This is a genomic window from Stenotrophomonas sp. ZAC14D2_NAIMI4_7 (assembly GCF_003086675.1).
GTDB lineage: Bacteria > Pseudomonadota > Gammaproteobacteria > Xanthomonadales > Xanthomonadaceae > Stenotrophomonas.
In genome coordinates, this window is record NZ_CP025995.1 from 4,323,979 (window position 1) to 4,380,425 (window position 56,447).

General features: G+C 66.3%; 51 protein-coding genes, 1 tRNA gene, 1 pseudogene and 1 riboswitch (2 of these 54 only partly in view). Of the genes and pseudogenes, 19 read left to right on the forward strand and 34 right to left on the reverse strand.

From position 1 onward, the window contains the following. The 6 genes from C1922_RS19705 to hemF form a co-directional block, all read left to right on the forward strand. Positions 1–897 carry the 3' portion of a hypothetical protein gene (locus C1922_RS19705; RefSeq protein WP_108751329.1) on the forward strand. It extends 15 nt beyond the left edge of the window, so the window shows 897 of its 912 coding nt (coding positions 16–912); the start codon falls outside the window, past its left edge; its stop codon occupies positions 895–897. Continuing rightward, a complete protein-coding gene (locus C1922_RS19710; RefSeq protein WP_108751330.1) occupies positions 890–1,801 on the forward strand; it encodes a nucleotidyl transferase AbiEii/AbiGii toxin family protein in 912 nt (303 codons plus the stop codon). Before C1922_RS19705 ends, C1922_RS19710 begins: the two co-directional genes overlap by 8 nt. A gap of 459 nt (positions 1,802–2,260) precedes the next feature. Further along, positions 2,261–4,627: a S9 family peptidase gene (locus C1922_RS19720; RefSeq protein WP_108751331.1), complete on the forward strand. Its 2,367-nt coding sequence runs from the start codon at positions 2,261–2,263 to the stop codon at positions 4,625–4,627. Then, entirely contained in the window at positions 4,624–5,043 is a 420-nt protein-coding gene (locus C1922_RS19725) for an NUDIX domain-containing protein (protein ID WP_108751332.1), read from the forward strand. The genes C1922_RS19720 and C1922_RS19725 overlap by 4 nt, the downstream gene beginning before the upstream one ends. 34 nt (positions 5,044–5,077) lie before the next feature. Further along, the gene (locus C1922_RS19730) at positions 5,078–5,641 is read left to right on the forward strand and encodes a hypothetical protein (protein ID WP_108751333.1); all 564 of its coding nucleotides are present in this window, start codon (positions 5,078–5,080) and stop codon (positions 5,639–5,641) included. Between the two features lie 31 nt (positions 5,642–5,672). Next, positions 5,673–6,569: an oxygen-dependent coproporphyrinogen oxidase gene (hemF, locus tag C1922_RS19735; protein WP_108751334.1), complete on the forward strand. Its 897-nt coding sequence runs from the start codon at positions 5,673–5,675 to the stop codon at positions 6,567–6,569. Between the two features lie 471 nt (positions 6,570–7,040). Here hemF and polA read toward each other — a convergent pair whose 3' ends face one another. Beyond that, positions 7,041–9,815, reverse strand: coding sequence for a DNA polymerase I (gene polA / locus C1922_RS19745; RefSeq protein ID WP_108751336.1), 2,775 nt, complete (start codon positions 9,813–9,815; stop codon positions 7,041–7,043). An 86-nt stretch (positions 9,816–9,901) separates the two neighbouring features. On the opposite strand from polA, the gene C1922_RS19750 reads away from it, so the two are divergent. Next, positions 9,902–10,186: a DUF2782 domain-containing protein gene (locus C1922_RS19750; protein WP_108751337.1), complete on the forward strand. Its 285-nt coding sequence runs from the start codon at positions 9,902–9,904 to the stop codon at positions 10,184–10,186. Positions 10,187–10,315: 129 nt separating this feature from the next. Here C1922_RS19750 and C1922_RS19755 read toward each other — a convergent pair whose 3' ends face one another. From C1922_RS19755 to C1922_RS19770, 5 genes are all read right to left on the reverse strand, one after another. Next, positions 10,316–10,762, reverse strand: coding sequence for a universal stress protein (locus tag C1922_RS19755; RefSeq protein ID WP_108751338.1), 447 nt, complete (start codon positions 10,760–10,762; stop codon positions 10,316–10,318). A gap of 117 nt (positions 10,763–10,879) precedes the next feature. Further along, positions 10,880–11,896, reverse strand: coding sequence for an RNA 3'-terminal phosphate cyclase (gene rtcA, locus C1922_RS19760; protein WP_108751339.1), 1,017 nt, complete (start codon positions 11,894–11,896; stop codon positions 10,880–10,882). Positions 11,897–11,953: 57 nt separating this feature from the next. Continuing rightward, positions 11,954–13,180 (reverse strand): RtcB family protein, encoded by a 1,227-nt coding sequence (locus tag C1922_RS19765; protein WP_108751340.1) that lies wholly within the window; start codon positions 13,178–13,180, stop codon positions 11,954–11,956. A gap of 84 nt (positions 13,181–13,264) precedes the next feature. Further along, a tRNA-OTHER gene (locus tag C1922_RS20470) sits at positions 13,265–13,405 on the reverse strand. A gap of 277 nt (positions 13,406–13,682) precedes the next feature. Further along, positions 13,683–15,230, reverse strand: a complete 1,548-nt coding sequence (locus C1922_RS19770) for a VWA domain-containing protein (protein ID WP_108751341.1) — start codon at positions 15,228–15,230, stop codon at positions 13,683–13,685. Positions 15,231–15,417: 187 nt separating this feature from the next. Between C1922_RS19770 and rtcR the strand changes: the two genes are divergently transcribed. After that, the gene (gene rtcR, locus C1922_RS19775) at positions 15,418–17,013 is read left to right on the forward strand and encodes an RNA repair transcriptional activator RtcR (protein ID WP_108751665.1); all 1,596 of its coding nucleotides are present in this window, start codon (positions 15,418–15,420) and stop codon (positions 17,011–17,013) included. A gap of 73 nt (positions 17,014–17,086) precedes the next feature. Further along, complete coding sequence (locus tag C1922_RS20575; RefSeq protein WP_199912205.1) at positions 17,087–17,233, forward strand: hypothetical protein; 147 nt, start codon at positions 17,087–17,089, stop codon at positions 17,231–17,233. An 80-nt stretch (positions 17,234–17,313) separates the two neighbouring features. Here the strand turns inward: C1922_RS20575 and C1922_RS19780 are convergent, their stop codons facing one another. Then, the gene (locus C1922_RS19780; protein WP_108751342.1) at positions 17,314–17,868 is read right to left on the reverse strand and encodes a hypothetical protein; all 555 of its coding nucleotides are present in this window, start codon (positions 17,866–17,868) and stop codon (positions 17,314–17,316) included. Positions 17,869–18,006: 138 nt separating this feature from the next. Between C1922_RS19780 and C1922_RS19785 the strand changes: the two genes are divergently transcribed. Continuing rightward, positions 18,007–18,633 (forward strand): hypothetical protein, encoded by a 627-nt coding sequence (locus C1922_RS19785; RefSeq protein ID WP_108751343.1) that lies wholly within the window; start codon positions 18,007–18,009, stop codon positions 18,631–18,633. Positions 18,634–18,743: 110 nt separating this feature from the next. Here the strand turns inward: C1922_RS19785 and C1922_RS19790 are convergent, their stop codons facing one another. From C1922_RS19790 to rpmB, 6 genes are all read right to left on the reverse strand, one after another. Then, positions 18,744–19,070 (reverse strand): low molecular weight protein tyrosine phosphatase family protein, encoded by a 327-nt coding sequence (locus tag C1922_RS19790; protein ID WP_108751344.1) that lies wholly within the window; start codon positions 19,068–19,070, stop codon positions 18,744–18,746. Positions 19,071–19,228: 158 nt separating this feature from the next. Continuing rightward, positions 19,229–21,421 carry a DNA helicase II gene (gene uvrD / locus C1922_RS19795; protein WP_108751345.1) on the reverse strand — a complete coding sequence of 731 codons (2,193 nt, stop codon included), beginning with the start codon at positions 21,419–21,421 and terminating at the stop codon, positions 19,229–19,231. Between the two features lie 9 nt (positions 21,422–21,430). After that, positions 21,431–22,852 carry an FAD/NAD(P)-binding protein gene (locus tag C1922_RS19800; RefSeq protein WP_108751346.1) on the reverse strand — a complete coding sequence of 474 codons (1,422 nt, stop codon included), beginning with the start codon at positions 22,850–22,852 and terminating at the stop codon, positions 21,431–21,433. 30 nt (positions 22,853–22,882) lie between these two features. Beyond that, positions 22,883–24,301, reverse strand: coding sequence for a cardiolipin synthase (gene cls, locus C1922_RS19805; RefSeq protein WP_108751347.1), 1,419 nt, complete (start codon positions 24,299–24,301; stop codon positions 22,883–22,885). Positions 24,302–24,656: 355 nt separating this feature from the next. Further along, positions 24,657–24,824, reverse strand: coding sequence for a 50S ribosomal protein L33 (gene rpmG, locus C1922_RS19810; RefSeq protein ID WP_170272460.1), 168 nt, complete (start codon positions 24,822–24,824; stop codon positions 24,657–24,659). A 10-nt stretch (positions 24,825–24,834) separates the two neighbouring features. Then, entirely contained in the window at positions 24,835–25,071 is a 237-nt protein-coding gene (rpmB, locus tag C1922_RS19815; protein WP_005411638.1) for a 50S ribosomal protein L28, read from the reverse strand. Positions 25,072–25,353: 282 nt separating this feature from the next. On the opposite strand from rpmB, the gene C1922_RS19820 reads away from it, so the two are divergent. Both C1922_RS19820 and C1922_RS20475 read left to right on the forward strand, forming a co-directional pair. Beyond that, positions 25,354–26,592 (forward strand): glycosyltransferase, encoded by a 1,239-nt coding sequence (locus C1922_RS19820; protein ID WP_108751348.1) that lies wholly within the window; start codon positions 25,354–25,356, stop codon positions 26,590–26,592. Positions 26,593–26,757: 165 nt separating this feature from the next. After that, positions 26,758–27,606, forward strand: coding sequence for a hypothetical protein (locus tag C1922_RS20475; RefSeq protein ID WP_159092051.1), 849 nt, complete (start codon positions 26,758–26,760; stop codon positions 27,604–27,606). An 89-nt stretch (positions 27,607–27,695) separates the two neighbouring features. On the opposite strand, the gene dnaQ is transcribed toward C1922_RS20475, so the two are convergent. Together dnaQ and C1922_RS19830 are read right to left on the reverse strand one after the other, a co-directional pair. Beyond that, complete coding sequence (dnaQ, locus tag C1922_RS19825; protein ID WP_108751349.1) at positions 27,696–28,205, reverse strand: DNA polymerase III subunit epsilon; 510 nt, start codon at positions 28,203–28,205, stop codon at positions 27,696–27,698. 140 nt (positions 28,206–28,345) lie between these two features. Continuing rightward, on the reverse strand, positions 28,346–29,239 hold the full coding sequence (locus C1922_RS19830) for a LysR family transcriptional regulator (RefSeq protein WP_108751350.1): 894 nt from the start codon (positions 29,237–29,239) through the stop codon (positions 28,346–28,348). Between the two features lie 109 nt (positions 29,240–29,348). Between C1922_RS19830 and C1922_RS19835 the strand changes: the two genes are divergently transcribed. Beyond that, positions 29,349–29,738 carry a RidA family protein gene (locus C1922_RS19835; RefSeq protein ID WP_108751351.1) on the forward strand — a complete coding sequence of 130 codons (390 nt, stop codon included), beginning with the start codon at positions 29,349–29,351 and terminating at the stop codon, positions 29,736–29,738. Between the two features lie 48 nt (positions 29,739–29,786). Here the strand turns inward: C1922_RS19835 and C1922_RS19840 are convergent, their stop codons facing one another. From C1922_RS19840 to C1922_RS19900, 13 genes and pseudogenes are all read right to left on the reverse strand, one after another. Continuing rightward, positions 29,787–32,954, reverse strand: a complete 3,168-nt coding sequence (locus C1922_RS19840; protein ID WP_199912267.1) for a CusA/CzcA family heavy metal efflux RND transporter — start codon at positions 32,952–32,954, stop codon at positions 29,787–29,789. A 19-nt stretch (positions 32,955–32,973) separates the two neighbouring features. Further along, positions 32,974–33,786, reverse strand: a pseudogene (locus tag C1922_RS19845) (efflux RND transporter periplasmic adaptor subunit); the annotation flags it as partial. Between the two features lie 155 nt (positions 33,787–33,941). Next, on the reverse strand, positions 33,942–35,213 hold the full coding sequence (locus C1922_RS19850) for a TolC family protein (protein WP_108751354.1): 1,272 nt from the start codon (positions 35,211–35,213) through the stop codon (positions 33,942–33,944). 58 nt (positions 35,214–35,271) lie between these two features. Beyond that, on the reverse strand, positions 35,272–35,649 hold the full coding sequence (locus C1922_RS19855; RefSeq protein ID WP_234413402.1) for a hypothetical protein: 378 nt from the start codon (positions 35,647–35,649) through the stop codon (positions 35,272–35,274). Between the two features lie 76 nt (positions 35,650–35,725). Beyond that, positions 35,726–37,498: a DUF885 family protein gene (locus C1922_RS19860; RefSeq protein ID WP_108751667.1), complete on the reverse strand. Its 1,773-nt coding sequence runs from the start codon at positions 37,496–37,498 to the stop codon at positions 35,726–35,728. 255 nt (positions 37,499–37,753) lie between these two features. Then, positions 37,754–38,095 (reverse strand): lipid-A-disaccharide synthase N-terminal domain-containing protein, encoded by a 342-nt coding sequence (locus C1922_RS19865; protein ID WP_108751355.1) that lies wholly within the window; start codon positions 38,093–38,095, stop codon positions 37,754–37,756. After that, a complete protein-coding gene (locus C1922_RS19870) occupies positions 38,095–38,817 on the reverse strand; it encodes a glycosyltransferase family 2 protein (RefSeq protein ID WP_108751356.1) in 723 nt (240 codons plus the stop codon). Before C1922_RS19870 ends, C1922_RS19865 begins: the two co-directional genes overlap by 1 nt. A gap of 90 nt (positions 38,818–38,907) precedes the next feature. Continuing rightward, entirely contained in the window at positions 38,908–39,873 is a 966-nt protein-coding gene (locus C1922_RS19875; protein ID WP_108751357.1) for an NAD-dependent epimerase/dehydratase family protein, read from the reverse strand. Positions 39,874–39,919: 46 nt separating this feature from the next. Then, a complete protein-coding gene (locus tag C1922_RS19880) occupies positions 39,920–40,654 on the reverse strand; it encodes a suppressor of fused domain protein (protein WP_108751358.1) in 735 nt (244 codons plus the stop codon). Between the two features lie 127 nt (positions 40,655–40,781). After that, entirely contained in the window at positions 40,782–41,702 is a 921-nt protein-coding gene (locus C1922_RS19885) for a ParB/RepB/Spo0J family partition protein (protein ID WP_108751359.1), read from the reverse strand. Further along, entirely contained in the window at positions 41,702–42,499 is a 798-nt protein-coding gene (locus C1922_RS19890) for a ParA family protein (protein WP_108751360.1), read from the reverse strand. The genes C1922_RS19885 and C1922_RS19890 overlap by 1 nt, the downstream gene beginning before the upstream one ends. 113 nt (positions 42,500–42,612) lie before the next feature. After that, positions 42,613–43,251: a 16S rRNA (guanine(527)-N(7))-methyltransferase RsmG gene (gene rsmG, locus C1922_RS19895; RefSeq protein ID WP_108751361.1), complete on the reverse strand. Its 639-nt coding sequence runs from the start codon at positions 43,249–43,251 to the stop codon at positions 42,613–42,615. A gap of 52 nt (positions 43,252–43,303) precedes the next feature. Then, entirely contained in the window at positions 43,304–43,903 is a 600-nt protein-coding gene (locus C1922_RS19900; RefSeq protein ID WP_108751362.1) for a 4'-phosphopantetheinyl transferase superfamily protein, read from the reverse strand. Positions 43,904–43,987: 84 nt separating this feature from the next. Between C1922_RS19900 and C1922_RS19905 the strand changes: the two genes are divergently transcribed. Further along, entirely contained in the window at positions 43,988–44,239 is a 252-nt protein-coding gene (locus tag C1922_RS19905; RefSeq protein WP_108751668.1) for a GlsB/YeaQ/YmgE family stress response membrane protein, read from the forward strand. Positions 44,240–44,278: 39 nt separating this feature from the next. Here the strand turns inward: C1922_RS19905 and xth are convergent, their stop codons facing one another. Continuing rightward, a complete protein-coding gene (xth, locus tag C1922_RS19910; RefSeq protein WP_108751363.1) occupies positions 44,279–45,046 on the reverse strand; it encodes an exodeoxyribonuclease III in 768 nt (255 codons plus the stop codon). Between the two features lie 128 nt (positions 45,047–45,174). On the opposite strand from xth, the gene C1922_RS19915 reads away from it, so the two are divergent. Further along, positions 45,175–45,501, forward strand: a complete 327-nt coding sequence (locus C1922_RS19915; protein ID WP_108751364.1) for a hypothetical protein — start codon at positions 45,175–45,177, stop codon at positions 45,499–45,501. 113 nt (positions 45,502–45,614) lie between these two features. Here C1922_RS19915 and C1922_RS19920 read toward each other — a convergent pair whose 3' ends face one another. The 3 genes from C1922_RS19920 to C1922_RS20480 form a co-directional block, all read right to left on the reverse strand. Then, positions 45,615–47,024, reverse strand: a complete 1,410-nt coding sequence (locus tag C1922_RS19920; RefSeq protein ID WP_108751365.1) for a coniferyl aldehyde dehydrogenase — start codon at positions 47,022–47,024, stop codon at positions 45,615–45,617. Between the two features lie 124 nt (positions 47,025–47,148). Further along, positions 47,149–47,691 carry a DUF3304 domain-containing protein gene (locus tag C1922_RS19925; protein ID WP_108751366.1) on the reverse strand — a complete coding sequence of 181 codons (543 nt, stop codon included), beginning with the start codon at positions 47,689–47,691 and terminating at the stop codon, positions 47,149–47,151. 54 nt (positions 47,692–47,745) lie between these two features. After that, complete coding sequence (locus tag C1922_RS20480; protein ID WP_159092052.1) at positions 47,746–48,363, reverse strand: hypothetical protein; 618 nt, start codon at positions 48,361–48,363, stop codon at positions 47,746–47,748. A 283-nt stretch (positions 48,364–48,646) separates the two neighbouring features. On the opposite strand from C1922_RS20480, the gene C1922_RS19935 reads away from it, so the two are divergent. After that, positions 48,647–49,312 carry a hypothetical protein gene (locus C1922_RS19935; protein WP_108751368.1) on the forward strand — a complete coding sequence of 222 codons (666 nt, stop codon included), beginning with the start codon at positions 48,647–48,649 and terminating at the stop codon, positions 49,310–49,312. A gap of 139 nt (positions 49,313–49,451) precedes the next feature. Here C1922_RS19935 and C1922_RS19940 read toward each other — a convergent pair whose 3' ends face one another. Both C1922_RS19940 and C1922_RS19945 read right to left on the reverse strand, forming a co-directional pair. Beyond that, positions 49,452–51,116 carry an MFS transporter gene (locus C1922_RS19940; RefSeq protein ID WP_108751369.1) on the reverse strand — a complete coding sequence of 555 codons (1,665 nt, stop codon included), beginning with the start codon at positions 51,114–51,116 and terminating at the stop codon, positions 49,452–49,454. 144 nt (positions 51,117–51,260) lie between these two features. Beyond that, positions 51,261–52,682 (reverse strand): DcaP family trimeric outer membrane transporter, encoded by a 1,422-nt coding sequence (locus C1922_RS19945; protein WP_108751370.1) that lies wholly within the window; start codon positions 52,680–52,682, stop codon positions 51,261–51,263. A 244-nt stretch (positions 52,683–52,926) separates the two neighbouring features. On the opposite strand from C1922_RS19945, the gene acs reads away from it, so the two are divergent. From acs to mntP, 3 genes are all read left to right on the forward strand, one after another. After that, positions 52,927–54,870, forward strand: a complete 1,944-nt coding sequence (acs, locus tag C1922_RS19950; RefSeq protein ID WP_108751371.1) for an acetate--CoA ligase — start codon at positions 52,927–52,929, stop codon at positions 54,868–54,870. Between the two features lie 139 nt (positions 54,871–55,009). Continuing rightward, positions 55,010–55,675, forward strand: coding sequence for a response regulator transcription factor (locus tag C1922_RS19955; RefSeq protein WP_006477308.1), 666 nt, complete (start codon positions 55,010–55,012; stop codon positions 55,673–55,675). Between the two features lie 126 nt (positions 55,676–55,801). After that, a riboswitch (yybP-ykoY riboswitch) is annotated at positions 55,802–55,891 on the forward strand. Positions 55,892–55,980: 89 nt separating this feature from the next. Continuing rightward, a protein-coding gene (gene mntP, locus C1922_RS19960; protein WP_108751372.1) for a manganese efflux pump MntP crosses the window boundary here: on the forward strand, positions 55,981–56,447 show its 5' portion. The gene runs 109 nt beyond the window's last position; the window shows 467 of its 576 coding nt (coding positions 1–467); it begins with the start codon at positions 55,981–55,983; its stop codon lies beyond the right edge, outside the window.

Sequence of the window (56,447 nt, forward strand, 5' to 3'; positions counted from 1 at the left end):
TCTAAACGAATTCGCTGGCGAGATGCCTTGGTTGCCCAGGTGCTGAGTGAACGCCAGCCACCCGTTGTCAGCAGCTATTGGCTGGCTCTCAAGGTTTTTCAACTAACTCAGTTGTCCCACTTCGATGGGCGTCCGCTTCAGGTACCGGAGCGAGGGCCTGATCAGCGCATGTTTACAGATGCCCGAAATGCACTGATCAGCCGAGGGGTGCTCCACCAAAGCAAGGGACTGCATCCCTCTCTTTACAGGACATCCAATGAGCCCCAGGACGCCGCTGAGCTCATGTGCGCAATCGATCCGTTTGGCTATGTCGCTTACTTAAGCGCCATGGCTTATCACGGATTGACCAACCGCCTACCTAAGGTACTGTACTTCGTAAGCCCCAATCCAAACCTCTGGAAGGATCTTGCTCAAGAGCGCATGCGTAAAGACCTAGGCTCGCTCTATGGGGATTTCGTGTTCACGCGCCTACCAAGGTTGCGGCACTTCAACATTGAGAAGATCGATGGCGTGGTGATAGAGGAAATCAGAACCAAGGAGCGTCGAGGTTGGCGATCGGCCAATGACGGCGCACTGCGCGTTACCGGAATAGGCAACACATTCCTCGATATGCTGCAGCGTGCTGACATTTGTGGCGGGATGAGGCATGTGATCGACGTGTTCGAAGAGCATGCCAGATTGCACCTTTCTTCCATTGTCACGGCCGTAAACACGCATGGGTCTGTCATTGACAAGATGCGTGCTGGTTACATCTTGGAGACCCATTGCGGCATCGATAGCCCTGAGGTTGATGCGTGGGCCGCTCTTGCGAGCCGTGGCGGGTCACGAAAGCTTGATCCTCAGGGCGAGTACTCGTCTGAATTTTCATCAAAATGGTGCATATCCATAAATGTCTAGCCTTCTAGAGAACATCCCTACCTGGGTTGAGAGCGCGCCGGCTGCCGAAAGAAACTTCCGAAAAGCAGTACACGTTGTTCTGCACGCCATCGCTACCGATAGGCGACTTAGCCAGCTTCTGTGTCTGAAGGGTGGAATTCTGATGGCGCTTCACTACCGAAGTGAGCGCTATACGACAGACATCGACTTCTCAACCAAAGATCCGTTCTCGGTTAGTGCGGAAGAAGAGACCAAAGCGTTGTTGGAAACACGATTGGCGTCTGCGTCCGAAGACTTGGGGTATGACATTGATTGCCGGCTGCAACGCTGGGACGTTCAGCCCGGCAGAGACAAGACATACGTCTCGATCTTCATGAAGGTTGGATACGCGGTGCGAGGTTCACGTGCGCATCCCAGGCTGATACGAGGTGAATCGGCAGAGACCGTTAGCATTGACTACAACTACTTGGAGTCCATACCCCAGATTGAGGAAGTAAGCATCGGCTCGGATGGGGTGCTTAGAGTCTATGCACTTCCCACGCTGGTGGCCGAGAAGATCAGGTCTCTGATTCAGCAGCCCATTCGAAAGCGGAACAGGCGACAAGATGTCTATGATCTTCGCCACCTTCTATTGGAACGCCCAGAGCTATACGGCGATGAATGTAGGCGAATTGTCGTCGAAGACATCATCATTAAATGTGCTGACCGGGATGTTCCTGTTGGCCCAACATCGCTTAATCAAAAGGATGTACATGATATGGCCCTCAAGGAATACAACTTTCTTCAGGATGAAATTTCAGGGGAGCTTCCTGAATTCGAAGAGGCCTATGAGCTCGTCAGGTCGTACTTCAGCAATCTTCCTTGGCCTTTGCTGTCTGATAATGCGAATGCGGATTCCGGGATCCCAGCCGATCTCTCTATCTAGCCGCCTTGAAATTAGGCCTGCAGGCTCTGGTACAGGGCCCACACACGTTTGATCTGGCTGGCACTGCATCCGGCCAGTCGTACATGCTTTCTGCCGGCACGCATGTTCTGACTGGTCACCATTCTTGTCATCTCCGGAAAGCGCGCACAACGGCGGCAGCCCCATCGACGCCAGGAACATAGAGGTCCCTTTGATCGTGATGTTCTGGATGGTCATGTTGTGGGTGTAGCGAAACTCGGACAGGCGCTTCAAGTCGTCATCGGTCAGATGCCGAACGGCAATGGTCCGATTGGCGCCCAACATGGGCACCGCCCTGACCAGTCCCTTGCGCACCCATCATGCGCCACGCGAGGCCCCGCCGGGCCTTTGCCCAAGCGGTCTGCCATGACCTGTGGCCCCCTCCCCCGGCGCGGGCGGCTGCTACCCTTGCCCGGTTTCCTCTTCTGGTGCCGTCCGCCCATGTCCCGAGTGCTGCCCCTGTCCCTTCTGCTGTCGGCCATCCTGGCCGCACCGGCCGCGCATGCCGCGCCCACGCCGATCACCATCGAACAGGCCATGGCCGACCCGGACTGGATCGGTCCGCCGGTGGAAAAGGCCTGGTGGTCGTGGAACAGCCAGCAGGTGGAATACCAGCTCAAGCGCAATGGCAGCCCGGTGCGCGACACCTTCCGCCAGCCGCTGGCCGGTGGCGCCGCCGCGCAGGTGGCCGATGACCAGCGCGGCACCCTGGACGTGGCCGAGCCGGTCTACGACCGCAGCCGCAGCCGCAGCGCCTTCGTGCGCAATGGCGATGTGTTCGTGCGCGACCTGCGCAGCGGCGCGCTGACCCAGCTGACCCGCAGCAACGAACGCGCCACTGGGGTGAACTTCGCCGCCGACAACGGCGTGACCTGGCGCGTGGGCCAGAACTGGTTCCACTGGACCGCGGCCAGCGGCGTGCAGCAGGTGGCCAGCCTGAAGGCCGACAAGGACCCGGCCAGCAAGCCCAAGGATGACCTGCTGCGCGACCAGCAGCTGCGCACCCTGGAAACCCTGCGCCGCGACCGTGACCAGCGCGAAGCGCTGAAGGACCAGGACCAGCGCTGGCGCCAGGCCGACCCGACCCGCGCGGCCGCACCGATCTACCTGGGCGCCGACGTGGAGATCGTCGACAGCCTGCTGTCGCCGGACCTGGGCCACCTGATCGTGGCCACCAAGGCCAAGGATTTCGACGACGGCCGCACCAGCAAGATGCCGCTGTACGTGACCGAATCGGGCTACGAGGAAACCGAAGACACCCGCACCCGCGTCGGCCGCAACGGCTTTGAACCGCACACCCTGTGGTTCGTGGACGTACGTACCGGCAAGGCGCAGAAGCTGTCGTTGTCGGGCCTGCCGGGCATCGGCGCCGACCCGCTGGCCGAGCTGCGCCGCAAGGCTGGCAAGGACGCGCTGAAGGGCGACCGCAGCGTGCAGGTGATGAGCGACTTCATGGGTGGCGGCATGCGCTGGAGCGCGGACGGCCAGCAGGCCGCGGTGATGTTGCGCGCCAACGACAACAAGGACCGCTGGATCGTCAGCGTCGGCAACGATGGCCGCGTGCAGAACCGCCACCGGCTGACCGACAACGCCTGGATCAACTGGGGCTTCAACGATTTCGGCTGGATGGCCGACGGCCGCACGCTGTGGCTGCTTTCGGAAGAATCGGGCTACTCGCACCTGTACACCCAGACCGGCACGGCCAAGCCGCAGGCGCTGACCGGCGGCAAGTGGGAAACCTCCGCGCCGGTGCTGTCGGCCGACGGCAAGGGCTTCTACTTCCTGTGCAACCAGCAGGCGCCGCACGACTATGAAGTCTGCGCGGTCGACACCGGCAACCGCCAGGTACGCGAGCTGACCAGCCTCAACGGCGTGGAAGACTTCTCGCTGTCGCCCGATGGCCAGCAGCTGCTGGTGCGCTACTCGGGCGCCTACCTGCCGCCGCAGCTGGCGGTGCTGCCGTCCGCCGGTGGCCAGGCCCGCGTGCTGACCGACACCCGCACCGCCGAATACAAGGCGCGTGAGTGGGTGCAGCCGAAGCTGGTGGCGGTGCCGTCCAAGCACGGCGCCGGTGTGGTCTGGGCCAAGTACTACGAACCCGAGCATAAGGAACCGGGCAAGAAGTACCCGATCGTGATGTTCGTGCACGGTGCCGGCTACCTGCAGAACGTGCACCAGCGCTACCCCGCCTATTTCCGCGAGCAGATGTTCCACAACCTGCTGGTGGAGAAGGGCTACATCGTGCTGGACATGGATTACCGCGGCAGCGAGGGCTACGGCCGCGACTGGCGCACGGCCATCTACCGCAACATGGGCCACCCGGAACTGGAAGACTACAAGGACGGCCTGGACTGGCTGGTGGACACCCAGCAGGGTGACCGCGACCACGCCGGCATCTACGGCGGTTCCTACGGCGGCTTCATGACCTTCATGGCGCTGTTCCGTTCGCCGGGCACGTTCAAGGCCGGCGCCGCGCTGCGCCCGGTGGTGGACTGGAACAACTACAACCACGCCTACACCAGCAACATCCTGAACACCCCGGACATCGACCCGGAGGCGTACCGCACGTCCTCGCCCATCGAGTACGCGCAGAACCTGCAGGACAACCTGCTGATCGCCCACGGCATGATGGATGACAACGTGTTCTTCCAGGATTCGGTGCACCTGACCCAGCGCCTGATCGAGCTGCACAAGGACAACTGGTCCATCGCGCCGTACCCGCTGGAACGCCACGGCTACACCCGTGCCGATTCCTGGCTGGACCAGTACAAGCGCATCCTCAAGCTGTTCGAGCAGAACCTGAAGTGAGCGACGCCGCGGCCACGATCCAGATCGTGGCCGCGGTCATCCTGGATGACCGCGGCCGGGCGCTGGTGGTGCGCAAGCACGGCGCCCAGCGCTTCATCCAGCCCGGGGGCAAACCCGAGCCCGGCGAAGCGGCGCTGACCGCGCTGGCGCGCGAGCTGCAAGAAGAACTGGGCGTGCAGCTGCAGCGTGATTCGGCCATTGCGCTGGGCCGCTTCCAGGACTGGGCAGTGAATGAGCCCGGCCACCGTGTGCAGGCCCAGGCCTGGTGGGTACGGGTGGCGGGCACGCCCCGCGCGCAGGCCGAGATTGCCGAATTGGCCTGGGTGCCGCTGCAGCCGCCGCACGGCCTGCCCTTGGCACCCTTGAGTGAACACCATATCCTGCCGGCGGTCGCCGCCCTGGCGACGGCCCGCTGACCTGGCGGGCGCCATCGCAGCGCAAGGACACCGGATGTCTCCCTCCATTCCCGATCTTCCCTCGCCGGCCGCGGCCCCCCTCAACACGTGGGTGAAACCGCTGGCACAGGGCTCGTTCTGGCTGTGTCTGTTGATGGTGGTCTACTTCCTGGGCCAGGCCGTGGTGGCGGCCGTGCTGGCGCCGACCGCGCTCTGGCAGGCACTGGTGAAGCTGGCCTGGGAAAACCAGCTGGACGGCAGCCTGCTGTGGATGCTCGCGCACCCGGTGGCGACGTCCCTGATCGCTGCGCTGCTGTGCCTGGGCTCCACCCTGGCCAGCTGGGGCCTGTGGCGCGAGCGCCGCTGGGGTCTGTGGGCCTTCGTGTGGGCGCTGGGGCTGAGCGCACTGGCGAACTTCGTCATCACCTGGTGGCTGGATGTGGTGATGCTGCAGTTCATCGGGCTGGCCGCCAACGATGGCGAGCTGCTGCAGCAGCTGCAGGTGCAGCGGCTGCTGATGACGCTCACGCTGCTGGGCACCTCGGTGCTGTTCGCCGGCCTGCAGGGCTGGCTGGGCTGGCGCCTGCTGCGGCCGGACATCCGCGCGCGGTTCCGCTGAAGGGTGCCACCGCTGCGGTAAAGTACGCGGCATGAACGAATTCGAGCGCGTGCGCGCCTACCTGACCGACCTGCAGGACCGCATCTGTGCGGCCATTGAAGCCGCCGATGGCAGCGCGCGCTTCCAGGAAGACCTGTGGCAGCGCGCCGAGGGCGGCGGCGGACGCACCCGCGTGCTGCGCGATGGCGCGGTGTTCGAACAGGCGGGCATCGGCTTTTCCGATGTCTGTGGCAGCCGCCTGCCGCCGTCGGCCTCGGCCAACCGGCCGGAACTGGCCGGCGCATCGTGGCGCGCCACCGGGGTATCGCTGGTGTTCCATCCGCTCAATCCCCACGTGCCCACCACCCACGCCAACGTGCGCTTCTTCCAGGCGCAGCGCGACGGGGAAGTGGTGGCCAGCTGGTTTGGCGGCGGCTTCGACCTGACCCCGTTCTATCCGCAGGACGAGGACGTGCAGCACTGGCATGGGGTGGCCCGCGATCTGTGCGCGCCGTTCGGCGAAGAACGCTACGCCGCCCACAAGCGCTGGTGCGACGAGTACTTCTTCCTGCGCCACCGCAACGAAACGCGCGGCGTGGGCGGGCTGTTCTTCGACGACCTGCATGGCGATTTCGAACGCGATTTCGACTACCTGCGCGCGGTGGGCGATGGCTTCCTGCAGGCTTACCTGCCGATCGTGCAGCGGCGCAAGGATGCCGCCTACGGTGAACGCGAGCGCGAGTTCCAACTGTATCGTCGCGGCCGCTATGTGGAATTCAACCTGGTGTACGACCGCGGCACCCTGTTCGGGCTGCAGAGCGGCGGCCGCAGCGAGAGCATCCTGATGAGCCTGCCGCCGCGCGTGCGCTGGGAATACGGGTTCAGCCCCGAAGCCGGCAGTGCCGAGGCGCGCCTGGCCGATTACCTGGTGCCGCGCGACTGGGTGTAGCGCCATGCTGCGTTCAACCCGACCAATGCGTATGCCGCAATGCCCGTAGCGTCGAGCCTGCTCGACGCTACCGGTGACGTGTCACTGCCCAGCAAGGCGTTCTGTACAGGGTTGCCCAGCAGCACGCGCGTGGGATGTGCGAACAGATCGTGCATTGCCGGTTTCCCCAGCGGAGCGATGGCCCTGCGCGGGGCAGCAGCGAACAAATAAAAAGCCCCGCTGACCAGGGGGAGGTCAACGGGGCCGGGGAACGGGTGCTTGGGGAGGAGCCCCCGTTCCGAGATCTGCTCCAGGGGATGGGAGAGATCCACAACAGGCGTTGCGCCTGTCGAGAGTTATAGAAACACCCCGAACACTAACGGTTCGTGAAGGGCGCCCATTTAATCGTTCGCTCCTCTGGAAACATTCATCTTCGAGTCAGAAAATACCCTCAACTGAATGAATTCACGTCGTTAAAGACCGGAATGCGACTCAGTGCGCTTCATCCCAGTTGCTGCCAATGCCGGTATCGACCACCAGCGGCACCCGCAACTGTGCCGCTTGCGACATGTGTTCGACCACGTGCTTACGCAGTTCCTCTGTGAAACCGGCCGCGCTTTCGAAGACCAGTTCATCGTGCACCTGCAGGATCATCCGCGCCGGTGCCCCGCTGTCGCGCAGCCACTGGTCCACCGACACCATCGCCCGCTTGATGATGTCCGCCGCCGTGCCCTGCATGGGGGCGTTGATGGCCGCGCGTTCAGCGCCAGCCCGTAGGCCCTGGTTGCGGGCATTGATGTCATTCAGGTACAGGCGGCGGCCGAACAGGGTTTCCACATAGCCCTGCTCGCGCGCCTGCTGCCGCATGCGTTCCATGAAGTCGCGCACGCCCGGGTAGCGGCTGAAGTACAGCGCCACGTAGTCCTGTGCCTGGCCGCGGTCGATGCCCAGGTTGCGGGCCAGGCCGAAGGCGCTCATGCCGTACATCAGGCCGAAGTTGATGGCCTTGGCGGCGCGGCGCTCGTTGGGCGTCACCTCGTCCAGGGTGCGGCCGAACACTTCCGCAGCGGTGGCGCGGTGCACGTCGGCGCGCTGCTCGAAGGCGCGCACCAGGCCGGGGTCTTCGGACAGGTGGGCCATGATCCGCAGCTCGATCTGCGAATAGTCGGCGGCCAGCAGCTGGCAGCCTTCCGGGGCGACGAAGGCGCGGCGGATGCGGCGGCCATCGTCGGTGCGGATCGGAATGTTCTGCAGGTTCGGGTCCGACGAGGACAGGCGGCCGGTGGCGGCGCCGGACTGGTGGTAGCTGGTGTGCACGCGGCCGGTGTCCGGGTTCACCATTTCCGGCAGCTTGTCGGTGTAGGTGCTGCGCAGCTTGGCCAGCCCGCGGTATTCCAGGATCACCCGCGGCAGCTCGTGCTGGTCGGCGATCGCCTCCAGCGCTTCCTCGTTCGTGCTGGGCTGGCCCTTCGGGGTCTTCACCACCGCCGGCAGCTTCAGCTCGTCGAACAGCACGGCCTGCAGCTGCTTGGGCGAATCCAGGTTGAAGCTGCGGCCGGCCAGTTCGGTAGCCTTCTGCTGCGCGGCCAGCATGCGCGAGGACAGGTCCTGGCTCTGTCGGCGCAGTTCGGCGGTGTCGATGTGCACGCCGTTGGCTTCGATGGTGGTCAGCACCGGCACCAGCGGCATCTCGATGCTGCGGTACACGCTGTCCAGGCTCGGTTCGGCCAGCAGCTGCGGGCGCAGCGCGTGGTGCAGGCGCAGGGTGATGTCGGCGTCCTCCGCCGCGTAGCGGCTGGCTTCGTCGATACCCACCTGCGAGAACGGAATCTGCTTGGCGCCCTTGCCGGCCACATCCTCGAACTTGATGGTGTTGTAGCCCAGGTAGCGCAGGGCCAGCGAATCCATGTCGTGGCGGGTGGCCGTGGAATTGAGCACGAAGCTCTCAAGCATGGTGTCGTCGTGGTAGCCCTGCACCTCCACCCCGTGGCGGCGCAGCACGTGCAGGTCGTACTTGCCATGCTGGCCCAGCTTCTTCTTCGCCGGGTCCTGCAGCAGCGGGCGCAGCGCGTCCAGCACCTGCTGCAGCGGCAGCTGTGCCGGCGCACCGGGATAATCGTGGCCGACCGGAATGTAGGCGGCCTTGCCTGGCTCCACTGCCAGGCTGATGCCGACCAGGCGCGCACGCATCGCGTCCAGCGCGTCGGTCTCGGTATCGAAACTGATCAGCTCGGCCTGCTGCAGGCGCTGCACCCAGGCCTGCAACTGTTCGTCGGTCAGCACGGTTTCGTACTCGCCCGGTGCGGCCAGCGCAGGGTCCAGTTCACCCGCAGCCGGCGCTTCGGCGCTGCCGCGGGCAAAACCGGCGGCGGTGCCACGCAGGCTGGGGGTGGCTTCGCTGGCGGCGGCCGGGGCTGGCAGCGGCGCACCCAATTCCTTCAGCGCCTGGGTGAAACCGTAGCGCGCGTACAGCTCGGTCAGCACCGGCACGTCCTGCTCGCGCAGCGCCAGCGTGGACGGGCTCGCTTCCAGCTCCACGTCGGTGCGGATGGTCACCAGATCGCGGTTCAGCGGCAGGCGATCCAGCGCCGCGCGCAGGTTTTCGCCGATCTTGCCCTTCATGGTCGGGGCGGCGGCCATTACGCCGTCCAGCGTCTGGTATTCGGCCAGCCACTTGGCCGCGGTCTTCGGCCCGCACTTCTCCACACCCGGCACGTTGTCCACGGTGTCGCCCATCAGCGCCAGCAGGTCGATGATCTGGTCGGCACGCACGCCGAACTTGTCCATGACGGCCGCGTCCGAATCCATGCGGCTGCCGGTCATGGTGTTCACCAGTTCGATGCCCGGGCGCACCAGCTGGGCAAAATCCTTGTCGCCGGTGGAAATGGTCACCTTCAGGTCCTGTGCCACGCCCTGCAGGGCCAGCGTGCCGATCACATCGTCGGCCTCCACGCCGGGAACGCGCAGGATGCTGATGCCCAGCGCTTCGACGATGCGGCACATCGGTTCCACCTGGCTGCGCAGGTCGTCGGGCATGGGCGGGCGGTTGGCCTTGTACTGGTCGTACAGGTCGTCACGGAAGGTCTTGCCCGGCGCATCCACCACGAACGCCACGTAGGCCGGGCGCTCCTTCAGCGTGGAACGCAGCATGTTGACCACGCCGAACAGCGCGCCGGTGGGTTCACCCTGTGCGTTGGACAGGGGCGGCAGCGCGTGGAACGCGCGGTACAGGTAACTGGACCCGTCGATCAGGACTAATCTGCTCATGCGGCGATTCTACGCGCCCGCGCCTGCACGGCGGCGACACGGTGATGGGGCATAATCAAGACCCGATCCAGGCAAAGGCCCTGCCGATGAAGACCCTGATGCTGGCGTCCGTGCTCCTGCTTGCTGGCTGCGCCAGCATGGGCGGTGCCGGCGCTCCCCCGGTGGACGTGAAGGGTGCCGAAGTGTCCAGCCGCACCATGGACAACGGCGATACCATCGAGGAGTACCGCGTGTCCGGCCAGCTGCGCATGGTCAAGGTCACCCCGTCGCGGGGCGCACCGTTCTACATGTATGACCGGAACGGCGACGGCCGCATGGACAACGACAAGGATGGCGTGTCGCCGGTGTACTGGAAGCTGTACAGCTGGTGATGCAGCGCGGGGTCGGATGCCTTTCCGCAGGAAAGGGCTCTGACCCCATCAAGGCCGAACGCCACAAAAGATGACGCCGGTACGCATCCTGCGCACCGGCGTCGGTCCCCTCCCCGGGAACGCGTGAATTCAGCGGATGACCAGCACCGGCAGCGAGCTGCGCGCCAGCACTTCGGCGGTCTGGCTGCCCAGCAGTACGCGGGTCACCCCACGGCGGCCGTGCGAGGTCATCACGATCAGATCGCTGTTGCGATCAGCGGCGGTTTCGATGATGCCGTCGGCCGCGTAGCGGTCCAGCACATGCACCGGGTTGGCCTTGATGCCCTGCTCGGCGGCCTTTGCCAGCGCCGGCTGCAGCACCTTCTGTGCCCCTTCCTCGCGGTCGGCCTTGTACTCGGGGCTGTTCATGTAGCCCACGCTCCAGCCCATGGCGTCGTACATGCCGACGGCCCACGGCTCGGAAACCGTCACGATATCGACCTCGGCATCGAGGTCCTTGGCCAGCTCCAGGCCCTTGGCAAGGCCCTTGTCGGCCAGCTCGGAACCGTCGGTGGCGATCAGGATGCGCGTGTACATGGTATGGCTCCGTGGCGATCTGCCGAATGGGAACACCACCATTACACAGCCGATGTGCACGCCGTGCCTTGAGCAGGATCAATGCGCGAGGTTGGCGCCCTGCGGGGTGCGGGGCACCTACGCCTCGACGGTCACCCGCCAGGCGCCTTCATGCGGCTGCCAGTCGAACTCCACCGGCAGGAACTTCTCGATCAGCCGGGCGTTGCTGGCCAGATGGTCGCTGATGACGTGGGTGGTGAAGGCGCCGCCGCCGGCCAGGGCCATCGGCAACAGCAGCTGGTCGGACAGGTATTCACCCACGTAGGCGTTGCCCTGCAGGTACTGCTGTACGCGCGCCGACAGACGTGCGCCCACCTGCTCGGCACTCACCCCGCGCTCGCCGTGGCCATCGAACACTTCCACGTGGCTGCCGTGCTGCACGCGCACCAGGGCGACATTGCCCGGGCCCAGCGCAGGGCGGATCGACTGCACGTGGCGCGGGTGCGGGTCGACGCCCAGGATGTCGGCCAGCACCTGCAGCTCGCGCAGGCCGATGCTGCTGGACAGGCCGGACATCAGCACCTGCGCCTGCAACGCATGCAGGGCCGGCCGCTGCTCCAGCTGCGGCGCCTGCAACGCAGCGCACGGCTGCACCTGCAGTTCGATCACGCCGCCACCGGCCGGGTGGAAGCCATGCTGCAGCAACTGCATCGAGGCCTGCACACCCATCCGTGCCAGTGACGGCAGGTAGCTGTCGGCGATGAAATCGGCGCTGGGTGCCAGCGGATTGTGGGTGCCGCCTTCCAGGCGCAGGCGCGAGGGCTGCTGCGCGCGCCACAACGCCGGCAGCACGGTCTGCAGCACCAGCGTGGCCGAACCGGCACTGCCGGTGGCGAAGTGGTAGTCGCCAGCCGACACCACGCCGGGCTCGAAGCGCAGTGAGGTGGCACCCAGCGCAGCGCCATGCGTGCAGGCGTTGCCCACCCGCGCGGCGGCATTCACCGCGGTCAGGTGCTGGCGCATCAAGCCCGGCTTGCGCCGGATCGCGCGGATGTTCTGCAGGGTGAAGCCAATGCCGGTGCACAGGCTCAGGGTCAGGGCCGAGCGCAGCAGCTGCCCGCCGCCCTGCCCGCCATCAAGTTCAATCATGTCCATGTATGGGTTTCTCCATCCTGCCGCGCGCGGCGCAGTGTACGCCGCGCGCGGCCCGCTTCATCCCTTCACGCACACCACCTGGCGCAGCGTGTGCACGATCTCGACCAGATCGCGCTGGGCCTCCATCACCGCCTCGATCGGCTTGTAGGCCGCCGGCGATTCATCCACCACCTCCGCATCTTTGCGGCATTCCACGTGCGCGGTGGCTCTGGCGTGCTCGTCCACGGTGATCAGCTTGCGCGCCTGGGTACGGCTCATCACGCGGCCGGCGCCGTGGCTGCAGCTGTGGAAGCTGTCCTCGTTGCCCAGCCCGCGCACGATGAAGCTCTTAGCGCCCATGCTGCCGGGAATGATGCCCAGCTCGCCCTTGCGCGCGCTCACCGCGCCCTTGCGGGTCAGCATCACGTCCTTGCCGAAGTGGGTCTCGCGGCTCACGTAGTTGTGGTGGCAGTTCACCGCCTCGGCCTGGGCCTCGAACGGCTTGCTGATGACCGTGCGCACGGCGGCCACCACGTTGCGCATCATCACCTCGCGGTTCATGCGGGCGAAACGCTGTGCCCATTCCACTGCGAATACATAGTCACCGTAGTGCTGGCTGCCCTCGGGCAGGTACGCCAGGTCCTGGTCGGGCAGGTTGATCATCCAGCGGCGCATTTCCTGCTTGGCCAGTTCGATGAAGTAGGTGCCGATGGCATTGCCCACGCCGCGCGAGCCGGAGTGCAGCATGAACCACACGCGCTGGTCCTGGTCCAGGCACACTTCGACGAAGTGGTTGCCGGTGCCGAGGGTACCCAGGTGCTTGAGGTTGTTGGTGTTCTTCAGGCGCGGGTGGCGCTCGCAGATCAGCGCGAAGTCATCCACCAGCTGCTTCCAGCCTTCGATGGCCAGCTCCGGCGGCGTGTCCCAGCTGCCCTTGTCACGGCCGCCACGGGTCACGCTGCGGCCGTGCGGCACCGCCCGCTCGATCGCGCTGCGCACCGCCGACAGGTTGTCCGGCAGGTCGCTGGCATCCAGCGTGGTGCGCACGGCCATCATGCCGCAGCCGATGTCCACGCCGACCGCAGCGGGAATGATCGCGCCGACGGTCGGCACCACCGACCCCACGGTCGCGCCCTTGCCCAGGTGCACGTCGGGCATCACCGCAATCCACTTGTGGATGAACGGCAGTCTGGCGATGTTCTGCAGCTGCTCGCGTGCCTGGTCTTCCAGTGGCACGCCGCGCGTCCACAGCTTGATGGGTGCAGCGCCCGGCTGCTGGATCACGTCATGGTTCACAGTGGTCATGGTGATGTTTCCTTTCATCCAATACAAAAAAAAAGAAGGTGCGGTGACAAAGGTGGCCGAACGCTCCGGCTGCCACGTTGCCGTTGCAGCCGGCCGGGACTTGAACCCGACCCCGAAGGGTTTCCGATGTAGTTCGGCCTGCATTCCCCGCGCAACGAAAGCGAAGGTGCCGGCAGCACGACGAGGGGTGGAGGAACATCCTGCTCTACCACTGAGCTACCGCTGTATTGCCACAGCGGGCGGGGCTCGAACCCGCGACCCGGAGCTTAGAAGGCTGTAGTTCCTCCGGCATTCGCAATGCCGGCGTTGAAACAGGTGCGGTGACAAAAGGAGTGGAACATCTCTTTCCCCACAGCCGGCAGGAAAGGCGGGATTTGAACCCGACCCCGAAGGGACAACCAATGTAGTTCCACCAGCATTCACCGCGAAACGCTTGAATTCCTGGTCCTGCCCGGCTGGCCCCATTGCCAGCCGGGCGGTCCCTGGCGACATCCTTGCCGCCTTACAACGTCATGTCCTGGATGCGCTGCACCCAGCCACTGCCATCGGCCGGTGCCTGCGCGTACTGGCCCAGCAGATCGAACACGGCATCGCTGAAGCCGCCGATGTGCAGCACGTCTTCGCGCTGCACCGTCTGGCTGCTGGCCACCGGCTGCAGGTCGATGCAGACCAGGCGCGCCTGCGGGCAACGCTGCTTCAGCACCTCCCACGCCCGCATCGTGGCCGTCGCACCGCTCTGGCGGGTGTCGCGCCAGCTCTCGTTGTCCGACACCAGCACCACCAGGTCGACCTGCGCGCGGCGACGGTTGAGGTCTTCCAGCGGTGCGCTGACCGAGGTGCCGCCACCGTTGATCGCCAACTGTGCGGCCAGGGTCATCACGCTGTCGCGCGGGTTCAACCGCACCGGCCGCACCTGGGTGTCGAACGGCAGCACCGTGGCCTGCGGCTGGCCGCGCAGCACACAGGCCGCGATCAAGGCCGCCACGTCCACACAGCGCACCGCCGTGCTGCCGCCCTTGCGGTAGCCGGTCAACGGCCACTGCATGGACCCGGACACGTCCACCGCAACCACTACCCGCCCCGGCAGCACCGGTACCGATGCCGTGGCGATCTCCATCGCATCCTGCAGTGCATCCAGGATCGGCAACGGCAGGCCCTTGCCGGCGTGGAACGCCATCAGCAACTGGTACGGCAGCACCCGCGAACGACGTACCTGCTGCGGGTCACGCAGCCGCGCGGCAATCAGTTCCACCATCGCCGCATCGTCGAACACGCCGTTGCGGGCGAACGTGTTGAGGTTCATCCGCATCGACTGCCAGGACGCGCTGCGCGCCAGCGCCGACCACTGCGCCGCATCCAGCGGCAGCGTGCTGAAGTACTGGAACGGCAGCGCCGGCGGCAGTCCCTGCGGGTCACGCTTGAACGCTTCGTAGGCCTGCACCAGCGCCGGCAGCTGCGCCGCGTCATACGGACGACCGACCACCCACGCATACAGCGCCTTGCGCTCGGCATCGACCGGCTTCGGGTGCGCCATGCGGATCAGATCCGCCAGCGACGGCTGTTGGCCGATGGCTGCACGCACCAGCGTTTCCACCGGGGCCTGCTGGATCCACTCACGCACCAGACGCTTGGGCAGCGAGCCCAGCGAACGGCGCCCGACTTGGCCACTGCGCATGATCTGCACGAAGGTGCGCAGCTGGCGACCGTTGTCGATCACCCGCGGGAACACCTGGGCAAACACCTTGGGGGCGCGCAGGCTGAGCACCGCCAGCAGCAGCGCCGGCATGTCCTTCATGTGCGCCACCTGGCGTGCATACACCGCGGTGCGTGCCACGAAGTCCGGCTCGACCTGCGCGGTCAGCGCCAGCACCTGCTGCAGCTGCGCGTCGGCGTTGCTGTAGAAGGTGTTGTTGAGGCAGCCGGTGGCCGCATACAGGGCCAGCGCAGCACGCGGGTCGCGGCGGTAGGCCAGACCACCGGCTTCATTGATGGTGGTAGCCGGCGGCAGCGCCGGGGCACGCGTGCTGGAGAAGAGCGTCAGGTTGGCCATCGTGGCGTCCTCGGCGGGAACAGCCCGCTTCGTGTCTTGGGATGTATGGAGCAATGGCCGTGCCAACTTTTTCCGGGCTTTCTCAACGCATTGTTTCTAATGTCTTCTTCTGATTTTTCGGTGACGTTCTGCCTCGCTGGCGCTCCAACATGTATATATTGATAGCGCGTCTTTTATAGGAATGGATATGTCACGGCGACAGGTAGTCTTCGGCATGCTGGGCACCCAGCTCGATTCGGGCGAAGGTCCGGGCCGGTGGGAGAAATGGCGGCCGACCGTGTCGATGGGCATGCACGAGGATTTCCTGCCTGACCGCGTCGAGCTGCTGCTGGACGAGCGCCGCTACGCCAAGCTGGCCCGCGTGGTCTGCGCGGACCTGCAGCAGGTGGCGCCGGAGATGGACGTGCGCCGGCACGACACCTACCTGGCCGATCCTTGGGAGTTCGAAGGCGTCTATTCGACGTTGCACGACTTCCTGGCCAGCTATCCGTTCCAGCCGGAGGAGGAGGACTACTACGTCCACATCACCACCGGCACGCACGTGGCGCAGATCTGCTGGTTCCTGCTCACCGAGAGCCGGCACTTCCCGGGCCGCCTGCTGCAGACCTCGCCACCGCGCAAGCAGGACGGCTCGGCCGGCAGCTACGCCATCATCGACCTGGACCTGTCGCGCTACGACCACATCGCCCAGCGCTTCGCCCAGCAGCAGCTGCAGGACCGCGACCTGCTGAAGAGCGGCATCGCCACACGCAATGCGGCCTTCAACGCGATGATCGCGCAGATCGAAACCGTGGCCACCCGCTCACGTGCGCCGATGCTGCTGATGGGCCCCACCGGCGCCGGCAAGAGCCAGCTGGCCAAGCGCGTGTTCGAACTGAAGAAGCTCAAGCACCAGCTGCCCGGCCGTTTCGTCGAAGTGAACTGCGCCACCCTGCGTGGCGATGGCGCGATGAGCACGCTGTTCGGCCACACCAAGGGCGCCTACACCGGCGCCTCCTCCGACCGCGCCGGCCTGCTGCGCTCCGCCCACCAGGGCCTGCTGTTCCTGGATGAGATCGGCGAACTGGGCCTGGACGAACAGGCCATGCTGCTGCGGGCGCTGGAAGAGAAACGCTTCCTGCCGGTGGGCAGCGACCGCGAAGTGGAAAGCGAATTCCAGCTGATCGCCGGCACCAACCACGACCTGCAGCAGTCAGTGCTGGACGGCCGCTTCCGCGAGGACCTGCTGGCGCGCCTGAACCTGTGGACCTACCACTTGCCCGGCCTGGCCCAGCGCAGGGAGGACATCGAGCCGAACATCGAGTTCGAGCTGGAGCGCTGGTCACAGCAGCAGCACGCGCGGGTGCGCTTCAACGTGGAAGCACGCGCGCGCTACCTGGCCTTTGCCACCAGTGCCGAGGCCGCCTGGCGCGGCAATTTCCGCGACTTGGGTGCATCGATCATGCGCTTGGCCACGCTGGCCAACGCCGGGCGCATCCAGACCGAGGGCGTGGACGAGGAGATTGCGCGGCTGCGCCAGCAATGGCGCGGCGGCGAAGCGCCCTCACCGCTGCAGGCGCTGCTGGGCGAGGCAGCGGACCAGCTGGACCGCTTCGACCGCGTGCAGCTGGAAGAAGTGGTGCGGGTCTGCGCGCGCTCGAAGTCGCTGTCCGCCGCCGGCCGCGAGCTGTTCGCGGTGTCGCGCACCCAGCGCGCCAGCACCAACGACGCCGACCGCCTGCGCAAGTACCTGGCCAAGTTCGGCCTGGACTGGGAAAAGGTACGCAGCCCCGGTTCTGCGTAGCGTCGAGCTTGCTCGACGAAGGGCCCCGGTACATGCTGGCCGCGCAGCATCCATCGCTTTCAAGGAGATCGCCATGCACGAACGCAAACCAACACCCGCCGCCGTCCCGCGCACAGTCCTATGGGTTGTCATCGGCGTTTTCGCCGTGCTTTACGGCGGCTATCAGGTCGGCAAGGACCTGGCCCTGCGCGACAATGCAAAGCAGGCGGCGGGCCAGTAGCGTCGAGCTTGCTCGACTGCTTTCTGTGACCGGCGGCATCGTGCCAACCAAGGTTGGCACCTACCGGTAAACGTCTATGCTCAGGCGATCTGCACGATGCGCGCGTTCTGGCACAGCGGGTAGCTGGCGACGAACTCGGCAATGGCCGCCTGCATCGCGGCAAACGACTGACCGTACATGTACAGCGCGGTTTCGGTCGGGCCCTGCCACCAGCTGCAGATTTCGCCCAGGCCATCGATGCGCTCGGACAGCTGCTCGAACGCATGGTTCGAATCGCACTGCTCGTACACCTCGTCCGGCAGGTTCAGACCGTCCAGGTAGATGCCCAGGCCCTCGGTGACACCGAAACTGCGATCAGCCTCGCCTGCGCCCTGCACCTTGGAACCCTTCGGTGCGCCCAGCTGTTCCAGCAGGTCAACCAGCTTGGGCACGCCGGCCGCGTCGTTCAGCGCGATTTCGATATCGCCGTACTCGACTTCACCCTCGTCGGAGATCGCGGTGCCGCCGCCGGTGATCTCACCGATCCCGGCCGCCTGCAGCAGCGCATCCAGCGGGTCCTCGAACAGCTCGTGGCGGTGTTCGGGCTGCAACTTGGCGTTCAAGGTCACGGTGACGTGCAGCGTGGGTTCGGTCATGGCGGCGTTCCTGGAAGATGTCTCCGCCCATTGTAGAGTCGAGCTCGCTCGACGGCTGCTTCGGCGAGGCTTCCCCTTGGACCGGTCGGCCACGCGATAATGCGCGGTATAGAAACATCATTCCAACAGGGGGAATTCATGAAGTCGATCATTGCAGCCACGCTGCTGCTGTTACTCGCTGGCTGCGGCATCCGCACCGAAGTAGTGCGGGTGAACGTGCCTGACATCCGGGTCAATCCCGAGCAGGGTCCGGTGGTCGTCGTCGCGCCGGTGCGCGATGGACGCACGACGTACTTCACACAGGTGGCGGCTGCGGAGCGCCCGCAGAGCATCGGTGGGGTAATCCGCGGCAACAATGGCGTGCTTGTGTCCCTTGAGTCGTCCACCGCCCCGGACAAGGCGCGCGAGATCATGATCCAGGCCCTGCGCAACATGGGCTACCGCACGACAGACCAGTGCACGGGCACCTGCACTGAGCTGGAAGCAACCTTGACCGATTTCTCGGTGAAGATGCCGATGAACTTCTGGCGTGCCGCTTCTTCGACCCAGCAGATGTTGGCCGACATAGCGGTCAATGTGACCGCCCGCAAGGACGGTCAGGCCCGAACCTTCACGGCCACCGGCCACGGCGCAAACATTTTCCAGATCGTGTCACGCGAGAACTGGGAGATCGCGCTCGAGCGCGCGGTGAAGAATTTCACCAACAGCCTGCAGCAATCGATGTCAGAGCAGGATGCCGCGACAGGCTCGAAGGCGCAGGACTGACCCAGCCGTAACGTCGAGCTGACGGGACGGCACTCCACGGGAAGAGCCGGTCGAGCAGGCTCGACTCTACGGGGCGGCTGCGTCGCGCGACAGGGGGCCGTGGCGACCTGTCAGCGCAGGAACGGCGGAACCTTGTGCTTCAGCAGCTCCACCAGCACCGGGTCCATGTAGTCGTAGTCGTCGGGGATATCCAGGCAGATTACCCGCTTGCCGTTCAACCATGCCTTGTAACGGCTGGACAGCCGGTTGCGGTGCGCCTTCTCCATCACGAACACCAGGTCGGCCCACTGCAGCAACTCGGGGCTGAGCACTTCCTCGGCGTCGGCCAGCAAGCCCGCCGAGGCGGTTTCAATCCCCGGCCAATCGGCGAAGACCTGCTCGGCCGTGGGGCTGCGCAGGCGGTTCTGGCTGCATAGGAAGAGCACGTTGCGGGTCATGGGATTCTGCCGTTGTAGCGTCGAGCTTGCTCGACTGCTTTCTGTAGAGTCGAGCTTGCTCGACTGAACGTGCAAAACAGTCGAGCAAGCTCGACTCTACAGGAGCTCGCAGAGCGGGTCAGATCCCTCCCGCGGGAGGGATCTGACCCCGACGGTGATCAGATCACCGTCAGGTTGGCGTAGGCCATCACCAGCCACTTGCTGCCGGCTTCGGCGAATTCGACCTGCACGCGGGCGTGCGCGCCGCTGCCTTCGTAGTCGGTCACCATGCCTTCGCCGAACTTGGGATGGGTCACCAGCGCGCCCAGCTTCAGCGGCGGTGCCTCGATCGAGGCGTGGCCCATCACCCGGCTGCTGCCCAGCGATGCCGGCCGCGAGACCTGCACCTTCGGGCGGACCTCGTGCAGCAGTTCGCGCGGAATCTCGCGCAGGAAGCGCGAGGGCAGGCTGTAGTTGTCCTGGCCGTGGATACGCCGCGATTCGGCATAGCACAGCACCAGCTTCTGCCGCGCGCGGGTAATGCCCACGTAAGCCAGGCGGCGCTCTTCTTCCAGGCGGCCACTTTCTTCCAGCGAGCGCGCACTCGGGAACAGGCCGTCTTCCATGCCGGCCAGGAACACCAGCGGGAACTCCAGGCCCTTGGCCGAGTGCAGGGTCATCAGCTGCACGCCCTCCTCGCCCGCCTGCGCCTGACCTTCACCGGCCTCCAGAGCGGCGTAGGCCAGGAAGGCGACCAGCTCGTCCATCTCCTCGCCCACTTCCTCGATGTCATCGGCACGGCGCACGAAGCGCGAGGCCACCGATACCAGTTCGTCCAGGTTGTCGGTGCGCGATTCCGAATCCAGCGAATTGCGGCTTTCCTTGCTCCAGTGTTCGCGCAGCTGCGAGCGCGACAGGATGTGGTCCACGCGCTCGGCCAGGGTCATGTGCAGGGTCTGTGCCTGCAGCTCGTTCACCAGCACCAGGAAGCCGGCCAGCGCATTGCGTGCACGCGCGGCCAGCGCCGTGCCCTGGGTGACCAGCATGGTGGCCTCCCACAGCGAGATGCCCTGCGCACGTGCCTCGCGACGCACCTCATCCAGGGTGCGCTCGCCGATGCCACGGGTGGGCGTGTTCACCGCGCGCTCGAAGGCGGCATCGTCGTTGCGGTTGGACAGCAGGCGCAGGTAAGCCAGCGCGTCCTTGATTTCGGCACGCTCGAAGAAGCGCATGCCGCCGTACACACGGTACGGCACCTGTTCGCTCAACAGCGCTTCTTCCAGCGCGCGCGACTGCGCGTTGCTGCGGTAGAGCACGGCCACTTCGGTGTAGCTGCCACCGTCGCGCACCCACTGGCGGGCACGTTCGACGATGTAACGCGCCTCGTCCATCTCGTTGTAGGCCGCGTACAGATCGATCGGCTCGCCATCGCCGCTGTCGGTCCACAGTTCCTTGCCGATACGGTCCGGGTTGTGCGCGATCACCGCATTGGCAGCGCCGAGGATGTTGGCGGTGGAACGGTAGTTCTGTTCCAGGCGGATGGTCTGCGCGCCAGGGAAATCGCGCAGGAAGCCCTGCACGTTCTCGACCTTGGCACCACGCCAGCCGTAGATTGCCTGATCGTCATCGCCGACCACGAACACGTGGCCTTCGTGCCCGGCCAGCACGCGCACGAAGGCGTACTGGATGGCATTGGTATCCTGGAACTCGTCCACCAGGATTTCGCGGAAGCGGGCGCGGTAGTGCGCCAGCAGGGCCGGGTTGTCGCGCAGCAGTTCATGCGCGCGCAGCAGCAGTTCGGCAAAGTCGACCAGACCGGCGCGGTCGCAGCGCGCCTGGTATTCGATGTACGCCTGGCGCATGGTTTCCAGCCACGCATCGTGCGGCTCGGGCTGGATGTGCTGCGGGCGGCGCCCCTCATCCTTCTGCTCGTTGATCCACCACGCAATCTGCTTGGGCGGATGCTTGCTGTCGTCGATCTCCAGCGCCTGCACCACGCGCTTGACCAACCGCAGCTGGTCGTCCGAGTCCATGACCTGGAAACCTTCCGGCAGTTTCGCGTCCTGCCAGTGCAGGCGCAGCAGGCGGTTGGCCAGGCCATGGAAGGTGCCGATCCACATGCCGCGACTGCCGTTGGGCAGCTGCGCGTCGATGCGGTGGCGCATTTCACCGGCCGCCTTGTTGGTGAAGGTGACCGCGAATATGCCGTGGGTGGGCACGCCGAAGACTTCATGCAGCCAGGCGATGCGGTGGGTAAGCACGCGGGTCTTGCCCGAGCCGGCGCCGGCCAGCACCAGGTGGTGGCCGGGGGGAGCAGAGACGGCGTCGCGCTGGGCCGGGTTCAGGCCATCAAGCAGGTGGGAGACATCCATGCCCCCATTTTACGGCATCGCGGTCGCGTGCCCTGCGACCACCTGTGCGGCCAGCGCCTGCGCCTGCTGACGCAGTTCAGGCACGGCCAGGCTTTCCCACAGGCTGCCGATACGCAGGCTGCCCAGCACGCCCAGTCGGGGCTGCGGCAGGCCTTGCGCGTCGTGCAGGCGATCGCCGGGCAGGCTGCTGTCCAGGCCCAGCCCATGCGGTCCCGGCCGCGCCACGCCATCGGCCAGCAGCTGCAGCAGCAGCGGGTTGCGCAGGGCGGTGGCACGGGTTTCCACGCCGGTGGCATTGATGATACCGGCCACGGCCCAGGCCTGGTCAGCACCATCGGCGCTGCGGCCGCTCAGCAGCAGGGCGCCGTCCTGCTGGCGCACCTGCTGCAGCCGTGCGCGGTGGATCTGCAGCTGACCACTGGCCTGCAGCGCCTGCAGCTGCGCATCGATGTCTTCGGCAATGCGGTGACGATGCACGTCCCAGTAGCGCACCGCATGGCGCAGGAAGCGGCGCTGATCGGCTGCATCCAGGCTGCACCACAGGGCCTGCCCATGGGCGCGGATGCGGTCCATCACGCCCTGCCACGGCTGCCCGGCGGCCTGCAGTTCACGGGCGTGCTGGCGCAGTGCGCGCAGCCGCTGGCGCAGGGTGAGCGGTAGCAGGCTGGCGGGATCGAAGCTGGGCAGCACGCCATGGTCGTGCGGCAGCGGCAGCAGGCCATGACGGGAAATGACATGCAGCGGGCCGCTATGGCCGGCAGCCACCAGCGCCAGCACGGTGTCGGCCATGCTCAGGCCCGAGCCGACGATGGCCAGTGCCTGCGTACCGGCCAGGGTGCGCACGCCGTCGTAATCCCAGGCTTCGACCACCGCATCGGCCGGCAAGGCGTCGGCGCCGGGCACCGGCAGCGGGCGCATGCTGTTGCCGGTGGCCAGCACGGCCTGCGCGGCGCGCAGCGTCTGCCCATCGCCCAGCTGCAACTGGCAGCCCTGCGCGTCCACCTGCAGGGCCAGCACCGGTTGGGCGATGACCTGCACGTGCGCCGGGCTGGCCGCAGCCGCCTGCTGCAGGCGCTGCTGCAGGTAGCTGGCGAAGTAATGGCGGCAGACATAGCGCTCGCCCAGCACATCGCGTGCTTCACCCGGATAGGCGTTGGTCGTTTCCAGATAATCGAGGAAGTCGCCGGGCTGTTCCGGGAACGCGCTCATCTTCGCCGCCGGCACGTTCAACAGGTGCTCGGGCCACGGTGTGGAGTAGGCAATGCCCTGCGCCGGCTGCGAGGCCGGCTCGAACAGGGCGATGCGCAGGGGCTGCCGGGCCTGCTGCAGCACGTGGAGGGCCACCAGTACGCCGGCGGCGCCGCCACCGATGATCGCCAGGTCCGTTTCAGCGGTTCGCGCGGAATCAGTCATGCGTGGATTGTAGGCCATGGCCGGCGTGGCCCGCGCCAACGCGTCCGTTTACATCAGCGCATCGGCCAGCCGTGCAATGCCTTCACGGCTGCGCCGCCATGCCGGCCGCTGCCGCCACTCTTCCAGGTCCAGCAGCGTCGATTGCCGCAGGTAGTCGTCTTCGATCGCGCACAGTTGCTTCACCAGCGGGCGGTCGTAGCAGATCAGACCGATCTCGGCATTCAGCGCGAACGAACGGATATCCATGTTGATCGAGCCCAGCACCGCGATGTCTTCGTCCACGCTCATGTGCTTGGCATGCAGGAACTGCGGTTCGTACAGCGCGATCTGCACGCCACAGCGCAGCAGTTCGTCGTAGTACGCCTCCTGCGCCCAGGACGTCAGCCGCTGGTTGTTGCTGGCCGACAGGATCAACTGCACCTGCACGCCCGACAACGCGGCGATACGCAGCGCGCTCAGGGTCGCCTCGTCGGGCACGAAGTACGGGGTCACCATCACCAGGCGCCGGCGTGCCAGGTGGATGAGCGCGGCCACGGCATCGCGCGCGTTGCTGTACGGGTAGGCGGGTCCGCTGGGCAGCAGCTGGGTGGCGATGTCGTCGCTGCACACCGGTACGTTGGCGATCACCTCCAGGCGCTGCCCGGTTTCCATGTACCAGTCACTGGCGAACACCGCTTCCAGATGCGCCACCGCCGGGCCGCGCACGCGCGCCACCAGTTCACGGTTGGGATGGCCGGGCACGAACTGCGGCCCGGCCAGGTTTTGCGAACCCACGTAGGCCACTTCGTTGTCGATTACCGCGATCTTGCGATGGTTGCGCAGGTCCATGCGGCCGCTGCGACGCCAGCGCAGGCCGCCGGGCAGCATCGCCCGCACCTCCACATCGCGTGCCTGCAGCCGCTTGCGGTAGGCGCGCAGGCCACGCTTGGCACCGACGGCATCGAGCAGCACGCGGCACTGCACGCCACGGGCGGCGGCACGCTGCAGGGCTTCGACGATGGCCTCGCCCACCGCGTCATCGAACATCAGGTAGTACAGCAGGTGGACGCGGTCTTCGGCCTGGTCGATGTCGGCAATCAGGCTGTGCAGCGATTCGTCGTAGTCGGTCAGCAGATCGACGGCGTTGCCGTGCACCGGCATGAAGTCGCCTTGGCGCTGCACCAGCGGCACGATCTCGGCACTGGCGGTGTCAGGCTGCGGCATCCAGCGCAGGCGGCGCTGCAACGCCTGCTCTTCGCGGATGACCAACGAAGCCTCGGCCTGGCGGCGGATGCGTTCGCGCGACAGCCAGGGGTGGCCGAACAGCAGGTACAACGGCAGGCCCAGCAGGGGCACGAAGCCGACCAGCAGCAGCCAGCTGCGTGCGGCCCCCGGCGTGGTGCGGGTGGGAATCCAGCACAGCGCGACCAGGCGGATGAGCCAGTCGATCAACAGCAGGTAGGAACCCAGCAGCCACTCGAACAGCATCGCGTCGCCCGTCGGGAGGTGTGCAGCCATTCTGCCCAGCAGGGTGTGTAGAGTCGAGCTGCGCCCCATGACCGGCGGGCGCCATTGGGATGAACGCATCGCCATGCGCGAGGAACGGGCCGCACGGCACGGGGGGAGATTGCTGCTCGACTGCCTGGAAGCCGTGTGCCAACCAAGGTTGGCACCTACCGGGCGGGGTGAATGTGCCAACCAAGGTTGGCACCTACCGGGCGGGGTGAGTGTGCCAACCAACGTTGGCACCTACCGGGCGAGGTAAGCACCTGCCGGGCGCTGGGCATGAAAAAACCCGCCACAAGGGCGGGTTTTTCCGGAGGCGATCAGCAACCCTTGCGGATTACTTGATCTTGCCTTCCTTGTACGGGACGTGCTTGCGCACGACCGGATCGTACTTGGAGAATTCCATCTTCCCCGGGGTGTTCTTCTTGTTCTTGTCGGTCGTGTAGAAGTGACCGGTACCGGCGGTCGAAATCATACGGACCTTATCGCGCTTGCCTGCCATGATCGTCTACTCCTCAGACCTTTTCGCCGCGCGCACGCAGCTCAGCCAGAACGGAATCGATGCCGTTCTTGTCGATGGTGCGCAGTGCATGCGCGGAAACACGAAGCTTCACCCAGCGGTTTTCGCTGGCAACCCAGAAGCGGCGCTCGTGCAGGTTGGGCAGGAAACGACGACGGGTCTTGTTGTTGGCGTGCGAGACGTTGTTACCCGTCTGCACTCGCTTGCCGGAAACCTGGCATACGCGGGACATTGCGCACCTCGATAGTTAATTTTGTCAGCCCGTAGCCCGGGAGACGGCGGCCTCGGTGGTTGCCCACCACACGTCAAGAGAATCAAAGGGTTACGCTGGCGTTGGGCGGCCGGGGACGTGCTCCCGGGGGTGCCGCCCGGTACGAAACCGGACACAGCGAGCCGCGCATTATGCAGGCTTTCAATCACTTGCGCAAGTTGTCCACAGGGCAAAGGCTGAACGTGGCACACCGTGTTCATGCCGGGTCTGCCCATACTGGCAGCCCCTCCCGCGAGCCCTTCCATGCGACTGCTGGCCCTGACCTATGGCACCGAAGGCGACACCCGGCCGCTGGTGATGCTGTGCCACGGGCTGCGCCAGGCGGGCCACGAAGTGATGCTGCTGGCCGAACAGGGCACGCTGGCCACTGCGCGCGACCTCGGCGTGCCGCACGCGGCGCTGGAAGGCGACATCCACGACGAAGTGGTGGCCCTGGTGGCACGCGGCAACAACCTGGCTGCCGCCTCGCGCGGTCTGGCGCGGATGGCCGGCCGCCACGTGCCGGCCTGGATGGCGCAGGTCGATGCGGCCGCCACGGGCTGCGACGCCATACTGACGGGCGGTCTGGCCGCCCTGGTGGGTTTGAGCGTGGCCGAGCGGCACGGCTTGCCAGCGATCGGCACCGGCATGATTCCGCTCACCCCGACGCGGGCCTTTGCGTCCCCCTTCCTGCCACCACTGCCGCTGCCCGGGTTCCTGCGCCGGGCCAGCTATGGGCTGGTCAACCGGGCCGTCTGGCGCACCTTCCGGGCACCGATCAACACGGCGCGAGCCGCACTGGGGCAAGCACCGCGCCGCACGCTGTGGACCGGGCTGCCGATGCTGTACGGCATTTCCCCGCAGTTGTTGCCGCCCCCGCCAGACTGGCCGACCGACCACGTGGTGTGCGGGCAATGGCGGATGCCGGAGCAACCGTGGTTGCCGCCGCCAGACCTGCGGGCCTTCCTCGATGCCGGTCCGCCACCGGTGTACCTGGGCTTCGGCAGCATGACCGGCTTCGACCGCGAGCGCGTGCTGCCAGCGTTGCTGCACGCGCTGGCACCGCGCCGCGTGCTGCTGTTTCCCGGCTGGGCAGGCCTGCCTGCAGGCGAGCTGCCGTCGAACGTGTTCGTCGTCGGCCCGACACCGCACGAAGCGTTGTTCCCGCGCTGCGCGCTGGCCATCCATCACGGTGGCAGTGGCACCACGCATTCTGCGTGCCGCGCGGGTATTCCCTCGCTGGTGATGCCCTTCGCCGCCGATCAGTTCTTCTGGGCGCGGCGACTGCAGGCGCTGGGTGTGGCGCCGGCGCCGCTGTCGCCGAAGCGGTTGCATTTGGCCACGCTGGCGACGGCCATCGCGTTCGCCGAAGACCCGGAAACGCGCGCGCGTGCCGTTGCACTGGGTGCAGCGATGGCCAGCGAAGATGGCGTGGCCACCGCCGTCGCCACGATTGACGGAAATCGACCTTACCCCCCGCCTGACGTTGCTGTAGAACGTTGAAAGGGCTCTGCCGGCCCCCTTGCCCAGCCTATGAAATGCCGGGGTGAACACAGCACACGGAAAGCTGGCGGACAAAAAAAACCCCGGACCCATCACTCACGTGAAGCATGTGAGGAGAGGAGCTTGCCGGGGTATGCGTTGCCGATGCTAGGGGAAGATCACACCGTGTTCAAGAGTCCGCATTGGGCATCGCTCATTGATGTGAAGATCGCTGACGGGTTGGTAGCGGCAGTGTCATCGACCAGATTGGCACCCTACGGATTGCCAGATGCGCCCGCTGCCGCGGTTGTGATCGATCCCGTCAACCAAGCACCCGGGGGCGCGCTGGGCTCGGCGCTGGCCGGCGCTCTGAAGATCCACCAGGCACCCGCCACTGTCGCCCAGCCTCAGCAGGTGACATCGGTAGCCCACTCATACGGAAATGCGGGCATTGAGGCCGTAGCAAGGCACGCCAGAAACATGCTTCTGTGCGAGGCCCTGTATCCCGTGCTTCATATGCTGGAAGTAGTGATGCGCAACAGCATTCACAACGCTTTCAGCCGCCACTTCGGCGCGCGCGATTGGTATGCGCAGGCCTGGCTCAATGCGAACCATGCACGTATGGTCCTGGAGGCAAAAGCAACGCTCTCCAAGCGCAACAAGCCCCATGATCCGGATCGAATCGTTGCAGAACTCGGGTTCGGCTTCTGGTGCGGGATGTTTCACTTCGCCTATGAACATGGAGGACGGGCAGCGTGGCCTACCCTCCTCGGCACGGTTCTACCGGGCGTTTCCAAATCCTGGAGAACCAGAGCAAAAGTTCAACGTCGGGTCGAAGGCGCGCGCGCTCTGCTGAATCGCGTTTTCCACCATGAACCCATCACCTTCCATCAGGATCTGCGTGATAGACATCGACACCTGGTAGAAGTGCTTGGCTGGTTCTCACCCGAAGCGCGGCAACACATTGAACATGTCTGCAGGTTCAATCGCGTGCATGACGACAACTTGTCCTTACGCTCCCCTGCAGATGCGTAGGGCCAGCCACACGGGTGTCGTCACGCCTTCCCGATGAGGTCGGATCCCGCGTCGACAGACGCGGGCTCTGACCCTTGCTGCAGGCCAACTCAACGCAGGTGCGGAATCACCTGGGCCAGCAGATGCGCATCCTTCAGCGCGCCATGCAGGCCGCGCTCGCCGGGAATGCCCAGGCGTCGCAGCAGGTCATCCAGCTTGTTGGGCTGCCCCGGCCAGCGCTGCTGGGCGATCTTCAGGCTGCAGGTCACGCGGCAATGGTGGGCCAGGGCGACCGTGTGGCCGGACAGGCGAAGCTCGTGGTCCAGGAAGCCGACGTCGAACGTGGCGTTGTGGGCCACCAGTTCGCTGCCACGCAGGAATTCAAGCAGTTCGACCGCTTTGCTGGAAAACAACGGCTTGCCGACCAGCATGGCGTCGCTGATGCCGTGCACACGTTGTGCGAAAGGGTCCACGCGACGTTGTGGCTGCAGGAACGTGTGGAACTGGCGACCCGTGATTCGTCCGTCGATCATTTCCACCGCACCGATTTCGATGATGCGATGGCCCTGCTTGTGCGACAGGCCGGTGGTTTCGGTGTCCAGTGCAACGATACGACTCATGTGGCAATCCATTTCCTTTGTGGCGTGCCGGAAATGGTCGCACGAACGTTGACGCCATCGACCTAGGAACAGTTGCAATCCCGAGTCTGCGTTCGGTTGGCGGCAGAAGCAGTCGAGCAACGCTCGACGCTACAAGGGCATTACCCCAGCACCTCCACCAACCAATCGATGAACACCCGCAGGCGCTGGCTCATATGCCGGTTCGGCGGGAACATCACGTGCATCGGCATCGGCGGCAGCTGCCAGTCCTGCAGTACCGGCTGCAGTTCGCCGCGGGCCACGTGCGGCTGCGCCATGTAGCTGGGCAGGGCGATCACGCCCAGTCCGGCCACACCGGCCGCCAGGTAGGCATTGCCATCGTCGAAGCCCACCGTGTAACGGCCCTGCACCTCCATGCGCTCATCACCACGGCGGGCGCTGAACACCCGCGCACGACCGCTGCGCGGGCTGAGGAAGCCGACCACGTGATGGTCCGGCCCTTCCAGCGCGCGCGGGTGGTCGGGCATGCCGAAACGCTGCAGGTAGGCGGGGCTGGCATGGAAGCCGATCGGCAGGCTGGCCAGCGGCCGTGCGACCAGCGCCGGGTCGGCCGGGGTGCCGCCGCGGATCACGCAGTCCACGTTGTCGGCGATGACATCCACTTCGCGATCGCTGACGCCGATGTCCAGCTGGATCTCCGGGTAGCGTGCACGGAAGTCCGCCAGCGCCGGTACCAGCCGCAGGCGTGCGTACGGCCCCGGCACATCGATGCGCAGGCGCCCGCGCGGCTGGCTGGCGGCCTCGCCCAGGCCGCCTTCCACCGCCTCCAGTTCGGCCAGCAGGCGGGCGATGCGCGGGTAGTACGCCGCGCCGTCGGCGGTGGTGCTGACGCGCCGGGTGGTGCGGTTGAGCAGGCGCAGGCGCAGGTGCGCTTCCAGCTGCTGCACCAGCTGGGTGACCGTAGTGCGGCTGACCTGCAGGGTGTGCGCGGCCCGGGTGAAGCTGCCGGTTTCCACCACCCGGGCGAAGGCCCGCATTGCCTCGAATCGGTCCATGGGCGGCCCGCGATTGTTTGGGAATGGCAATCAATCTAGGCCGATTATCGCGGTTTATCCAGACAGCATTGGAGAGGACGATGGCCCTCTCTTCCACGGGATAGTCCCCATGTCACAGCGTGATGTCGTGTTCCCCGCCGGTCGCCAGGCCCTCTACGAGCGCAACCGCTATTCGCCGGCCATCCGGTCCAATGGCTTCCTGTTCGTCTCCGGCCAGGTCGGCAGCCGTGAAGACGGCTCGCCCGAGCCGGACTTCGAAACCCAGGTGCGCCGCGCCTTCGACAACCTCAACGCGGTGCTGGCGGCCGCCGGCTGCACGTTCGACGATGTGATCGACGTGACGGTGTTTCTGGTCGATCCGGAGAAGAATTTCGAGAAGGCCTGGGCCATCGTGCCCGAGTACTGGGGCCAAGCGCCGCACCCGATCCTGACCGGTATCGGCGTCACCTGGCTGTATGGGTTCCAGTTCGAGATCAAGGTGATTGCGAAGCTGCCGTAAGTGGATGGGGTCGGATCCCTTCCTGCGGAAGGGATCCGACCCCTCCGGTCAGGCCTCGCGGCGGTGCAGCCAGCGGTACAGCACGGGTAGCACCAGCAGGGTCAGCAGGGTGGACGAGACGATGCCGCCGATCACCACGGTGGCCAGGGGTCGCTGCACCTCCGAACCCGCACCGACATTGAAGGCCATCGGCACGAAGCCCAGCGAGGCGACCAGCGCGGTCATCAGCACCGGGCGCAGGCGCCCCAGCGCGCCTTCGCGCACCGCATCCAGCAGGGGCAGGCCCTGTTCGCGCAGGTGGCGCACGAAGCTGATCATCACCAGGCCGTTGAGCACCGCCACACCCGACAAGGCAATGAAACCCACACCGGCCGAGATCGACAGCGGCAAGCCGCGCAACGCCAGCGCCAGGACGCCGCCGGTCAGGGCCAGCGGCACGCCGCTGAACACGATGGCCGCATCACGCACTGATCCGAACGCCCAGAACAGCAGCACGAAGATCAGCAGCAGCGTGACCGGTACCACCACGGCCAGGCGCTGGCTGGCCGAGATCAGCTGCTGGAAGCTGCCGCCGTAGTCGATCCAGTAGCCGGCCGGCAGTTCCACCCTGCCCTGCACCGCCTGCTGCAGGTCCGCCACGAAACTGCCCAGGTCACGATCGCGCACGTTGGCGGTGACCACGATGCGGCGCTTGCCGTTGTCGCGGTTGATCTGGTTCGGGCCTTCGCTGGTTTCGATGCGGGCCAGTTCGCGTAACGGCACGGTGCGCGGTGCACCGCTGCCTGCGGCCACGCCCCGGCTCAACTCATCGCCGTTGTCACTGGCCAGCGCCGGCTCCAGCGAAATGGGCAGATCGGCCAGGGCGGCCGGGTCCTGGCGCAGTGCTTCGGGCAGGCGCACCACGATATCGAAGCGGCGATCACCTTCGAACAACTGCCCGGCCACCTGCCCACCCACGGCGGTGGCCACGGTGGACTGCACCTGCCCCGGGTTCAGGCCATAGCCGGCCAGCCGCTGCCGATCCGGCAGCACGGTCAGCAGCGGCAGGCCACTGGTCTCTTCCAGCCGCACATCGGCCGCGCCCGGTACCGCCGCAACCACGCGCTGCAGACGCTGGCCGACATTGCGCAGGGTATCCAGGTCATCGCCGTACAGCATGACCGCCACATCGGCACGCACGCCGGAAATCAGCTCGTTCATGCGCATCTGGATCGGCTGGGTGAACTCGTAGTTGTTGCCGGGCAGCGATTCCACCGTGCGTTCCAGCTCGGCCAGCAGCGTGGCGCGCGGCTTGCGCGGGTCGGGCCACTGGCTGCGGGGCTTCATCATGATGAAGGTGTCGGCCACCGAAGGCGGCATCGGGTCGGAAGCCACTTCCGGCGTGCCGATCTTGGAAAACACCTTGGCCACTTCCGGCACCTGCAGCAGGCGGCGTTCAATCTGCACCTGCATCTGTACCGACTGTGCCAGGCTGGTGCCGGGAATACGCATGGCATGCATGGCCACATCGCCTTCGTCCAGGCTGGGCACGAATTCGCTGCCCAGCCGTGTGGCCAGGGCGCCGCAGCCCAGCACCAGCAGCAGGGCACCCACGGCGACCCAGCGGCCGCGGCGCAGGGTGAACGCCAACAGCGGCTGGTAGCGCCGCCGCAGCCAGGCCATCAGCCGGTTCTCCTTTTCCTGCATGCGACCACCGAGGAACAGCGCGATGGCAGCCGGCACGAAGGTCAGGCACAGCAGCATGGCGCCGGTCAGTGCCAGCACCACGGTGATCGCCATCGGGTGGAACATTTTTCCTTCCACGCCGGTGAGCGCGAAGATCGGCAGGTACACCGCGGTGATGATGCCCAAGCCGAACAGGCTGGGACGGATCACTTCGGCGGTGGCGCTGGCGGTTTCGGCAAAGCGTTCGGCCACGGTCATGTCGCGGCCCAGCGCGTGCTGGCGTTCGCCGAAGCGGCGCAGGCAGTTCTCGATGATGATGACCGCGCCATCGACGATCAGGCCGAAATCCAGCGCGCCCAGGCTCATCAGATTGGCCGACACGCCGCCACGGGCCATGCCGGTAAGGGTGAACAGCATGGCCAGCGGAATGACCGCCGCGGTGATCAACGCGGCACGCACGTTGCCCAGCAGCAGGAACAGCACCACGATCACCAGCAGCGCACCTTCCAGCAGGTTTCGCGCCACGGTCTGGATGGTGCGGTCGACCAGCGCGGTGCGGTCGTAGCTGGCGGTAACGGTTACCCCCGCGGGCAGGCTGGCCTGCGCCTGCTGCAGGCGAGCGGCTGCGGCTTGCGCGACCTCGCGACTGTTTGCACCGACCAGCATCACCACGGTGCCCATCACCACTTCATGGCCATTCTGGGTGGCCGCGCCGCTGCGCAGTTCCGGGCCGTCGGCCACGCTGGCCACGTCGTGCACGTGGATCGGCACGCCTTCGCGGCGGTCCAGCACGATGTTGCCGATCTCCTGCAGATCGGCCACCTGGCCGGGAATGCGTACCAGGAACTGCTGGCCATTGCGTTCGATGTAGCCGGCACCGACGTTCTGGTTGTTGGCCTGCACGGCTTCGGCCACGTCGTCCAGGCTGAAGCCCAGCGCGCGCAGTCGCGCCGGATCCGGGGTGATGTGCACCTGGCGCTGGAAACCACCGATGGTGTTGACCTCGGTCACGCCCGGCACGTTGCGCAGCTGTGGTCGGATCACCCAGTCCTGCAGGGTGCGCAGATCGGTGGCGGTGTAGGCCGTGCCGTCGGGCTTGCGCGCCTTGGGGTCGGCGTCGATGGTGTACATGAAAATCTCGCCCAGGCCGGTGGCGATCGGCCCCAGCTGCGGGTCGAGCCCGGCCGGAATCTGCGAGCGCACCTGCTGCAGGCGTTCGGCCACCTGCTGGCGGGCGAAGTACAGATCGGTGCCGTCCTTGAACACCACGGTGACCTGCGAAAGGCCGTAGCGCGACAGTGAACGCACATGGTCCAGCTTCGGCAGGCCGGCCATCGCCGTTTCCACCGCGTAGGTGATGCGCTGTTCGCTTTCCAGCGGCGAATAGCCGGGCGCGGCGGTGTTCACCTGCACCTGCACGTTGGTGATGTCCGGGGTGGCGTCGATCGGCAGCCGGGCGAAACTCCAGATGCCCACCGCCACCAGCACCAGGGTCAGGCCCAGCATCAGCCAGCGGCGCTGGATGGCCGCGGCGATGATGCGTTCCAGCAACCCGTGGCGGGCGTTGGGGTCAGTGCTCATGGCTGGCACCCGCCTTGCCGATGTCGGCCTTCACCGTGTAGCTCTGCTGCACCACCACCTGCTCGCCGGCACGCAGCCCGGCGCTGACCGCCACCTGCTGCGCATCGCGTGCGCCCAGGGTGACCGGTCGCACCGTATAGGTGTCGCCCTCGCGCACGAACACCACGTCCTTGCCGTCCAGGGTCTGCAATGCGCTGAGCGGCACCACGATGTCGGCCGGCGTGCTGGCCACTACGATGCGCGCGCGCACCGCCGCACCAGGCCGCCACAGGCCATCGGCATTGTCCACGCTGGCGCGCGCCACGGTGCTCTGGCTGGCGGTGGCGGTGCCGGGCAGCACGCGTTCCAGGGTGGTGACCTGGCTGACGCCGTCGGTCATGCGGGTGACGGTGACCGGCACGCCGGCGGTGATGTGCTGGGTGTCGGCACCGAAGATGTGCAGGTCCACCCACAGCTGCGACAGATCACCGATCTCGAACAGCACCTGGCCCTCGCCCGCCATGGCGCCCACCTGCACCTGCCGCGACAGCACTACGCCGCTGATCGGCGCGGCCACGCTGTAGGTGGTCAGGCTGAGGTTGCTGTCGATGCTGGCCAGCGGCTGGCCGGCGCGCACGCGGTCGCCCACGTTCGCGCGCAGCGCGCGCACCGGGCCCGGGAAGCGTGCGGTGACCTGTGCGCTGCGCCCATCGACCGGGGCCAGCAGGCCCTGCACGTCGTGTTCGTCGGCGATCGTGCCGGGGCCCGCTGCGGCGCTGGCGATGCCCGCCTCGGCCGCCTGCGCGGCGGTGATGGTAGTGCGCTCGGGCGCATCGTCGGCATGCGCGGCTTCGCCTTCGGCGTGATCGTGGTCATCGTCCGCAGGCGGCGTGGCCTGCGGGCCGCCGTTGCCACAGGCGCTCAGCACGACCAGCAGCGCGGCCACGGTGGCCAGGCGGATCAGGGAGGTGACAGCCTTCATGGCAGGGTTCCTTCAGCAGAGGCGGCCAGCAGCGGTTGTCCGCTCAGGCGCTGGATTTCGATCAGGGCGGACTGTGCCGACAGCGCGGCATCCAACTGCCGCTGCCGCGCTTCGATGCGCATGGCCTGCAGCTGGGCCCACTCCAGGTAGCTGATGGCACCGGCGCGCCACGCGGTTTCGGCGGCCTTTTCGGCCTTCTGCAGTTGCGGCAGCACGTCGCGCTGCATGCGCTGCACTTCCAGCCGGGCGGTTTCGTAGCGGCCGTGCGCCTCGGCCAAGGTGGCGTGCAGCTGCAGCGCGCGGGCCTCGCGCTCGACTGCGCTCAGGGCCAGTTCGGCTTCTGCGGCGCGGATCTCCGGGGCCGCACGGCGCGCACTGCCCAGCGCCACGCTGAAGCCGGCCAGCAGGGCGTTGTCGCCGCTGTCACGCATGTGGCGCGCGCCCAGCTGCCAGGACAGGTCGCTGCGCTGCTGGCTGCGCGCCAACTGCAGTTGCGCTTCGCGCACGCGTGCTTCGGTGGCGATCGCCGCCAGTTCCGGCGTGCGCTGCAGCAGCTGCGCCAGTTGCTGGAAGTCCTGCAGGGCGGGCAGCTGCAAGGGGTCGCCGGTGATGACGTCGAAATCCACTTCGCGCGCGTTCCACAGCGCCGCCAGCGCCATGCGCGCGGCGCGTGCCGCCTGCAGGCTGCGGTCGCGGTCCAGTTCGGCCTGGGCCAGTGCCGCCTGCGCGGTCAACAGCGTGGACGCCGGCGAGGCACCGGCCTGCAGGCGCAAACGTGCGGCGGCCACCGCGCGGCGGCGCTGCTCGATATCGTCCACGGCAATGCGGCGTTGCTGTTCGGCCGCGCTGATGGCCAGGTAGCGGCGCGCGGTTTCGGCCAGCAGGTCCAGGCGGGTGATCTCGCGCTGCGGCGCCAGCGCGTCCAGGTTGGCCTGGGCCACGGCACGACGCGCGTCCAGCTTGCCGCCGCGTTCCAGCACGCCGGCCAGGGTGACGGTGGCTTCGGCGGCATCGAAACCGCGGGTGCCGCCGGTGCCCAGCACGTTCTCCAGCTCCACGCCAAGCACCAGCGCCGGGGTGAGCGCGGCGCCATCCAGGCGGGCTTCGGCGGCCTGGCGCTGCAGTGTGGGCAGGCGCAGGTCGGGATGGGTACGGGCGACACGGTCGACGGCCGCGTCCAGGGTCAGGGGGTCAAGCGACGACGGCGCCTGCGCATGCACGCACGGCGCGATCGCCAGGGCCGCGACAGCGGCCAGGCGGATCCACATGGGAATACTCCGGAAATCTCAGGACAGGATCGGAAGCCCGCGCACGGCGGGCGATGGATCAGGCCTGGATCGGAGGACGCAGCAGCGACTCCAGCGGCGCGGGACGGCCGTCGGTGTCGATCGTGGTCGGCGCGGCGGCAGACGGCGGAAGCGGCAGTTCCCAGCTCGCCAATGCGAACGGCAAGACGCCGCCCTGGCCGTGGCAGTGCCCGCAATGCACCAGCGCGTGCAGCAAGCGAGCGCTGGTGTCGTCCGGATCGTGCCCGGCATCGAGCGCGGCGGCATCATGCGGCGCCGCCGGATGGTCCAGATGCGCCATCTCGTGCAGCTCGCCCAGTGCCGACGCCGTGGCGCCGCCCACGCTGCCAATCGCCACCACCACCAGCATCAGCAGGCGGAGCAGGAACGACGGGCGGCGACGCACGAAGCGGATCATGCCGGGAGGGTAGCGGGCGTTGCAGCCGTTACACAATCGCAGCCGCTCGCCGGGCATGGCCCGGCGGCGTTACCGGTCAGGCCTTCCTGCGTTCGGCGATATACGCTTGGATCTGCTGTTCCAGCACCGGCAGCGGCACCGAACCCTGCTTCAGCACGGCATCGTGGAAGCCCTTGATGTCGAACTTGTCGCCCAGCTCCTTCTCGGCCTGGGCACGCAGGCGCACGATGGCGATTTCACCCAGCTTGTAGCTCAGCGCCTGGCCCGGCCAGGAAATGTAGCGATCCACTTCGGTGGTCACTTCGTGCTCGCTCAGCGCGGTGTGGTCGCGCAGGTAGGCCAGCGCCTGGTCGCGCGTCCAGCCCTTGCTGTGCACGCCGGTGTCGATCACCAGGCGCGCGGCGCGCCACATTTCGTAGGTCAGGCGCCCGAAGTCCTCGTAGGGGGTTTCGTAGATGCCCATTTCCACGCCCAGCTTTTCGCAGTACAGCGCCCAGCCTTCGCCATAGGCCGAAATGTAGGCATTGCGGCGGAACTCGGGCTGTTCGCCCTGCTCGGCCGCCAGCGCGCCCTGCAGGGCGTGGCCCGGGTCGGATTCGTGCAGGGTGAGCGCGGGCAGGTTGTACAGCGGGCGCGACGGCAGATCGTAGGTGTTCACCCAGTAGGTGCCCATGCCCCCGCGACCCGCGGTCCAGAACGGAGCGATATCCGGCGGTACCGGCACGATGGTGAAGCGGGCGCGCGGCAGGGTCATGAACTTGCCGATCTGGCCGTCGGCACGCTTGGAGATCCACGCGGCGCGCGACAGCAGCTCTTCCGGCGTCTTGGCGTAGAACTGCGGGTCGGTGCGCAGGAAGGTGAGGAAGTCGGCGAAGCTGCCCTTGAACTCCACCTGCTTGATGATGGCGTTCATTTCCTGCTGGATGCGGGCCACTTCCTCCAGGCCGATCCGGTGGATCTGGTCGGGCGTCAGATCCAGCGTGGTGTACTCGTGGATCTGCTGCTTGTAGTACGCCTTGCCGCCCGGCATCGCTTCGGCGGCCAGGGTGGTGCGGGCCTGCGGCACGTATTCCTGCACGAAGAAGGTGCGCAGCTGCTGGAACGCCGGCACCACCTTGCCGCCAATCGCCGCCACCGCCTGCTCGCGCAGCGCGGCCTGTTCGGCCGCCGGGATGCTGCTGGGCAGCTTCTTGAACGGCGCGTACAGCGGCGACTGGGTCGGGTCCTTCAGTTCGGCCACGGTGGCGATGGACACCTCGCGGCCATCGAGCACCGCACGCGGCACGCTGAAGCCGCGCTTCAAACCGGCGCGCATGTTGTCGGTCTGCTGGCCGAAGTAGCGCGGCACATCGTTCAGGCGAGCAATGTAATTGCGGTAGTCCTGCGCGGTCTTCATCTCGCGCCGGGCCATGAAGGACAGGTTGGACCAGAACGAGGAATCGGAATTGAACGGCATTTCGTAGCCGCGCAGGCGGGTCTCCTCGGCCAGGTTGAACACCTGGTCGCGATAGATCGCGTAGTTCACCTGGTTGGCCGCGCTGAGCGTGGCCGGGTCGATCTTCTTCAGGTCGGCCAGGGTCTGGTCCCAGACCTTCAGCCGCCCCTGCTGGGCGGCGGCGCCGACATCGGGCAGGCGGGTGGCATTGGCCGGTGCATCGCCGTCTTCGCTGGCTTCACCACCGCCGTCCTGGCGCCACTTCCATTCTTTCTCGTAGATCGCGCGGAACGCCGCGTCGGCAGGCGATTCGGCGGCCATGCTGGCCGGCGCGGCGGCAGCGGGCGGCGCGGCCAAGGCAACGGCCGGCGAGGCCAGGGCGATCAGCAGGGCAACGGCAAGACGGGTTTTCACAAGCACAGGTTCCCGGGAAGGCAGACCCCGATGATCGCACCGCCAGCCCCGTGCAGGCATGGGACGAAGGTCCTGCCTGCACCCGGTCGCGCGGGGCCATGCCCCGCGAGCGCGCAGCGCGGACAACGGAGACATCCGCCGGGCATGGCCCGGCGCTACCACCGGACGTGCAGGGTCCACGCCATGCGTGGATGCGCCGGGGATCCTGACGGGGGTCAGAGCCCTTTCCTGCGGAAAGGGATCCGACCCCGTACCTCAATGGCCGGCTTTGTCGCGCTTCCAGCCGCGGTGCTTGATGTCCAGGTGCAGGCTGTACAGCGCGGTGAACGCCGGGAACAGGTTCTGCAGCACGCCCACCGAATCCTGCTTGGCCGAAAACAGGAAGTAGCTGAGCGTCATCAGGCTGCCGACCACGCTCATGTACCAGAACAGGCGCGGGATGACCGGCTTGCCCGCGCGCCTGGAGGCCACGAACTGCACCAGCCAGCGGCCACCGAACATCAGCGCGCCGGTATAGCCGATCAGCTTCCAGCCGGTTACGTGCAGGCCGGTCCAGTACAGCCAGGTCAGCGGTTGGTCCAGCCAGTGCAGCGCCATCAACGCTCCTCCACCGCAGTGCGCTTGCTGCGGGTGATCAGCCACGCCACGCCGCGCAGGTCGCGGATGCCGACCAGCGCGCGGCCCAGGTTGTTGTACTTGGAAACCCCGGCGGTGCGGTGGCGATGGTTCACCGGCACGCTGGTGGTCTTCCAGCCGGCCCGCTGCATCAGCGCCGGCAGGTAACGGTGCATGTGGTCGAAGTACGGCAGGTCGAGGAAGGCGGCGCGTTCGAACAGCTTGATGCCGCAGCCGGTATCGGGGGTGTCGTCACGCAGCATGCGCGCACGGATCGCATTGGCCCAGCGGCTGGCCCAGCGCTTGCTGCCGCTGTCCTGGCGGTTCACCCGCCAGCCGGCGAACAGTTTCACCTGCGCATCGGCGGCGGCGCGGGCGGCCAGCAGCCTGGGAATATCGGCCGGATCGTTCTGGCCATCACCATCCAGGGTGGCGATCCACGGCGCGCGCGCGTGCTTGACCCCGGTGCGCACGGCGGTGCTCTGCCCGCTCTGGCTGACATGGTGCAGCACCCGCAGTTCCGGGGTGGTGGCCTTCAGGCCCTGCAGCACGGCCAGGGTGTCGTCGCGCGAATGGTCGTCGATGTAGACGATCTCGAACGGCAGATGGCCGCGCAGGGCGGCAGTGATCTCGGCCACCAGCGGGGCGACATTGTCGCGCTCGTTGAACACCGGAACGACAACGGAAAGCTCAGGTTGGCTCATGGGGCACTCGGCCAAGAGGGAAACAAAGACCGCGCATTGTCCGCAGCCGAGGTTATCCGAAGATGAACCCGGCTGCGTGAGGAGCCTTCCTCAGGCGCGATCGCCAAAGTACTCGCGGCACCACTGCACCACCGGCGGCAGCCCCTGTTCGATCGGAGTGACCGCCTCGAAGCCGAATGCGTCATGGGCACGCCGGGTGTCGGCCATGGTGCGCACCATGTCGCCGGGCTGCATGGGCTTATAGACCTTCTGCGCCGGGCGCCCGGCCGCCTGTTCGATCACGCCGATGAAGCGTTCCAGCTCGACCGGGGTGTGGTTGCCCAGATTGAACACGCGGTGCGGCACCGGCTCGGTGGACGGGTGCGCGAGGGCGCCGAGGATACCGGCCACGATGTCGGAAACATGTGTGAAGTCGCGCTGCATGCGCCCTTCGTTGAACACATCGATGGGGCGGCCGGCCAGCACCGCGCGCGCGAACAGCAGCGGTGCCATGTCCGGGCGGCCCCACGGGCCATACACGGTGAAGAAGCGCAGGCCGGTGGCATGCAGGCCATACAGCTGCGCGTAGGTGTAGGCCATCAGCTCGTTGGCGGCCTTGGTGGCCGCGTACAGCGAGCGCGGCTGGTCCACGCGCTGGTCTTCGGAGAACGGCGGCGTGGCCGAATCGCCGTACACCGAGCTGCTGGAGGCGTACACCAGGTGCTGCACGCCCCGGTGGCGGCACAGTTCCAGCATGTTGACGAAGCCGGTCAGGTTGCTGTCGACGTAGGCGTGCGGGTTTTCCAGCGAATAGCGCACGCCGGCCTGCGCGGCCAGGTGGATCACCGCGCTGGGTTGCACTTCGTCGAACAGCGCGGCCAGGCCTTCGCGGTCGGTCAGGTCCAGCGTGCGCAGGTCCAGCGTGGGGCACAGCGCGGCGACGCGGTCGCGCTTGATCTGCGGGTCGTAGTAATCGTTGAAGTTGTCCAGGCCGACCACGGCCTGGCCCTGCTCCAGCAGGGCGCGGGCGGTGTAGGCACCGATGAAGCCGGCAGCGCCGGTGAGCAGGATGGTCATGGAAGGGGGCCCGGAAACGAAGTTCAGGCCCCCGATGTTACCGGTCTCAGAACAAACCGAAACGCTTCCTTGCGACGTTGACCCGGCCCGGCGCGATCACATCGTTGATCTTCTTCGCATCGAAGCGGTCCAGCAGTGCGTCGGCGCCCTTTTTCAGCTTCAGGTCCATTTCTTCCGGATACAGCGGGACCAGGCTCATGAAGCTGATGCGCTTGCCGTCGTCCAGTTCCAGCGTGGCGAAGTCGCCCGGGGTGGTGACCGGCGGCAGGACGATGGCACCGTCGAAGCCCACGCCAGGCGCATAGGGCTCGCTGGGGTGGCCGTTGGGAATGGTGTGGCCGAAGCCCAGCCAGGTGTCGTACTCGTGCGGCAGCCGCGCCATGCCCTTCAGCAGTCGCACCGGCCAGTAATTGCGCTCGTCCTCGAAGGCGTCCTGGGACAGTGGCCAGTCGGCCGGCAGGGTCACCATCAGCTCCATGTAGCGCGGTACGTCCGCGTCCGCTTCGGCGGGCACGGTCATCGGCAGGTCGCTCATGCCAGAGGTGACCAGGCGCAGGTACGGGCAGTGCTCATTGGCCGGCACCACGTGCACGTCGATGTGCACCAGGTCGGAGATCAGTTCGTGCAGGACCGTGGCGATCGGCCCGAGTTGGCGCGCGATGTGGTCGCTGATCGCCTCGATATGCTGTTCTTCGCCGATGGCGAGCACGAAGTCCTTCTCGCGCCGGTGCCGCAGGATCTGGGTACCGTCCGGGCTGACGTCCTCGTAGTCGTTGCTCATGTCCTGTTCCCTGGATGAGGCCACGGGCCGGAGAGCGGTGCATCCCCCGGTGCGCGCGGCGGTGCGTTCCCTTGTCAGCTTCGGGACGCTGCGGGAACAGGCCACGTCCGGTGTCGCTGCGCCGGGCTCAGCCCTGGCGCGTACGCAGCTTTTCCAGCACGCCGTCCAGCGTATCCAGGTCGGTGTAGTGGATGATCAGCTTGCCCTTGCCGCCGCGGCCGTGGTTGATGGCCACCTTGGTGCCCAGTGATTCGGACAGCTCGGTTTCCAGCGACGCGATGTCGGCCTGCTGCACCTTCGGCGTCGCCACCGGGCGGTTGCTGGGTACTTTGCCGGCGGCGAAGGCCTGCGCGCGGCGCTCGACCTCGCGCACCGACCAACCTTCGTCGGCCGCTTCCTGGGCCAGCTTGCCGGCCAGTTCCGGGGCCAGGGTCAGCAACGCGCGGGCGTGGCCCATTTCCAGCCGGCGGGTTTCCAGCAGCAGGCGGATCGCCACCGGCAGTTCCAGCAGGCGCAGCAGGTTGGACACCGCAGCGCGCGAGCGGCCCACCGCTTCGGCGGCCTCGGCATGGGTCAGGGTGAATTCGCTGATGAGGCGCTGCAGCGCTTCGGCTTCTTCCAGCGGGTTCAGGTCTTCGCGCTGGATGTTCTCGATCAGCGCCATCGCGATGACGGTGCGGTCTTCCAGCTCGCGCACCACCACCGGCACTTCGTCCAGCCCGGCCAGCTGCGAAGCGCGCCAGCGGCGTTCGCCGGCCACGATTTCGTAGTTGCCGGCCGGCAGCTGGCGCACCAGGATCGGCTGGATCACGCCCTGCGACTTGATCGAATCGGCCAGCTCGGAGAGCTTGCCCTCGTCCATCTCGCGGCGCGGCTGGTACTTGCCCGGCTGCAGCTGGCCGACGGCCAGCTTGCGCAGCACTTCACCTGGCAGCGGCTCGATGACAGCAGTGGTGGCCTGCACCTGGCTGACCGCGCCCTTCGGACCCAGCAGGGCGTCCAGGCCGCGGCCGAGGCCTCGCTTCTTGGCTGCAGGCTTGCTGGTCATCAGGCGATCTCCACGGCCTTGGCGGCCTTGTTGCGTTCGTTGTTGCGGCGGATGATCTCGCCGGCCAGGCCCAGGTAGGCCACGCCACCGCGCGATGCACGGTCGTAGCCGACGATGCTCTGGCCATGGCTGGGAGCTTCGGCCAGGCGCACGTTGCGCGGAACGATGGTGCGGAACACGCGATCACCGAAGTGTTCGGTCAGTTCGGCCGACACCGCGTTGGCCAGGTTGTTGCGCACGTCGAACATGGTGCGCAGCACGCCTTCGATCTCCAGCGCCGGGTTCAGGTTGGCGCGCAGCGCTTCGATGGTTTCCACCAGCGCGCTCAGGCCTTCCAGTGCGTAGTACTCGCACTGCATCGGCACGATCACCGAATCGGCGGCCGCCAGTGCGTTCAGCGTGAGCAGCGACAGCGCCGGCGGGCAGTCGATCAGGATGTAGTCGTACTCATCGCGGATCGGCGCCAGTGCGCGCTTCAGGCGCTGCTCGCGCGCTTCCTGTGCCATCAGCTGGATCTCGGCCGCGGTCAGATCGATGTTGCCCGGCAGCAGATCGTAGCCTTCGGCGGTGGCCACGCGCACATCGGCGGCGTTGGCTTCACCCAGCAGCAGATCGTAGGTGGAGGCGACCAGTTCGCGCTTGTCCACGCCGCTGCCCATGGTCGCATTGCCCTGCGAATCGAGGTCGACCAGCAGCACCCGCTTGGGTGCGTTGGCCAGGGAAGCGGCCAGGTTGACGGCGGTCGTGGTCTTGCCGACGCCACCCTTCTGGTTGGCGATGGCGATGATGCGGGCCATGCAGGTGTGCCTCGTCGACGGATGGTTGGGACCGGTCATTATGCGTACAACCGGCCCCGTGCGGAAATCATGGATCGCCAACCCGTTGTTTCGCAAAGGGCTGGCGGCGGGGTTCAGGGGCCTGTAACGGTAACCAGATGGCGTTCGCCGGCCAGGCCAGGCACGCTCAGCGGGGTGACCTCGCGCACCTGCCAGCCTGCCGGCAGGGCCGCGATCTCGTCATGCGGGTAGACGCCCTTCATGGCCAACAGCACGCCGCCGGGGCGCAGCAGGTGGCCACCGACGCGGACGATGCCGGCCAGGGTGTCCATCGCGCGCGCGGTCAGCTGGTCGTAGCGGCCGGCCTCGTCCAGCGCCTCGGCGCGCGACTCGGCCACGCGGGCGTTGGCCAGGCCCAGCTGGCGCACGGCTTCGCGCATGAAACGCGCCTTCTTGCCATTGCTTTCCACCAGGGTGACCTGCAGGCCCGGGCAGGCGATGGCCAGCGGGATGCCGGGCAGGCCGGGGCCGGTACCCAGGTCGGCCAGGCTGCCATCGGCCACGAACGGCTGCATGGCCAGCGAATCGAGCAGGTGGCGGGTGACCATCTCCTGCGGGTCGCGGATGGCGGTCAGGTTGTAGGTGCCGTTCCAGCGGTGCAGCAGGGCCAGGTAGCGCAGCAGCGGCGGCGCCAGGTCGGCCGCCAGGCCCATGCTGGCCAGGCCCTGTTCCAGCGTGGCAACCACGCCGGCGGGAAGATCATGTTCGCTCATGCGCGCATTATCGCCGGTTTTGCCCGCCGGTTCGCCGCTTCAGTGTGCGGCATCAATCGGCATGCCAAGCCAATGCGGCGCGGAACTGGCCACTGGCCTGCCATTCGTGCAGGTGCCAACGCTCGGCCTGGCCAAGTTCGGCGTCACAGGCCAGCAGGTGCAGCGCGCCATCGCGGCCGGGGGCCAGGCGCAGGCGGTGCAGGCCGAAGGAAATGCCCTGCCCATGCGCCTTCAGGATCGCCTCCTTGGCGCACCAGACGCGGAAGAACCAGTGCTCGCGCTCGGCCACGGACAACCCTTCCAGCCAGGCCACCTCGTCGGGGTGGAAAAAGCGCTGCACGATTTCCAGCAGCCGCGGGCGCGGGCGCAGCAGTTCCAGGTCCACCCCCAGGCGCACGCCCTCGCCCAGCGCCACCAGCAGCACCTCGCCGCTGTGGCTCCAGCCGGTGCCGTAGTGGGCCAGCGCACCGGCCAGCTCGGGCCGGCCCTTGTCGTCGCGCATCAGCGGCAGGGCCTCGGGTTCGCCGCCCAGCGCCTGCGCCAGCACCTGCCGCGCCTGCGGTTCGCCGCGTTGGCCGGGTACATGCGGGCGCCGCCAGACCGTGACCGGCCCAAAGCGCCAGGGGCCGTCCAGGGTGGCCGGCAGGCTCATCCGCACGCCCCCGTCACGGCAGTGCACGACGGGTTCACGGCGCTGCGCGTCAACTGGGCGCGTTCCCTTCCGGAGGTCACGTACATGGGCATCATCATCTGGCTGATCGTGGGCGGCGTGGTGGGCTGGCTGGCCAGCCTCATCATGCGACGCGACGCCCAGCAGGGCATCATCCTCAACATCGTGGTCGGCATCGTCGGCGCGTTGATTGCCGGCTGGCTGTTCGGCGGCGGCATCAACGAAGCCATCACGATCCGCACGTTCCTGTTCTCGCTGATCGGCGCGGTGATCCTGCTGGCCATCGTCAACCTGTTCACCCGCAAGAGCATACGGTGAACTGACAGGTAGCGCCGGGCATGGCCCGGCGCTACCGTTTCAACCCAATTCCACCCACGCCGGGGCGTGGTCGCTGGGGCGTTCCCAGGTACGCGGTTCGCGGTCGATGCCCGAGGCCACCGCACTGCCCTTCAGCGCATCGGACACCAGGGTCAGATCGATGCGCAGGCCCAGGTTGCGGCGGAAACCGGCCGCACGATAATCCCACCAGCTGAACACGCCGGCCTCGTCGTTGTGCAGGCGGAAGCCATCGTGCAGGCCCAGCTGCAGCAGCTTGTTCAGCGCGCCGCGCTCGGCCGTGGAGGTCAGGATGTGGTTTTCGTTCCACACCTCCGGGTCGTGCACGTCGCGTGCGTCCGGGGCAATGTTGAAATCGCCCATCACGATCAGCTTCGGGTGGTGCTGCAGCTCCTGCGCGATCCAGGCATGCACCGCCTCCAGCCAGCGCAGCTTGTAGTCGTACTTGTCGGTGCCGACATCCTGGCCGTTGACCACGTACAGGTTGATCACCCGCAGATCGCCGAAGGTGCCGGCGATGACGCGCTTCTGCTCGTCCTCGAAACCGGGAATGCCGATCTGCACGTCCTGCGCCGGCTCACGCGACAGCAGGGCCACGCCGTTGTAGGTCTTCTGGCCAGCAAACACGCTGCGGTAGCCGGCGGCGATCAGCGCCGCATCGGGGAACTTGTGGTCCTCCAGCTTGGTTTCCTGGATACCGACGATATCCGGGCCGAAGTCCTTGAGCCACTGCTCCAAGTGCGGCAGGCGGACATTGAGCGAATTGACGTTCCACGAGGCGATTTTCATGGGGGCATTCTACCCGGGTGGATCGGCCCGTTGCCGTCCGCTGGCCGGCAACGGGCCGTCAGCACGCTGACGGCTGTCCCCCCCCTCCCGTACAATCCGGGATGCCCTTCCGATCGCATGGAATCACCTTGGACGCAGACGCATTCGTGGCCAATTGGCACGCGGAAAAGGAAAAGCTGCTGTCAGATGCCTGGATGCCGGGCACTGAGTGCGAGGCAAGGATCACGGCAATGGGTCTGACCTCGGAGCAGGCCGCGCAACTGAAGGACCTGCTCGGGACCTTCACCAGAGACGTGATGTACACGCTGTTGCTCGGTTTGGATGGCAGTGCCTCATTGGGTAGCGACCAGCGCAGCTATACCTTGCTGGATGAAGATGGGTCTGTAATCGCGAAGGAAGGCGACCTCGAAGCCGCCGCCTACGCGTGGTTTCGGGAAGGCCGGGCTCCGCGCTGATCCCGCCCAAGGGATGCCGCGCATGTCGGCCCGGTAGCGCCGGCCGCTTGCCGACAACCCCCGCGTGCCAACCAAGGTTGGCGCCTACCAGTAGCGCCACGCCATGCGTGGCTTCACCGCAGCAGGAACCGCAACAACCCCGCAATCTTCGAATACGGCGGCCGCAGCCGGTCACTGGCCGCCCAGCGTGACTGCCACAGCACCGGCAGCAGCTTGCTCATGGCATCGAACCCGGCCCGGCCGTGGTACGCGCCCATGCCACTGGCGCCCACCCCGCCGAACGGCAGGCCATCGGCGGCGAAGTGCAGCAGCGTGTCATTCACCGTCACCCCGCCGGCCACCACCTGGTCGAGGATGCGTTCCACCGTCGCGCGGTCCTGGCTGAAGGGGTACAGCGCCAGCGGGCGGTCACGCGACAGCACGTCGGCCAGCGCCGCATCCAGGTCCGGGTAGGCCCGCACCGGCAGGATCGGGCCGAAGATCTCCTCGCGCATCAGGTCCAGGTCATCCGGCGGATCCAGCACCACGGTGGGCACCAGCAGGCGCTCGCGGTCGGCGCGCGCGGCATCCACTTGGGCCAGCGGAATGACCGGCACGCCGCGCTCGCGGGCCTGCGCCAGATAGCCCTGCAGGCGCTGGTACTGGCCCTGGTTGATGATGCGCGTGTAGTCATCGGCATCGGCGAAATCCCCGTAACGCGCACGCACCTGCTGCTGCAGCGCCTGCACGAACTCGCGCTGGCGCACGGTATCGATCAGCACGTAATCGGGCGCGATGCAGGTCTGCCCGGCGTTGAACCACTTGCCGGTGGCCAGCCGCGCGGCGGCTTTGTCCAGCGGGAAATCGCGGCAGACAATGGCCGGCGACTTTCCGCCCAACTCCAGGGTGAGCGGCACCAGATGCTCGGCTGCGGCCGCCATCACCTTGCGGCCGACGGCCGTAGAGCCGGTGAACACCAGATGGTCCAGCGCCAGCGAGGACACAGCTGCAGCCACATCCGCACCACCCTGCACCACCGCCACGCGATCGGGCGGAAACACGCTGGCCAGCAGATCGGCCAGGAACGCGCTGGTGCGCGGCGTGTGCTCGGAGGGCTTGAGCAGCACGTGGTTGCCCGCCGCGATGGCCGTGGCCAGCGGCACCAAGGCCAGGGTGACCGGGTAGTTCCAGGGCGAGATCACCCCGACCACGCCCAGCGGCGTCGGCCGCAGCTGCGCGCGCGCCGGCCACAGCTTCCATCCCGCCGATGCCCGCTGCGGCTTCGACCAGCGCCGCAGGTGGCGGCGCAGGTGGTCGATGGCCGAGAGTACGCTCATGCCATCGGCCAGCTTCGATTCGACATGGGCACGGTGACCGAAGTCCTCGGCGATGGCCTGGGCCATTTCATCCATGCGCGTCTGCAGCGCCTCGCGCAGGCGGCGCAGGTCGGCGTCGCGCTGGTCGAGCGAGGGGCGCTGCGCCTGCCACGCATTACGCAGGGCGCGCAGGATGAGGGGCAGGTCGGTCGGCGTGGTGGTGGTCATGGCCCGATTGTAGAGTCGAGCCGTGCTCGACTCGCATGCCAACCTTCACGCCGTGGCGCGTGGCCCCATTCGGGAACTTCGCCACCAACGTGCATGCGTGCACCCTTCCCAATGAACGCGTACATCACTGGGCCTTCTGCCGGTCGGTACGCTCCGCCGGGCATGACTGCGGTTCTGGCAACTCAAGCGGAATCCTGATCGGGTACTCGGGGCTGCCGTAGGCGTGACAGGAGGTGGTGATCTGAATGTCATCACAGGGCAGGAAATGCACGGTGATGCCGCAGACGTCCTGGTCGGTGTAATCCGGGACGGGGACGACTTTGCTGTGCCTGCGCTTCTGCGCCAGGATTTTTTCTCTCCAAGCCAGAACTTTTGACCAATCCTCTGTCCCAGGAAAATCCATTGCACTTCCGGCACCCGCTTCCCAGTCAACCCGCACCGTCAGCCCCGGATACCAGTGTTCTGGTGCGCTGTAGCAGCAGGCTCCACCCCCGCCTTGATACGGGCCAATGATGTCAACGGCTGAACGGCCATCGACACTGAATCGGTTGATCGCCCAATGGGTGTGGTTGACGCCGTAGATCGCACTGGCATCCACCGCGTAGGCAGACAAGAGCAGAGGTGAGCCGGCAAGCAATGCCAGCACCACGCGCTTCAAAACAAACATCACTGAAACTCCAGAATGTACATCCCTCATACTTTGTCCGAGGGAACGAATGCCCTAATCACGCGCAAACTTCCGCCTCCAGTCACGCAGCATCTCGACCTCCCGCGCGATCAGTGCTGATTCTGCTGTGGGCGCGTCGGAGAACTGATCGCCCGACATTGGAATCCTCTTCAAGGGGACATTCCGATCACCTACGAAGAAGTGGGGCATAAAGCAGTAAGGCTCATCGCCCGATTCCGTGGGCTGCTTCACCAATGTCGCAAAAACGGCATTCGTCGGCATGCTCGGTTTGGCGCCTGAACACCACGGATGCGACGAGACGATGTCCTGAATCCGCGCACCAGCCCGACGGTACTCCGTGGGACTGAAAACCTTGCCGAGAGAGACGCGATGCACCCGATTGGTGCCGAATTCCGGTTGCGCCTCGACAAGCCATCCTGAGTTGTCATGCGATGTGCAACTGCAGTCGCAGGTCATCAATGTTGCGCTTGGTACGGCGTTGTTCCAGGACAGCCAGACCTTCTCTGTCTTGCATACTTGTTTGATCACGGGCGATCTTTCCTCGACTCGCAGGCTTCCCTGCGGTGCCGCGCCGTCGGCAGCTACATGCGCTTCTGCGCCGGCCGCTGACGCTGAGACAGTGATGATCGCTGCCAGAAGTACGCTGCGCATGCTCCGATCCGATTCGATTACCCCCCCCATGCTATGGGACGCACTGGCGAACAAAGGGAATTCGGGCCATTTGCGTCAGAGGTTGGCCGTTTTTGCTAGAAGCCCCAATCTTCCGTGTGGCTGGATACGTCACCTCGCACCGGTACGATTGATTACTGCGCAGATATGCAGATTCGTACTTGTTTCATTGCTTCACGACATCAGCGTGCTGAAGGTGGTGTCCCACCTCCAATAACATGCGTAGATGCGACGCGTATTTGCATTTCTGACCGGATGTCTTCTCATGGCCGGAGTGTCCGATGCCAGCGAGCAGTCCATTGATGTCGCGGCAATCGACCTGAACGCCGAGCACGAACACGTCCCATTGCTGGGCGACACCCTGGCCACCGTTGTCGGCGAGCTCGAGGGCGATGCCACACCCGGTGCCAGTATTGGCAAGGTGCTCGATGCGCTTGCAGAGAGGCTCCAGCGTACGACCTGCCGTGTACAGCGCCCCGTCAATGACAGATCACGGTCGTCCGGCGTGATCTGCAGCGGACCCGCTGTAGATAGCCTCCTCCCTTACTACGCAGCCTTGCGGCAGGCGAGGACACCGGCGGAGCATGACCGGCACGGTCGTCGCTTGCTGGAAGCCTATGAGACGTTGCTCAGGGATGCACCGGATGCCGCCCTCACGCGACCAAGCGAGGATGAGGCGGCAGATGGGTTGTTACATGTGCTCTTTCCGTTCGCGGCCTGGGACGAGAAGCTGAACATTCCACGCCATGACGTGCACTTCCCATTTATTCCTGTGTGCAACCTCGTTGTCGCCCGCGCTGCGCGTTGCCCGGGAGCCGACCAGTTGCGCAGGCAGATCCGCCAGGCAGGCGATGAGAGCGCGCAGCGTCGGTTCTGCATCGAAGCGTTTTCAAGGCGGCAGTTTGGGCCCGGCCATGGATGCCCGGAGTAGCGCGTCCTGCGGTTGGGGTCAGAGCCCTTCGCATGCGAAAGGAATCCGACCCCAGTCGCCACCCCACAAACAAAAAGGCCGCGGTCTGCACCGCGGCCCCTGAAACCCGGTGGGTGCCGACCGTTGGTCGGCACGCCGGTTACTTGGTGATATCCACGTCCTTGGTCTCACGCAGGAACAGGCCGCCGATCACCACCGACATCAGCGCGATGATGATGGGGTACCACAGGCCGTAGTAGAGGTTGCCGGTACCGGCCACCAGCGCGAACGAAATGGCCGGCAGGAAGCCACCGAACCAGCCGTTGCCGATGTGGTACGGCAGCGACATCGAGGTGTAGCGGATGCGGGTCGGGAACAGTTCCACCAGGTAGGCGGCGATCGGGCCGTAGACCATGGTCACGTACAGCACCAGCAGCCACAGCATGAAGATCGTGCCGGCGTAGTTGATGCGCGAACCATCGGCCTTGGCCGGATAGCCTGCGGTGGTCAGCGCGCCCTTCAGCTCCGCACCGAAGGCATCGGCCTTGGCCTTGCCTTCTTCCTTGGTCAGGCCGGCGGCCTCATACGAGGTCACACTGGCCGAGCCCACGTTCACCATGGCCAGCGAACCGGCAGCGGCGGGCTGCACGTCATACGGCACGCCCGCCTTGGTCAGCGCGGCGGTGGCTACGTCGCAGGAGCTGGTGAACTTGCGCAGGCCGACCGGATCGAACTGGAACGAACAGGTGCTGGGATCGGCAACAACCAGGGCCGGCGAGCTGCTGCGGGCTTCTTCAATGGCCGGGTTGGCAAAGTGGGTCAGCCCCTTGAAGATCGGGATGTAGGTGACGGCAGCCAGCAGGCAGCCGGCCAGGATGATCTTCTTGCGGCCGATACGGTCGGACAGCCAGCCGAAGAAGATGAAGAACGGCACGCCCAGCGCCAGCGCGGCGGCAATCAGCAGGTAAGAGGTGGTGGCATCGACCTTCAGCATGCTGCTCAGGAAGAACAGCGCGTAGAACTGGCCGCCGTACCAGACCACGGCCTGGCCGGCCGCGGCACCCAGCAGCACCAGCAGCATCAGCTTCAGGTTGCCGCCCTTCAGGCTGTCACGGAACGGGGTCTTGGAACCCTTGCCTTCGGACTTCATCTGCTGGAACAGCGGCGATTCGCTCAGCTGCAGGCGGATCCACACCGAAACGCCCAGCAGCAGGATCGAGACCAGGAACGGAATGCGCCAGCCCCAGGCTTCGAAGGCTTCGTTGCCCAGGAAGTAGCGGCAGGCCAGGATGATCAGCAGCGACATGAACAGACCCAGCGTGGCGGTGCACTGGATGAAGCTGGTGTACAGGCCACGCTTGTCGTCCGGCGCGTGCTCGGCCACGTAGGTGGCGGCACCGCCGTACTCACCGCCCATGGCCAGGCCCTGGGCCAGGCGCAGGATGATCAGGATCACGGGTGCGGCGAAGCCGATCGAGGCGTAGTTGGGCAGCACGCCGACCAGGAAGGTCGAGATGCCCATGATCAGGATGGTGACCAGGAAGGTGTATTTGCGGCCGATGCGGTCGCCGAGGCTGCCGAAGAAGGCCGCGCCGAACGGTCGCACGAAGAAGCCGGCGGCGAAGGCCAGCAGGGCGAAGATCATGCCGGTGGTTTCATTGACGCCACTGAAGAACTGCTTGGCGATGATCGCGGCGAGGGAGCCGTACAGGAAGAAGTCATACCACTCGAAGACCGTGCCGAGGCTCGATGCGAAGATGACCTTCTTGTGGCCTTTGGTCAGGCTGCCCGCGGCGTTATGCGCGGTGCTGGGTGTACTGGACATGAGACGTTTTCCCCTTTGTAGGTGCCACCGTCGGTCGGCACTCAATCTCGGTAAGTGCCGACCGAGGGTCGGCACTCAATCTGGTAGGTGCCGACCCTGGTCGGCACCCAATTTCGGTAGGTGCCGACCTTGGTCGGCACGCTGTCAGAAGCTGTACTTGGTAGTGAACTGCACGCGGTTGATGTCGCCCTTGCGCCCGTCTTCGATCTCGCGCACGCCGTACATGTACTCGGCACCGATATCGACCTTGGGCATCGGCGTGTAGAAGATGTTGCCGCGGATGCTCTGCACGCTCTTGGTCACCAGCGGGCCCAGGCTGCCATCGTTGTCGTAGTCACTGCGCGCATAGATCAGGTTGGTGCGCAGCTTCGGGGTGAACGCATGCCGCCAGCCCACGTAGCCGGCAAGCACGCCGGTCGGGTTCAGTTCGTCACGTGCCACGTCGTAAGCGGTATCGGCGGTCACACCCAGACCGATGTAACGGGCAATGCCTTCACCACCGGTCAGCTGGTAGTGCAGCGAATCATTGCCGCCCATCACCCACTTGCCGCCCAGGGTCAGGCCGCCGGCCACCTTGTCGGCCTTGGCGCCGGTGGCCTGGTTGTCGACCTTCAGCTGGCGGACGATGCCGCCGACGCCGAAGGTGCCCCAGTCGCCCTTCCAGCCGTAGCGCATCGTCAGGTCGGGCAGGCTGCCACGATCGGAGTTGGCGCTGGCGTTGGTCCACACGCCGGTGACCGGGTTGCGGGTACCGGTGAGGGTGGTGGTTTCCGGGTTTTCCAGCGCCACGCTGAAGCCGCCATTGGTGTAACGCACCTGCGCCTGGCGCACGAAGATCACACCGTCGGTGGGACCGACGAAATCGACCGCTTCAGGCAACGCTGCGGCGTCCATGAAGTTGGACCAGGTCTGGCCGGCCAGCCAGTTGTTCCAGTACATGTAGGCATGGCGCAGGGTCACGCCGTAGGTGTTGGTGGCGGTCTGGTTGCCCAGCGAATTGCCGAAGAAATCCATCTCGAACAGCGCGCCGGACTTGTTGCCCGATTCGCTGACGTTGTCGATGCCGATGTTGAAGCGCGAGAACTTGGCGTGGGCGTTGTAGTCCACGTCCGAGCGCTTGCCGCTGCCGCCGGCGCCGGCCACCGGGGTCTGGCCCGGCAGGTACAGCGCGCGGCCGGTGGCATCGTCAGCCAACTGGCCATCGCCGGTCTGGGTGGCCAGGAAATCGGCCTTGATGAAGCCGCCGATCTTGACCGTGGTGCCCGGCGCCGCGCCGGGGGTGATGGTGGTGACCTGGATCGGCTGCTTGCCCGCCGGCACGGCCGGCTTCTGCTCGGCCTGCACGGTGCGGACTTCGGTGACCGCCTGCTGGGTCTGCACGATCTGGGTCTGTTGCTGCTGCTGCGATGACAGCAGCGCCTGGACCTGGCGTTCCAGCTCGGCAACGCGCGCTTCGAGCGCTTTCTCTTTGGCGGTTTCTGCAAACGCCATGCCCGGTGCGACCAGGGCGACCAGCAGGCAGGCCGCCAAAGGTTTGCGCACGGCTTTCAACGTACGGTGGCTCATGTTGCCCTCTCTCCCAAGTGGCAAGGTGATGCCGCGCGTGGGGCACGGTCGAGCCGAGACTGCGGGGCGTTTATGTATAGCGGTATTCGCCATTGGTCGAAGCCGGGCCTGCAGGGCGCCGACTTTCGACCATGGTCTAAGCGCAGTGGTGACGCGACCGCAGGTGGATGGGGCAAACTGCTGGCGGAGGGTCGTTGCAATGCTGCGACCGCACATGAAAAGTCAACGTGCAAGTGAGGGTGCCATGGCTGATATCTACCCCGTCGATCCGCAGTTCGCCGCCAAGGCACGCATCGACAAGAAGTCCTACGAACAGCAGTACCACGCGTCGGTGTCCGATCCGGATGCCTTCTGGGGGAAGGCCGCGCAGCGGCTGGACTGGATGCGTGCGCCGACGAAGATCCGCAACGTCAACTACGACCTGGCGGATTTCCACATCAAGTGGTTCGAAGACGGCGAGCTCAACGCCAGCGTGAACTGCCTGGATCGCCAGCTCGAAACGCGCGGCGACAAGACCGCGTTGCTGTTCGAACCGGACAGCCCGGACGCACCGGCCCAGCACGTGACCTATCGCGAGCTGTACGAGCGCACCTGCCGCTTGGGCAACGCGCTGCGCAACCTGGGCGTGAAGAAGGGTGACCGGGTCACCATCTACCTGCCGATGATCGTCGATGCCGCGGTGGCCATGCTGGCCTGCGCACGTATCGGTGCCATCCACTCGGTGGTGTTCGGTGGCTTCGCTCCGAATTCAATTGCCGACCGGGTGAGCGATTGCCAGAGCAAGCTGATCATCACCGCCGACGAAGGTCTGCGCGGCGGCCGCAAGGTGCCGCTGAAGGCCAACGTGGATGCCGCGCTTAAACTGCCGGGCACCAACACGGTGGAAACCGTGCTGGTGGTGCGCCACACCGGCGGTGCGGTGGACATGCAGGCCCCGCGCGACCGCTGGTTCCATGATGTGGTGGACAGCCAGCCGTCCACCTGCGAACCGGAGCGCATGAACGCGGAAGATCCGCTGTTCATCCTCTACACCTCCGGTTCCACCGGCAAGCCCAAGGGCGTGCTGCACACCACCGGTGGCTACCTGCTGTACGCAGCCTACACCCATGAAGCGGTGTTCGACCTGCGCGAGGACGACATCTACTGGTGCACCGCCGACGTCGGCTGGGTCACTGGCCACAGCTACATCGTGTACGGCCCGCTGGCCAACGGCGCAACCTCGCTGATGTTCGAAGGCGTGCCGAACTACCCGGACACCTCGCGCTTCTGGAACGTGATCGACAAGCACAAGGTGTCGATCTTCTACACCGCCCCGACCGCCATCCGCGCACTGATGCGCGAGGGCGAGGAGCCGGTGAAGAAAACCTCGCGCGCTTCGCTGCGCCTGCTCGGCAGCGTTGGCGAACCGATCAATCCGGAAGCCTGGCGCTGGTATTACGAGGTGGTGGGTGACAGCCGTTGCCCGATCGTCGATACCTGGTGGCAGACCGAGACCGGCGGCATCCTGATTTCGCCGCTGGCCGGCGCGATGGATCTGAAGCCGGGTTCGGCCACCCTGCCCTTCTTCAGCGTACAGCCGGCGCTGGTCAATGCCGATGGCGAGATCCAGGACGGCCCGGCCGAGGGCAACCTGATCATCCGTGATTCCTGGCCGGGCCAGATGCGCACGGTATATGGCGACCACCAGCGCTTCATCGACACGTATTTCCGCACCTACCCGGGCAGCTATTTCACCGGTGACGGCTGCCGCCGCGACGAAGACGGCTACTACTGGATCACCGGCCGCGTGGACGATGTGATCAACGTGTCCGGCCATCGCATTGGCACCGCCGAAGTGGAAAGCGCGCTGGTCTCGCACCCGAAGGTGGCCGAGGCGGCCGTGGTCGGCTTCCCGCACGACGTGAAGGGCCAGGGCATCTATGCCTACGTGACCCTGGTGGCCGAAGAGGCCCCCAGCGACGAGCTGCAGAAAGAGCTGGTCGCGTGGGTGCGCAAGGAAATCGGCCCCATCGCCACGCCGGACCACCTGCAGTGGGCGCCGGGCCTGCCCAAGACCCGCTCAGGCAAGATCATGCGCCGCATCCTGCGCAAGATCGCCGAGAATGCACCTGACCAGCTTGGCGACACCTCGACCCTGGCCGATCCGTCGGTCGTGGCCTCGCTGGTGGACGAGCGCAAGGTGCGCTGATGCATCACCTTGGGTCGGATCCCTTTCCGCAAGGAAAGGGCTCTGACCCCAGCAGATTCCGGCCGCCACGGGGTCAGAGCCCGTCCCTGACGGAACGGGATCTGACCCCGAACAGTTTCCCCCACGGTTCCCCCCGACCATGACCACCCTTCTGATTGCCGATGACCATCCCCTGTTCCGCGAAGCCCTGCGCGGTGCGGTGCAGCGGGTCATCCCCGGCGTGCAGTTGTTCGAGGCCGACAGCGTGGAAGCGCTGTACGCGCTGGCCGACCAGCACAACGATGCCGACCTGGTCCTGATGGACCTGAACATGCCCGGTGCGCAGGGCTTCAATGCGCTCGTACACATGCGGTCGCTGCACCCGCACCTGCCTGTGGTGGTGGTCTCTGCGCGCGAAGAAGCCACGGTAATGCGCCGAGCGCTGGACCACGGCGCGCTGGGCTTCATTCCCAAGTCGGCCGACTCGGACACCATCGGCCACGCGCTGGGCACTATCCTGGATGGCGAAACCTGGGCGCCGCCGGAAGCGCACAACGTGCCGCCCACCGGCAGCGAGGAACGCGAAGTCGGCCAGCGCCTGCGCGAACTGACCCCGCAGCAGTTCCGCGTGCTGCAGATGCTGGGCGCCGGTCGCTTGAACAAGCAGATCGCCTACGACCTCAATGTTTCCGAAGCGACCATCAAGGCGCACGTGACCGCGATCCTGCGCAAGCTGGGCGTGACCAACCGCACCCAGGCGGTGCTGATGGCCGGCAAGCTGGCCATCGACGACGACGCCATCGTGCTGCCGCCGGAAGAAGACTGACCCTCGCCGGGCATGGCCCGGCGCTACCGCATCGGCATCGATATAGCCTTCGCTATACAAACCAGCCCTGCCTGCGCGTTTACCTGGAAATGCGCTGCGCGCGGATCGCGGTGCTAAGCTTCGCGTCCCCTTGGGGAGTAGCCGGATTCCTTCGCAGGAATCGTCCACGTCAACATACTCGGCCAGTGCGCCGTGGCGTGGACAACCATGATGGTTGGCGAGACCAGCGGCCCGCGCGCGCAACATCAGGTTGGGCGCGAGCGCAGGCCGTGCGTCCGTCCAAGCCCGACCTTCAGCTGCCGCCAATGTCTCCTGTTTCGATCCTCCTGATCGGCTTTGCCATGTCCACCGATGCCTTCGCTGCCGCGATCGGCAAGGGTGCGGCCATGCGCAGGCCGGTGTTCCGCGATGCACTGCGTGCCGGCATCATCTTCGGCGTCATCGAGACGATCACGCCCATCATCGGCTGGCTGCTCGGTCGCGCCGCCCTGCAGTACGTGGAAGCCTTCGACCACTGGATCGCGTTCGGCCTGCTGCTGGCACTGGGCGTGCACATGATCATCAACGGTGTGCGCCCGGACGGCGATGACGAGGACGAAGACTCCTCGCAGCACCACGGCTTCTGGAAGCTGGCGCTGACCGGTTTCGCCACCAGCATCGACGCCATGGCGGTGGGCATCGGCCTGGCCTTCATGGACGTGCATATCGGCGTGATGGCGGCCGTGATCGGCCTGTGCACGCTGACCATGGTCACTGCCGGCATCATGCTCGG

Excerpts from the sequence above, each read along its gene's own strand:
- C1922_RS19710 (WP_108751330.1), top strand. The coding sequence starts at position 890 with ATGTCTAGCCTTCTAGAGAACATCCCTACCTGGGTTGAGAGCGCGCCG.
- C1922_RS19720 (WP_108751331.1), top strand. The coding sequence starts at position 2,261 with ATGTCCCGAGTGCTGCCCCTGTCCCTTCTGCTGTCGGCCATCCTGGCC.
- C1922_RS19730 (WP_108751333.1), top strand. The coding sequence starts at position 5,078 with ATGTCTCCCTCCATTCCCGATCTTCCCTCGCCGGCCGCGGCCCCCCTC.
- hemF (WP_108751334.1), top strand. The coding sequence starts at position 5,673 with ATGAACGAATTCGAGCGCGTGCGCGCCTACCTGACCGACCTGCAGGAC.
- polA (WP_108751336.1), bottom strand. The coding sequence starts at position 9,815 with ATGAGCAGATTAGTCCTGATCGACGGGTCCAGTTACCTGTACCGCGCG.
- C1922_RS19750 (WP_108751337.1), top strand. The coding sequence starts at position 9,902 with ATGAAGACCCTGATGCTGGCGTCCGTGCTCCTGCTTGCTGGCTGCGCC.
- C1922_RS19755 (WP_108751338.1), bottom strand. The coding sequence starts at position 10,762 with ATGTACACGCGCATCCTGATCGCCACCGACGGTTCCGAGCTGGCCGAC.
- rtcA (WP_108751339.1), bottom strand. The coding sequence starts at position 11,896 with ATGGACATGATTGAACTTGATGGCGGGCAGGGCGGCGGGCAGCTGCTG.
- C1922_RS19765 (WP_108751340.1), bottom strand. The coding sequence starts at position 13,180 with ATGACCACTGTGAACCATGACGTGATCCAGCAGCCGGGCGCTGCACCC.
- C1922_RS19770 (WP_108751341.1), bottom strand. The coding sequence starts at position 15,230 with ATGGCCAACCTGACGCTCTTCTCCAGCACGCGTGCCCCGGCGCTGCCG.
- rtcR (WP_108751665.1), top strand. The coding sequence starts at position 15,418 with ATGTCACGGCGACAGGTAGTCTTCGGCATGCTGGGCACCCAGCTCGAT.
- C1922_RS20575 (WP_199912205.1), top strand. The coding sequence starts at position 17,087 with ATGCACGAACGCAAACCAACACCCGCCGCCGTCCCGCGCACAGTCCTA.
- C1922_RS19780 (WP_108751342.1), bottom strand. The coding sequence starts at position 17,868 with ATGACCGAACCCACGCTGCACGTCACCGTGACCTTGAACGCCAAGTTG.
- C1922_RS19785 (WP_108751343.1), top strand. The coding sequence starts at position 18,007 with ATGAAGTCGATCATTGCAGCCACGCTGCTGCTGTTACTCGCTGGCTGC.
- C1922_RS19790 (WP_108751344.1), bottom strand. The coding sequence starts at position 19,070 with ATGACCCGCAACGTGCTCTTCCTATGCAGCCAGAACCGCCTGCGCAGC.
- uvrD (WP_108751345.1), bottom strand. The coding sequence starts at position 21,421 with ATGGATGTCTCCCACCTGCTTGATGGCCTGAACCCGGCCCAGCGCGAC.
- C1922_RS19800 (WP_108751346.1), bottom strand. The coding sequence starts at position 22,852 with ATGGCCTACAATCCACGCATGACTGATTCCGCGCGAACCGCTGAAACG.
- cls (WP_108751347.1), bottom strand. The coding sequence starts at position 24,301 with ATGCTGTTCGAGTGGCTGCTGGGTTCCTACCTGCTGTTGATCGACTGG.
- rpmB (WP_005411638.1), bottom strand. The coding sequence starts at position 25,071 with ATGTCCCGCGTATGCCAGGTTTCCGGCAAGCGAGTGCAGACGGGTAAC.
- C1922_RS19820 (WP_108751348.1), top strand. The coding sequence starts at position 25,354 with ATGCGACTGCTGGCCCTGACCTATGGCACCGAAGGCGACACCCGGCCG.
- dnaQ (WP_108751349.1), bottom strand. The coding sequence starts at position 28,205 with ATGAGTCGTATCGTTGCACTGGACACCGAAACCACCGGCCTGTCGCAC.
- C1922_RS19830 (WP_108751350.1), bottom strand. The coding sequence starts at position 29,239 with ATGGACCGATTCGAGGCAATGCGGGCCTTCGCCCGGGTGGTGGAAACC.
- C1922_RS19835 (WP_108751351.1), top strand. The coding sequence starts at position 29,349 with ATGTCACAGCGTGATGTCGTGTTCCCCGCCGGTCGCCAGGCCCTCTAC.
- C1922_RS19850 (WP_108751354.1), bottom strand. The coding sequence starts at position 35,213 with ATGTGGATCCGCCTGGCCGCTGTCGCGGCCCTGGCGATCGCGCCGTGC.
- C1922_RS19855 (WP_234413402.1), bottom strand. The coding sequence starts at position 35,649 with ATGATCCGCTTCGTGCGTCGCCGCCCGTCGTTCCTGCTCCGCCTGCTG.
- C1922_RS19865 (WP_108751355.1), bottom strand. The coding sequence starts at position 38,095 with ATGGCGCTGCACTGGCTGGACCAACCGCTGACCTGGCTGTACTGGACC.
- C1922_RS19870 (WP_108751356.1), bottom strand. The coding sequence starts at position 38,817 with ATGAGCCAACCTGAGCTTTCCGTTGTCGTTCCGGTGTTCAACGAGCGC.
- C1922_RS19875 (WP_108751357.1), bottom strand. The coding sequence starts at position 39,873 with ATGACCATCCTGCTCACCGGCGCTGCCGGCTTCATCGGTGCCTACACC.
- C1922_RS19880 (WP_108751358.1), bottom strand. The coding sequence starts at position 40,654 with ATGAGCAACGACTACGAGGACGTCAGCCCGGACGGTACCCAGATCCTG.
- C1922_RS19885 (WP_108751359.1), bottom strand. The coding sequence starts at position 41,702 with ATGACCAGCAAGCCTGCAGCCAAGAAGCGAGGCCTCGGCCGCGGCCTG.
- C1922_RS19890 (WP_108751360.1), bottom strand. The coding sequence starts at position 42,499 with ATGGCCCGCATCATCGCCATCGCCAACCAGAAGGGTGGCGTCGGCAAG.
- rsmG (WP_108751361.1), bottom strand. The coding sequence starts at position 43,251 with ATGAGCGAACATGATCTTCCCGCCGGCGTGGTTGCCACGCTGGAACAG.
- C1922_RS19900 (WP_108751362.1), bottom strand. The coding sequence starts at position 43,903 with ATGAGCCTGCCGGCCACCCTGGACGGCCCCTGGCGCTTTGGGCCGGTC.
- C1922_RS19905 (WP_108751668.1), top strand. The coding sequence starts at position 43,988 with ATGGGCATCATCATCTGGCTGATCGTGGGCGGCGTGGTGGGCTGGCTG.
- xth (WP_108751363.1), bottom strand. The coding sequence starts at position 45,046 with ATGAAAATCGCCTCGTGGAACGTCAATTCGCTCAATGTCCGCCTGCCG.
- C1922_RS19920 (WP_108751365.1), bottom strand. The coding sequence starts at position 47,024 with ATGACCACCACCACGCCGACCGACCTGCCCCTCATCCTGCGCGCCCTG.
- C1922_RS19925 (WP_108751366.1), bottom strand. The coding sequence starts at position 47,691 with ATGTTTGTTTTGAAGCGCGTGGTGCTGGCATTGCTTGCCGGCTCACCT.
- C1922_RS20480 (WP_159092052.1), bottom strand. The coding sequence starts at position 48,363 with ATGCGCAGCGTACTTCTGGCAGCGATCATCACTGTCTCAGCGTCAGCG.
- C1922_RS19935 (WP_108751368.1), top strand. The coding sequence starts at position 48,647 with ATGGCCGGAGTGTCCGATGCCAGCGAGCAGTCCATTGATGTCGCGGCA.
- C1922_RS19940 (WP_108751369.1), bottom strand. The coding sequence starts at position 51,116 with ATGTCCAGTACACCCAGCACCGCGCATAACGCCGCGGGCAGCCTGACC.
- C1922_RS19945 (WP_108751370.1), bottom strand. The coding sequence starts at position 52,682 with ATGAGCCACCGTACGTTGAAAGCCGTGCGCAAACCTTTGGCGGCCTGC.
- acs (WP_108751371.1), top strand. The coding sequence starts at position 52,927 with ATGGCTGATATCTACCCCGTCGATCCGCAGTTCGCCGCCAAGGCACGC.
- C1922_RS19955 (WP_006477308.1), top strand. The coding sequence starts at position 55,010 with ATGACCACCCTTCTGATTGCCGATGACCATCCCCTGTTCCGCGAAGCC.